The organism is Bacteroidales bacterium (assembly GCA_016709865.1).
In the GTDB taxonomy this organism is placed as follows: Bacteria; Bacteroidota; Bacteroidia; order Bacteroidales; family VadinHA17; genus LD21.
Genome location: JADJLX010000003.1, coordinates 576,716 through 633,994, shown reverse-complemented (window position 1 = coordinate 633,994; position 57,279 = coordinate 576,716). Strand labels below are relative to the sequence as shown.

61 protein-coding genes, 1 tRNA gene and 2 pseudogenes (1 of these 64 running past the window's edge) are annotated in these 57,279 nt (G+C 40.9%); 13 read left to right on the top strand and 51 right to left on the bottom strand.

The genetic code is table 11. The features are described from left to right. Positions 1–416 precede the first annotated feature (416 nt). The 3 genes from IPJ16_08230 to IPJ16_08220 all read right to left on the bottom strand — a co-directional run bounded on the left by IPJ16_08230 (position 417) and on the right by IPJ16_08220 (position 2,712). Positions 417–881 carry a phage tail protein gene (locus tag IPJ16_08230; GenBank protein MBK7627169.1) on the bottom strand — a complete coding sequence of 155 codons (465 nt, stop codon included), beginning with the start codon at positions 879–881 and terminating at the stop codon, positions 417–419. Between the two features lie 149 nt (positions 882–1,030). Continuing rightward, a complete protein-coding gene (locus IPJ16_08225; protein MBK7627168.1) occupies positions 1,031–1,510 on the bottom strand; it encodes a nuclear transport factor 2 family protein in 480 nt (159 codons plus the stop codon). Positions 1,511–1,710: 200 nt separating this feature from the next. Further along, on the bottom strand, positions 1,711–2,712 hold the full coding sequence (locus IPJ16_08220; GenBank protein ID MBK7627167.1) for a hypothetical protein: 1,002 nt from the start codon (positions 2,710–2,712) through the stop codon (positions 1,711–1,713). A 337-nt stretch (positions 2,713–3,049) separates the two neighbouring features. On the opposite strand from IPJ16_08220, the gene IPJ16_08215 reads away from it, so the two are divergent. After that, entirely contained in the window at positions 3,050–3,691 is a 642-nt protein-coding gene (locus IPJ16_08215; GenBank protein MBK7627166.1) for an NAD(P)-binding domain-containing protein, read from the top strand. A gap of 107 nt (positions 3,692–3,798) precedes the next feature. On the opposite strand, the gene IPJ16_08210 is transcribed toward IPJ16_08215, so the two are convergent. The 15 genes from IPJ16_08210 to IPJ16_08140 form a co-directional block, all read right to left on the bottom strand. Continuing rightward, the gene (locus IPJ16_08210; GenBank protein MBK7627165.1) at positions 3,799–4,752 is read right to left on the bottom strand and encodes a HipA domain-containing protein; all 954 of its coding nucleotides are present in this window, start codon (positions 4,750–4,752) and stop codon (positions 3,799–3,801) included. Beyond that, the gene (locus IPJ16_08205) at positions 4,742–5,077 is read right to left on the bottom strand and encodes a HipA N-terminal domain-containing protein (protein ID MBK7627164.1); all 336 of its coding nucleotides are present in this window, start codon (positions 5,075–5,077) and stop codon (positions 4,742–4,744) included. Before IPJ16_08205 ends, IPJ16_08210 begins: the two co-directional genes overlap by 11 nt. Beyond that, positions 5,052–5,276 carry a helix-turn-helix transcriptional regulator gene (locus IPJ16_08200; GenBank protein MBK7627163.1) on the bottom strand — a complete coding sequence of 75 codons (225 nt, stop codon included), beginning with the start codon at positions 5,274–5,276 and terminating at the stop codon, positions 5,052–5,054. The genes IPJ16_08205 and IPJ16_08200 overlap by 26 nt, the downstream gene beginning before the upstream one ends. Before the next feature lie 152 nt (positions 5,277–5,428). Further along, on the bottom strand, positions 5,429–6,067 hold the full coding sequence (locus tag IPJ16_08195) for an SRPBCC family protein (protein MBK7627162.1): 639 nt from the start codon (positions 6,065–6,067) through the stop codon (positions 5,429–5,431). A gap of 249 nt (positions 6,068–6,316) precedes the next feature. Next, positions 6,317–6,733, bottom strand: coding sequence for a DUF3795 domain-containing protein (locus IPJ16_08190; protein MBK7627161.1), 417 nt, complete (start codon positions 6,731–6,733; stop codon positions 6,317–6,319). A gap of 366 nt (positions 6,734–7,099) precedes the next feature. Next, on the bottom strand, positions 7,100–7,651 hold the full coding sequence (locus tag IPJ16_08185; protein ID MBK7627160.1) for a helix-turn-helix domain-containing protein: 552 nt from the start codon (positions 7,649–7,651) through the stop codon (positions 7,100–7,102). Positions 7,652–7,777: 126 nt separating this feature from the next. Further along, positions 7,778–8,290, bottom strand: coding sequence for a phospholipase D family protein (locus IPJ16_08180; GenBank protein MBK7627159.1), 513 nt, complete (start codon positions 8,288–8,290; stop codon positions 7,778–7,780). Between the two features lie 91 nt (positions 8,291–8,381). Beyond that, entirely contained in the window at positions 8,382–8,870 is a 489-nt protein-coding gene (locus tag IPJ16_08175; GenBank protein ID MBK7627158.1) for a hypothetical protein, read from the bottom strand. Between the two features lie 7 nt (positions 8,871–8,877). Further along, the gene (locus IPJ16_08170) at positions 8,878–9,381 is read right to left on the bottom strand and encodes a GreA/GreB family elongation factor (protein ID MBK7627157.1); all 504 of its coding nucleotides are present in this window, start codon (positions 9,379–9,381) and stop codon (positions 8,878–8,880) included. A gap of 332 nt (positions 9,382–9,713) precedes the next feature. Beyond that, positions 9,714–10,103 carry a DUF2784 domain-containing protein gene (locus IPJ16_08165; protein MBK7627156.1) on the bottom strand — a complete coding sequence of 130 codons (390 nt, stop codon included), beginning with the start codon at positions 10,101–10,103 and terminating at the stop codon, positions 9,714–9,716. A 61-nt stretch (positions 10,104–10,164) separates the two neighbouring features. Then, on the bottom strand, positions 10,165–10,527 hold the full coding sequence (locus IPJ16_08160; GenBank protein ID MBK7627155.1) for a DUF2200 domain-containing protein: 363 nt from the start codon (positions 10,525–10,527) through the stop codon (positions 10,165–10,167). A gap of 61 nt (positions 10,528–10,588) precedes the next feature. Beyond that, the gene (locus tag IPJ16_08155; protein MBK7627154.1) at positions 10,589–11,365 is read right to left on the bottom strand and encodes a hypothetical protein; all 777 of its coding nucleotides are present in this window, start codon (positions 11,363–11,365) and stop codon (positions 10,589–10,591) included. A gap of 288 nt (positions 11,366–11,653) precedes the next feature. Beyond that, positions 11,654–12,184: a hypothetical protein gene (locus IPJ16_08150; protein MBK7627153.1), complete on the bottom strand. Its 531-nt coding sequence runs from the start codon at positions 12,182–12,184 to the stop codon at positions 11,654–11,656. 142 nt (positions 12,185–12,326) lie between these two features. Then, positions 12,327–12,986, bottom strand: a complete 660-nt coding sequence (locus IPJ16_08145; protein MBK7627152.1) for a DUF3592 domain-containing protein — start codon at positions 12,984–12,986, stop codon at positions 12,327–12,329. 92 nt (positions 12,987–13,078) lie between these two features. Continuing rightward, positions 13,079–13,648, bottom strand: a complete 570-nt coding sequence (locus IPJ16_08140; GenBank protein MBK7627151.1) for a class I SAM-dependent methyltransferase — start codon at positions 13,646–13,648, stop codon at positions 13,079–13,081. Between the two features lie 276 nt (positions 13,649–13,924). On the opposite strand from IPJ16_08140, the pseudogene IPJ16_08135 reads away from it, so the two are divergent. Next, positions 13,925–14,314: pseudogene (locus IPJ16_08135) on the top strand (DUF559 domain-containing protein). Positions 14,315–14,517: 203 nt separating this feature from the next. Here the strand turns inward: IPJ16_08135 and IPJ16_08130 are convergent. From IPJ16_08130 to IPJ16_08105, 6 genes and pseudogenes are all read right to left on the bottom strand, one after another. Further along, positions 14,518–15,399: an EamA family transporter gene (locus IPJ16_08130; protein MBK7627150.1), complete on the bottom strand. Its 882-nt coding sequence runs from the start codon at positions 15,397–15,399 to the stop codon at positions 14,518–14,520. 31 nt (positions 15,400–15,430) lie between these two features. Further along, entirely contained in the window at positions 15,431–15,778 is a 348-nt protein-coding gene (locus tag IPJ16_08125) for a DHCW motif cupin fold protein (GenBank protein ID MBK7627149.1), read from the bottom strand. Positions 15,779–15,886: 108 nt separating this feature from the next. After that, a pseudogene (locus tag IPJ16_08120) lies at positions 15,887–16,018 on the bottom strand (hypothetical protein). 14 nt (positions 16,019–16,032) lie between these two features. After that, on the bottom strand, positions 16,033–16,776 hold the full coding sequence (locus IPJ16_08115) for a hypothetical protein (GenBank protein MBK7627148.1): 744 nt from the start codon (positions 16,774–16,776) through the stop codon (positions 16,033–16,035). A 228-nt stretch (positions 16,777–17,004) separates the two neighbouring features. Continuing rightward, the gene (locus tag IPJ16_08110) at positions 17,005–17,913 is read right to left on the bottom strand and encodes a cation diffusion facilitator family transporter (protein ID MBK7627147.1); all 909 of its coding nucleotides are present in this window, start codon (positions 17,911–17,913) and stop codon (positions 17,005–17,007) included. A 74-nt stretch (positions 17,914–17,987) separates the two neighbouring features. Further along, positions 17,988–18,512: a pyridoxamine 5'-phosphate oxidase family protein gene (locus IPJ16_08105; GenBank protein MBK7627146.1), complete on the bottom strand. Its 525-nt coding sequence runs from the start codon at positions 18,510–18,512 to the stop codon at positions 17,988–17,990. Between the two features lie 282 nt (positions 18,513–18,794). Here IPJ16_08105 and pepF point away from each other — a divergent pair, with 282 nt between their 5' ends. Further along, on the top strand, positions 18,795–20,675 hold the full coding sequence (gene pepF / locus IPJ16_08100) for an oligoendopeptidase F (protein ID MBK7627145.1): 1,881 nt from the start codon (positions 18,795–18,797) through the stop codon (positions 20,673–20,675). A 329-nt stretch (positions 20,676–21,004) separates the two neighbouring features. Here the strand turns inward: pepF and IPJ16_08095 are convergent, their stop codons facing one another. The 7 genes from IPJ16_08095 to IPJ16_08065 all read right to left on the bottom strand — a co-directional run bounded on the left by IPJ16_08095 (position 21,005) and on the right by IPJ16_08065 (position 25,673). After that, positions 21,005–22,132, bottom strand: a complete 1,128-nt coding sequence (locus IPJ16_08095) for an epoxide hydrolase (GenBank protein ID MBK7627144.1) — start codon at positions 22,130–22,132, stop codon at positions 21,005–21,007. A 104-nt stretch (positions 22,133–22,236) separates the two neighbouring features. Continuing rightward, positions 22,237–23,124 (bottom strand): hypothetical protein, encoded by an 888-nt coding sequence (locus tag IPJ16_08090; GenBank protein ID MBK7627143.1) that lies wholly within the window; start codon positions 23,122–23,124, stop codon positions 22,237–22,239. A gap of 77 nt (positions 23,125–23,201) precedes the next feature. Further along, a complete protein-coding gene (locus tag IPJ16_08085; GenBank protein MBK7627142.1) occupies positions 23,202–23,654 on the bottom strand; it encodes a GNAT family N-acetyltransferase in 453 nt (150 codons plus the stop codon). Between the two features lie 27 nt (positions 23,655–23,681). After that, positions 23,682–24,161: a DinB family protein gene (locus IPJ16_08080; GenBank protein ID MBK7627141.1), complete on the bottom strand. Its 480-nt coding sequence runs from the start codon at positions 24,159–24,161 to the stop codon at positions 23,682–23,684. Between the two features lie 154 nt (positions 24,162–24,315). Continuing rightward, positions 24,316–24,714: a lipocalin family protein gene (locus IPJ16_08075; GenBank protein ID MBK7627140.1), complete on the bottom strand. Its 399-nt coding sequence runs from the start codon at positions 24,712–24,714 to the stop codon at positions 24,316–24,318. A gap of 94 nt (positions 24,715–24,808) precedes the next feature. Further along, the gene (locus IPJ16_08070) at positions 24,809–25,111 is read right to left on the bottom strand and encodes a hypothetical protein (GenBank protein MBK7627139.1); all 303 of its coding nucleotides are present in this window, start codon (positions 25,109–25,111) and stop codon (positions 24,809–24,811) included. Between the two features lies 1 nt (position 25,112). After that, positions 25,113–25,673 (bottom strand): sigma-70 family RNA polymerase sigma factor, encoded by a 561-nt coding sequence (locus IPJ16_08065; GenBank protein MBK7627138.1) that lies wholly within the window; start codon positions 25,671–25,673, stop codon positions 25,113–25,115. Positions 25,674–25,863: 190 nt separating this feature from the next. On the opposite strand from IPJ16_08065, the gene IPJ16_08060 reads away from it, so the two are divergent. After that, positions 25,864–27,204 (top strand): right-handed parallel beta-helix repeat-containing protein, encoded by a 1,341-nt coding sequence (locus IPJ16_08060; protein MBK7627137.1) that lies wholly within the window; start codon positions 25,864–25,866, stop codon positions 27,202–27,204. A gap of 61 nt (positions 27,205–27,265) precedes the next feature. Continuing rightward, a complete protein-coding gene (locus IPJ16_08055) occupies positions 27,266–28,603 on the top strand; it encodes a hypothetical protein (protein MBK7627136.1) in 1,338 nt (445 codons plus the stop codon). A gap of 135 nt (positions 28,604–28,738) precedes the next feature. On the opposite strand, the gene IPJ16_08050 is transcribed toward IPJ16_08055, so the two are convergent. The 9 genes from IPJ16_08050 to IPJ16_08010 form a co-directional block, all read right to left on the bottom strand. Continuing rightward, entirely contained in the window at positions 28,739–29,137 is a 399-nt protein-coding gene (locus tag IPJ16_08050) for a VOC family protein (GenBank protein MBK7627135.1), read from the bottom strand. A 62-nt stretch (positions 29,138–29,199) separates the two neighbouring features. Continuing rightward, the gene (locus tag IPJ16_08045) at positions 29,200–29,907 is read right to left on the bottom strand and encodes a hypothetical protein (protein MBK7627134.1); all 708 of its coding nucleotides are present in this window, start codon (positions 29,905–29,907) and stop codon (positions 29,200–29,202) included. Between the two features lie 137 nt (positions 29,908–30,044). Next, a complete protein-coding gene (locus IPJ16_08040; protein MBK7627133.1) occupies positions 30,045–30,725 on the bottom strand; it encodes a murein L,D-transpeptidase catalytic domain family protein in 681 nt (226 codons plus the stop codon). A gap of 11 nt (positions 30,726–30,736) precedes the next feature. Next, positions 30,737–31,432 carry a hypothetical protein gene (locus IPJ16_08035; GenBank protein ID MBK7627132.1) on the bottom strand — a complete coding sequence of 232 codons (696 nt, stop codon included), beginning with the start codon at positions 31,430–31,432 and terminating at the stop codon, positions 30,737–30,739. Positions 31,433–31,570: 138 nt separating this feature from the next. After that, positions 31,571–32,503: a HipA domain-containing protein gene (locus tag IPJ16_08030; protein MBK7627131.1), complete on the bottom strand. Its 933-nt coding sequence runs from the start codon at positions 32,501–32,503 to the stop codon at positions 31,571–31,573. After that, positions 32,500–32,814, bottom strand: coding sequence for a HipA N-terminal domain-containing protein (locus tag IPJ16_08025; protein MBK7627130.1), 315 nt, complete (start codon positions 32,812–32,814; stop codon positions 32,500–32,502). Before IPJ16_08025 ends, IPJ16_08030 begins: the two co-directional genes overlap by 4 nt. Beyond that, positions 32,801–33,040 carry a helix-turn-helix transcriptional regulator gene (locus IPJ16_08020; GenBank protein ID MBK7627129.1) on the bottom strand — a complete coding sequence of 80 codons (240 nt, stop codon included), beginning with the start codon at positions 33,038–33,040 and terminating at the stop codon, positions 32,801–32,803. The genes IPJ16_08025 and IPJ16_08020 overlap by 14 nt, the downstream gene beginning before the upstream one ends. 125 nt (positions 33,041–33,165) lie before the next feature. Next, complete coding sequence (locus IPJ16_08015) at positions 33,166–35,676, bottom strand: helix-turn-helix domain-containing protein (GenBank protein MBK7627128.1); 2,511 nt, start codon at positions 35,674–35,676, stop codon at positions 33,166–33,168. A gap of 66 nt (positions 35,677–35,742) precedes the next feature. Further along, positions 35,743–36,912, bottom strand: a complete 1,170-nt coding sequence (locus IPJ16_08010) for a Gfo/Idh/MocA family oxidoreductase (protein MBK7627127.1) — start codon at positions 36,910–36,912, stop codon at positions 35,743–35,745. 147 nt (positions 36,913–37,059) lie between these two features. On the opposite strand from IPJ16_08010, the gene IPJ16_08005 reads away from it, so the two are divergent. Next, complete coding sequence (locus IPJ16_08005) at positions 37,060–38,184, top strand: esterase (protein MBK7627126.1); 1,125 nt, start codon at positions 37,060–37,062, stop codon at positions 38,182–38,184. On the opposite strand, the gene IPJ16_08000 is transcribed toward IPJ16_08005, so the two are convergent. After that, positions 38,181–40,898 carry a carbohydrate-binding family 6 protein gene (locus IPJ16_08000; GenBank protein MBK7627125.1) on the bottom strand — a complete coding sequence of 906 codons (2,718 nt, stop codon included), beginning with the start codon at positions 40,896–40,898 and terminating at the stop codon, positions 38,181–38,183. The two genes, IPJ16_08005 and IPJ16_08000, sit on opposite strands and share 4 nt — an antisense overlap. A 362-nt stretch (positions 40,899–41,260) precedes the next feature. Between IPJ16_08000 and IPJ16_07995 the strand changes: the two genes are divergently transcribed. From IPJ16_07995 to IPJ16_07985, 3 genes are read left to right on the top strand one after another with little or no spacing between them, the layout of a single operon-like run. Beyond that, positions 41,261–41,671 (top strand): glyoxalase/bleomycin resistance/extradiol dioxygenase family protein, encoded by a 411-nt coding sequence (locus IPJ16_07995; protein MBK7627124.1) that lies wholly within the window; start codon positions 41,261–41,263, stop codon positions 41,669–41,671. A 15-nt stretch (positions 41,672–41,686) separates the two neighbouring features. Further along, positions 41,687–42,073, top strand: a complete 387-nt coding sequence (locus IPJ16_07990) for a DUF1801 domain-containing protein (GenBank protein ID MBK7627123.1) — start codon at positions 41,687–41,689, stop codon at positions 42,071–42,073. Between the two features lie 10 nt (positions 42,074–42,083). Beyond that, on the top strand, positions 42,084–42,521 hold the full coding sequence (locus IPJ16_07985; GenBank protein MBK7627122.1) for a VOC family protein: 438 nt from the start codon (positions 42,084–42,086) through the stop codon (positions 42,519–42,521). A gap of 56 nt (positions 42,522–42,577) precedes the next feature. Here IPJ16_07985 and IPJ16_07980 read toward each other — a convergent pair. After that, positions 42,578–42,650, bottom strand: a tRNA-Pro gene (locus tag IPJ16_07980). Between the two features lie 72 nt (positions 42,651–42,722). On the opposite strand from IPJ16_07980, the gene IPJ16_07975 reads away from it, so the two are divergent. Beyond that, complete coding sequence (locus IPJ16_07975) at positions 42,723–43,913, top strand: DUF5009 domain-containing protein (protein MBK7627121.1); 1,191 nt, start codon at positions 42,723–42,725, stop codon at positions 43,911–43,913. Between the two features lie 70 nt (positions 43,914–43,983). Here IPJ16_07975 and IPJ16_07970 read toward each other — a convergent pair whose 3' ends face one another. The 7 genes from IPJ16_07970 to IPJ16_07940 all read right to left on the bottom strand — a co-directional run bounded on the left by IPJ16_07970 (position 43,984) and on the right by IPJ16_07940 (position 53,676). Then, on the bottom strand, positions 43,984–45,093 hold the full coding sequence (locus IPJ16_07970) for a glycoside hydrolase family 32 protein (protein ID MBK7627120.1): 1,110 nt from the start codon (positions 45,091–45,093) through the stop codon (positions 43,984–43,986). Continuing rightward, on the bottom strand, positions 45,057–45,566 hold the full coding sequence (locus IPJ16_07965) for a hypothetical protein (GenBank protein ID MBK7627119.1): 510 nt from the start codon (positions 45,564–45,566) through the stop codon (positions 45,057–45,059). The genes IPJ16_07970 and IPJ16_07965 overlap by 37 nt, the downstream gene beginning before the upstream one ends. Before the next feature lie 197 nt (positions 45,567–45,763). Then, positions 45,764–48,058: a GH92 family glycosyl hydrolase gene (locus IPJ16_07960; protein ID MBK7627118.1), complete on the bottom strand. Its 2,295-nt coding sequence runs from the start codon at positions 48,056–48,058 to the stop codon at positions 45,764–45,766. A 62-nt stretch (positions 48,059–48,120) separates the two neighbouring features. Continuing rightward, positions 48,121–49,149, bottom strand: a complete 1,029-nt coding sequence (locus IPJ16_07955) for a glycosyltransferase family 9 protein (protein MBK7627117.1) — start codon at positions 49,147–49,149, stop codon at positions 48,121–48,123. A 1-nt stretch (position 49,150) separates the two neighbouring features. After that, the gene (locus IPJ16_07950; GenBank protein MBK7627116.1) at positions 49,151–49,522 is read right to left on the bottom strand and encodes a hypothetical protein; all 372 of its coding nucleotides are present in this window, start codon (positions 49,520–49,522) and stop codon (positions 49,151–49,153) included. Positions 49,523–49,696: 174 nt separating this feature from the next. After that, positions 49,697–51,961: a primosomal protein N' gene (priA, locus tag IPJ16_07945; protein MBK7627115.1), complete on the bottom strand. Its 2,265-nt coding sequence runs from the start codon at positions 51,959–51,961 to the stop codon at positions 49,697–49,699. Further along, entirely contained in the window at positions 51,958–53,676 is a 1,719-nt protein-coding gene (locus IPJ16_07940; protein MBK7627114.1) for a response regulator, read from the bottom strand. Before IPJ16_07940 ends, priA begins: the two co-directional genes overlap by 4 nt. Before the next feature lie 185 nt (positions 53,677–53,861). Between IPJ16_07940 and IPJ16_07935 the strand changes: the two genes are divergently transcribed. Both IPJ16_07935 and IPJ16_07930 read left to right on the top strand, forming a co-directional pair. After that, the gene (locus IPJ16_07935) at positions 53,862–54,377 is read left to right on the top strand and encodes a (4Fe-4S)-binding protein (GenBank protein MBK7627113.1); all 516 of its coding nucleotides are present in this window, start codon (positions 53,862–53,864) and stop codon (positions 54,375–54,377) included. Positions 54,378–54,388: 11 nt separating this feature from the next. After that, positions 54,389–54,580, top strand: coding sequence for a CDGSH iron-sulfur domain-containing protein (locus IPJ16_07930; GenBank protein MBK7627112.1), 192 nt, complete (start codon positions 54,389–54,391; stop codon positions 54,578–54,580). 13 nt (positions 54,581–54,593) lie between these two features. Here the strand turns inward: IPJ16_07930 and sucC are convergent, their stop codons facing one another. Continuing rightward, positions 54,594–55,784: an ADP-forming succinate--CoA ligase subunit beta gene (gene sucC / locus IPJ16_07925; protein MBK7627111.1), complete on the bottom strand. Its 1,191-nt coding sequence runs from the start codon at positions 55,782–55,784 to the stop codon at positions 54,594–54,596. Positions 55,785–55,886: 102 nt separating this feature from the next. Between sucC and IPJ16_07920 the strand changes: the two genes are divergently transcribed. Beyond that, positions 55,887–56,408 (top strand): RNA methyltransferase, encoded by a 522-nt coding sequence (locus tag IPJ16_07920; GenBank protein MBK7627110.1) that lies wholly within the window; start codon positions 55,887–55,889, stop codon positions 56,406–56,408. Between the two features lie 49 nt (positions 56,409–56,457). On the opposite strand, the gene IPJ16_07915 is transcribed toward IPJ16_07920, so the two are convergent. Then, positions 56,458–57,279 carry the final stretch of a hypothetical protein gene (locus tag IPJ16_07915; protein ID MBK7627109.1) on the bottom strand. It continues 894 nt past the right edge of the window, so the window shows 822 of its 1,716 coding nt (coding positions 895–1,716); its start codon lies beyond the right edge, outside the window; its stop codon occupies positions 56,458–56,460.

Sequence of the window (57,279 nt, the reverse complement as noted above, 5' to 3'; positions counted from 1 at the left end):
TGATGAGGAGACTTGTCTTGCAGGTCTTGCGGTCTTGCGGTCGTGCAGTCTCCCACTCTCCCACTCTCCCTTTCTCAATGTTCCGCTGGTTTATCTCTGCGTCCCGATAGCTATCGGGACTCTGCGAAAAACTCTGCGTTGCTCTGCGGTAAAAAAGAACCGCGGAGACATGGAGAGCATGGAGGAACACGGAGGAGAAATGTATTATGTATTAGAGATGATAGATGATGGGAAGAACGACACACGATGCACGACGCACGACACACGGAAGGGATGTATTATGTATGAAAGGAAGGCGCAAGGGCGCAAAGGCGCAAGGGCGCAAAGGCACAAGGGCACAAAGGCGCAAGGGCACAAGGGTGCAAGGGTTGGAGGCTGGAGGTTTGTGTTTGAATTAGTACTGCTATTCCCGGGACTTAATACTCCCCCTTAATCACAAAAAATGAACCACGGATTATTCCTGCAAGCTTTGATTTTTGTCTTGCAAATTTGAATTTCTTTTCCAGCTCTGTTGGTACTTCCATTCCTTCTGAAAGTTTAAAGCCAACTGCCCTTTTTTTAGGGTCATTAAGTGTATACATAACATTGATTGAAAGTCCGCTTTCATAGAATACGTATGTCCATTTGATACCGTTTACAACGAATTCTGATGTTTGGAGGGGCTTTGATGAAATTTTAATGTCGCGTTCAGTCAGAAGAATATTATTCACATAGTCAAGTATATCTTTGCTCCCGGTCGCAGGGTTAACAGTAAAATCATGATTGTATTTGTTCTTAAAATACCTTGATTCGTTAGCTCGTAAACCTGCAAGTGACTCTGAAACAGGAGAAGACTCTAAGCCTGTTGCAGAAACATTTTCAAAATCAATAATATTTGACATGGTAATCCTCCTTTTAATAAAAAACAAACCTTAAATGAACTATTCACTGAATTCAATAACATTTTTTATAATCATATTGTTCACCTGGCCGGTGTTAAGTTAAACCTGACGGCTCACCAACACTGTATGTGTTTTGTGAAGTATTCTGTTTAATTTGCCTGTGATTGATGTGATTGAATTACTTTCCAGTCATTATTAATTTTCTCATAAACGAAAGACCAGAAAAAGGTTACGTTAAAAGTTTGTCCGGTATTTAATTCAACATTTGCATTACCTGATGCCGTTACAAGAACAATTCTTTCAGACAAGACAGTAATTTTCTTGTTTTGAAATGTAATGGTTTGCTTTGTCCCGCTGCGTAAGTTTCCTTTTAAAATGCTAATCATGGTGTCATACTTTGAATAGTATGTATTATTTACAATAAAACCTGCGTTATATTTGTCGTCAACACCGGCACTTATTTTATCATAATCCACATTCTCTGCCGCTTTTACCGCATCGAGAAAGACTGAATCAACTTGTTTTTCAATTTTTGATTTCTGGGAATTTGTCAGGTTTTGTCCTTTTAATTGCCCGTTTAATCCTGCAGTAAGGATACAGATAATCAGAATAGTCAATGTTTTTTTCATAGTCGTTTGTTTGTTATTAAGTTAAATATTGTCGTGCGGTCTTGTGGTCCTTGAATCTCCCATTCTCCCCCTCTCACTTTCTCCGTTGGTTTTGCTCTGCTGTAAAAAGGAACCACGGAGACACGGAGAGCATGGAGGAACACGGAGAATTTGTTGGGGTCATTTGGCTGCGCCGTCATTGATGGTCATTGATTGATTTACTATTGGATGACTCCAAACCTCTCCTTCACCTTTACGAGCCACCACCTTATACCCGGATCATCGGTGGTGCCAAATCCTCCGGGATTGTGGTGGGGTCCTTCAGGGGGAACGCATTGCAGCCATGTGGATGCCAGGAAGTATCCCTCGCCCCTGTCGAAATGCTCAAATGAAGCGTTTATCTGGGCTGTTTTCATGGAGTCGGTATAGACACCGATATTAATGTATTGGTAAAGGTCCGGACCGTTATTCCATTCTTTTCCCTGTTTGCTGTAAGCACCCCAGTATCCTCCCTTAACTCCCGGAGGTGATCCTTCAGTTTCGGCGTATGGTTTACCTGTTGCCCTGTTGCTGTGATGAATAGCCATATCAGCCTCGGCAGGAGGGTCGCCGCGATAGTTTGTGGCAATAATATAAGTACTGTCGGCTGCTTTACCGGCCAGTACCAGCTGGCGGTTATCGAAATTCTTCGCCTTAAGTGCCATACCTTCGTTGTCTACATCGATAAAGACATTGCGGTAATTATGATCCTTCAGCCACAGGATGGTATTGGCAACGGCAAGGTTAGCTTCACTCTGTCCCCATGACATGAATGGTGCGTCAGATGTGCCATAATAAAGGCAGCCCACCAGCACAACAAAACCCTTACTGTCGGCCGCTTCAATGATTTTTGAGAGCCTCCTTCCGTAAGTGGTATCGACGGAGCAGTCTTCGTTATATCCTTTAATATCACCAAAGCGTGATCCCTGAAGATAGACGCTGAAAGAATTGATACCGTAGGATGCAAAGGTATCGAGGTTTGTAATCAGTTCATCAACTGCGTCATCTGATATCAGTGCATTTGAAAACCTCAGACCTCTCAGCAGGATCTCCTCATCATTCAGTAAGGTCTTTTCACCTTTAACTGAGAAAATATTCCGGGGTTGATATAAGTTCTTTGAAGGACTTTTACATGATAAAACAGCAAAACATGTGGCAATTGTGATGAAGAACAGGTTTCTCATAGGGGAATCGTATTTAGGATAAATATATGAAAAAAGGCGCAAAGGGGCAAAGGCGGGAAGAATTGTCTTGCGGTCTTGCGGTCTTGCAGTCTTGCGGTCTTGCGGTCTTGCAGTCCCCCACTCTCCCACTCTCCCACTCTCCCATTCTCCTCTGGTTTTTCTCTGCGGTAAAAAATTAACCACGGGTTACACGGAGTTGGCACGGAGGAACTCGGAGAAGAAATGTATTATGTATTATAGAAGATAGATGATGTGTCTTTTCTTCACGTCTTTTATTGACAAAAATACCCTTATCCAAGAACCTTAATTTATTCTGATTGTTTTACAATAAAACATTATGAAAAAGATCGGTATATTAGGCTCAGGCGAGGTGGGAAAAACACTCGCAAGCGGTTTATCAAAGCTCGGTTACTCAGTAATGCTGGGCTCGGAAGATAAAGCTAAAAGAGATTCTTTGAAGAGTGAGACAGGTATTAATACAGGCACATTTGCTGAAACTGCGTCATTCGGTGATCTTGTTATTCTCTCAGTCAAAGGTTCTGCTGCAGAAAAAGTAGTTAAATCACTTGCCGGAGTTGTTACGGGAAAAACAGTGATTGACACCACTAACCCTATTGCCGACAAGCCTCCTGTAAACGGGGTGCTGCAATTCTTCACCAGTCTCGATGAGTCACTTATGGAAAGGCTGCAGAGACTCGTGCCCGGTGCACATTTCGTAAAAGCCTTCAGCTGCGTAGGCAACCCTTTTATGATTAGTCCGGCATTCGAATCAAAACCCTCGATGTTCATCTGCGGTAATAATGACCAGGCGAAGAAAGAGGTTGGTGAACTGCTCAGCAAAGCGGGCTGGGAGACTGAAGATATGGGACAGGTCGAATCAGCCAGGGCTATCGAACCACTGTGCATGCTATGGTGCATACCAGGTATCAGGGAAAACAAATGGTCACATGCGTTTAAGTTGATGAAGAAGGGCGTATAGGCGTAAAGGCGGGAAGAATTGTCCTGCAGGTCTTGCAGTCTTGCAGTCTTGCAGTCCACCTATCTCCCATTCTGCCCCTCACCCTTTCTCCTTGTTCTTCTGGTTTATCACTGTGGTAAAAAAATTCTCACCCGCTGTGTAATTAATTCCTTGTATTGGGTTTTATAATTCTCATTTAGAAACGAGATATCTATCAGTTGCATGGCACCGGTTAGCCACGAGTTCAGATTCCTGTAAACAGAGTTGATTTGTTTGTCGTTTAATTTCAGGACCTTTCCAAACTCATCAAAATACCCCTTATTGAAATTGTTCTTCTTCCCTCCCAACAACAATGCGGTGTCATCCTGATCCTTTGGCAGGATGATTTTTACATTTAATAAATCGTAAGCCGGCGATAAAACCCAACCAATTTCTGACAACCACATGGAGAAATTTTTTAAGTGCATATCATTATTGCCTATAATAAAATTGAACAGGGATAGTTCAAAAAACCGAAGTTTATCCATTAAGGTATTCGCCGATAGCTCTCCAATTGTTTTACCAACAATCTCCATGGTTCCCAAATACTTGTCTTCCAATTCAAGTATCTGAAGAAAATCAATCATATGTATTCTGGTGTTGTCCTTTTTCCTGTCGATGCGTTTTGTTATGTAGCACAATTCACCCGACGCTAATCTTATCATATTTGAAGGCACGGTATTGATTTTAAACAGTTCTGCCAGTTTCATAGACAGATGCTCATTCTCAGGCATCTGTTTATATTTTGGATTCTGAGGTTTTAAAATATACATACCTTCAAGTGCGTCCATAATTGTTAAACGTCCGTTATGACCATCTTTCAGCACCGTTTTTATCCAGCCCACAGATATTTTAGGCTGCACTCCCGGAACAGTTACAGACAACTCCACAGCTTCCTTTGCCAGTTTCTCCATCTCATCAAGGCGATAAGGCAAAGCCGGAGCATACTTTGTCCCATAGAAAGCTCTGATGCATTCAGGATGGTAATCATCACCAATTGATGCATCCATTTTCTGATAACAATACAGACACCTAGACATCATCGTTATCTGTTACAGGGTGAACACTTACAGCTCCGATAGAATTCTGACAACAAGCTAAAAGGAGGCCCATCCGGTCGTTCATATTGATTCTCCATGTTTCTGAAGCAATTTTCAAAAGCCATCCTTCGGGAATTAACCCGTCGAAAAACGGGAATAGTCTTTTACTTCTGTACGGCATGGATGTTACCGGCATTTTGAAGGTAATGAACAGACCCGGATGATTTTGAATATAATGATCGTCATATGCAAACTCATACTCACCACTTTCAAGTTCTCTCAGGACTCCTGCCTGTATGTTATTATATTTTATAACGGCCTGTCTCATTTTCTTTTGCATTTACAGGGCCTAAAACCTGACCAAACATTATTAACACCTGGTTAACTTTTGATAAACTCAGGTTCTCCTTGCCCTGCTCAATTTTTCTGATAACAGTTAATGCCACACCAGCTTTTATTGCAAATTCTTCCTGTGTAAGGCCCAACTGTTTCCTCCTTTTCTTAACAAACTCAGCTATTAAGTTCATTTTATATGCTTTTGGATATAAAAGTATGAAATATTTTTAAATTATATGCATATAAATATAAATTTTAGTGTTTAATGTGTTTTATATGCGACGGGATATAAAAAAATGTATTATTTATTATAGAAGATAGATGATGTGTCACTTGCTTCGCGTCATTCGCTGCGCTGTCGTTTGCCTTCGGCGCCATTTGTGGTCATCTTCTCCCTGAGTCCTCTGATAGCTTTAAAGGGGGTGTCGGTAAGGAGCATGTTGGAGAGCCAGTCGGGGACAGCTCCTGCGGGATCGAGAAAGCCTTCGAGTACAACATGGGTTTGATCCTTGCCAATTGGAGTGATTGTCCAGGTCTGCCGGTACTCTGTGATTCGTATAAGTTTATCCTTTTCCGGAATGACTCCGTTCAGGGCAACAGCATCAATAATCCGTTCATCGGTAATCTTATTGATAGTAACAGTAACATCAACGCATAAGTCGCGGTCGGTAACAGGTACCGGCAGATCATAAACAAGGTAGTACCGTGCTCTTTTGTTCTTTTCATAAAGCAGTACATTGATCTGAGTGAGATTTTTGTCCCACCAGTCGGTATTGTTAACATCCTCCATCACGGTGAAGATCTTTTCAACCGGGGCATTAATGTCGGTGACACCCCTGTAGGATTTCAGCGACTTACCGGCCTCGGCACGGGTATATATTTTTATACTGTCCTTCTCTTTAATAAAATTCCAAGACTGGGCCTGGAGGTGGGATGAAAGCAGGAGTGTGAGGAAGATGCAGAGGAGGCGGTTTTTGTTCATTGGATGGTTTGATCTCAGATTAGGAAAATGTATTATTTATTATAGGCGATAGATGATGGGAAATCCATTAACCACAAAGGGCACAAAGGTTTACACAAAGGACGCAAAGGTAATTCCAGAATATAAGTTATTTTCTCTTCGTCTCCCATTCTCCTCTTCTCCCCCTCTCCCTTTCTCCTGAATCTGCTGAGTTATCTCTGTGGTAAGAAAAGGCGTAACGGCATAACGTCGTAAAGGTGTAATGGCAAATTAATTTATGGTTTTATTGCATTTGAGACAATGGTCGCGATGCACACTTAGAACTGATCCGCAGTGGCCGCAGGTTCTGCGTTTTGATTCAAAAACAAGAAATCTGTCTAGTCCTTTTTCTTTTATCATTGTCAGATTCTCAATAAAGCTTGTCCGGTATTTAGTACTGTACCTTTTATCGAGGTCTTTGATCCTTTTGCAGGGAAATTTTTCACACTCATAGCAGAATTTTGAAGTTGTTTCCTGAAGAGCGCTGCATTTGGGTACTATGCATGCTTTAACTGAGATAGCCTTATCCGGAGAGTTTGTCCTGCATCCCGGACATTTGTTTTTGTCCCGGAGATATGCAAGGCAGGTGCCGCAATTCATCCCGCATGGTGCGATGAGATGTTTTTCAAAAGATACGGTCTGGATCATTTGTTAATATTGTGATTTGATGATAATTGGTCTCAAAGAGATGCAATTTAATACTTTTTGGAAAATTACGAATCATTTCTCCCGTTCTCCTTATTCCGCTGGCTTATCTCTGCGTCAGCCTGAGCCTGTCGAGGGCCTCTGCGGTAAAAAAAAAGCTGAGGGCAAGGGGCAGGGAGCAGTGGGAAAAACCACAGAGACACGGAGAGCATGGAGGAACACGGAGAAGAAATGTATTATGTATTATGTATTATAGATGATATGTGATTTGTCATTTGCCTGCGGCGTCATTGGTGGTCATTGATTGGTTTACTATTGAATTACCCACCTACGCTGAAGCTCCGGTGGGCGAAGCTATTGAATGACCGTTTAGCTTTTAAGTTTTTTGATATCTGATTTGATGTCAAAGATGTTCTTAATGGAATCACCTGAGACAACTTTGAAAGTGCTGAATATTACGAATAAGGCGTTGCCGAGAAAAATCATGATTAACGGAATGGAATTATCTGCTTTCCAGTAGATCCATAAGCATGCAAGTATTCCTACCCACACTTTCAGCTGGAAGCTGATCACATCGCGGTAATGCTCAGACATGCCCTTTATCTTGTCTTTTTTATAATTCCATATCAGTACAGTTGGAAAAATAAGAGGTATGATACCGCTGAAGTGCAAAATTCCCAGCCAGTTGATGGCATTAACCAGCTGAATTTCATCTTCTTCATCAGGTCCATTTCCTACAAACAGATCATATTCAACTTCAAGAGCCCTGGCTATCATCTGAAGAGTATATGCACGCGGATCCACTTCCCCGTTCTCGATTCGTTGTATTGTCCTGGCACTGACTTCTGTCTTGTCAGCCAGCTCTTCCTGGGTCATCCCCTTTTTAATCCTTAATTCCTTTATTAGCTTTCCTGTTTCCATTTTATTTTTTTATTCAAATGTCAGCCTTATTAAGGTAACTTTCCAACTACAAAAACACGACATTTACACGACATTTGGGAAGAAATGTCTTGCAGGTCATGCAAGTCGGGCGGTCGTGCAGTCGGATCAAAGAATGGGATCCGGGCAAAAATCTTTTCTTCCGCAGGCCTTGCAGTATTTACCGAGCCAGACTTCATCAAACTGATTCATAATGGCCTCAACTATTGCCCGATCAGTTGTTATAAAGCCTGATTCGAAGTTCCTGTTATCAGGACTTTTAATTCCCAGACCTGCCCCGGTGAGATTTGCAGAGCCGGAATAGGCAAATTTGCCATCGATTATGATGTGTTTGAAATGAACCCTTGGACATAACTGCCTCTCCATGCCATCCCACAACAAAGGGTATTTGTCAAAGCTTCTCCTGAAGTTGGCACCCGGTTCCTTTGCATGTAAAAGTCGGATGGCAACTTTCCTTTTCAGCAGACTATCAAGCACACCCAGAAAAGACTGAACCCTGCCTTTGTAATGAACATGCAGATCCTTGATGTCAGCGGTACCGATCCAGACAAAGGAAGTGGCATTCGCCACAGGTTCGATTACCTGCTTGTATAATTGTTCATTTGTTATAAAGGTGGTCATTTACTTTCTGTCATTAGTGCTTCGCAAGTCATTGATGGTCATTTGCTACGCGTCATTTGCCTTCGGCGTCATTTATGATCAGTTCTAAATCTCATACAAGGGCGAAGAGGATCATATAGTTATGACCTTGTTCCTTTGCACATTTGGGGCAGTAGGCATAATGCACATAATAATCGCGGGCAACCTGATCCTTTTCTTTTAGATAATCGCCCATCTCTTTAATAAATTTGGGGATACTGTTATAGGGTCCGTCAAATACACCGGCAACAAACGATCCGGAAATAGTTGTATTATTTGCCCCGACCACCTCCTTCGAAACTGCATAATAGATCTCTGATCTGAAAGCTGAAGGGTCGCGGAACAGGATAAGCGCCTCAGATTTATCAGGAATAGCAGCCCCGGCATTTGTAGCCAGAGTATGCATTTTCATAACCTTTTTTCCTATGGCAGGAGGAAAAGGAATATGAAAAAATGTTGGCATTGATTCTAAAAGGAATTGTTTCTTTTCCCAGTTAAATGTTTTTTTGTCCCATTTTTCGACCTCGAATACAGGACAGCATTCTTGATCTTGTGTTGTCATGTTTCTTTTATTTATAGGTTATACCGATAATTTCATAAACAATATCTTTTCCGGCTTGCTTTAAAGTCACTTTGTCGCCTGCTTTCTTATTAATTAATGCCCTTGAGATTGGTGAAATAAATGAGACTTTCCCTTTAGCGATATCGGCTTCATCTACGCCGACAATCTGAAATGTTTGGGTATTCTTCGGGGCTTCAGTTTTGAGAGTTACAGTAGCACCGAATCTGACTTCATTTTGCGGCTGATCGCTAAGATTAACTATTCTGGCTTCAGCGATACGGTTATTCAATAGCTGCAGTTTCGCATTAATATAGTTCAGCTCGATGCGTTTCTCATTCTCCCTGGCACTGCTAAGGTTGTTTCTTTCATCTTCAAGCATCTGTTTCTCAGCGAGTAACTGATTCATACCAGCGGGGGTGACAAAGTTTGTGACTCCCTCAGGCAGATATGCCCTGTGTGGTACAAGAGGAACTTCTTCCTGGTCGTCTTCTTTTACAAATCCGCGGCTCATATGAAAATAATTATCATAGCTAAGGTAGGAAAAAAAGGCAGAATGGCGTGAAGAATTGTCTTGCAGGTCATGCAAGTCTTGCGGTCTTGCAGTCCCTCCATTTCCCATTCTCCTCTTCACCCCCTCACCCACTTCGTCCACCGAAGCTTTTGCGTAGGTGGATTCTCCATTTTCTGCTGGTTTTTCTCTGCGTCCCGATAGCTATCGGGACTCTGCGTAATAGCTCTGCGTTTCTCTGCGGTAAAATATAACCACGGAGCCTTGGGCAAGCTCAGTCTGACACGGAGTTGGCACGGAGTAAAACCTGCGGCAGTCATTCGGTTATTTGGTTATCAATTACTTAACCTGCTGGCTTTGAAGTAGTCCCTGCTAGTCAGAAAGAGTGATAATACCAGGGCAGCAAGGAATGCATAAAGTGTGACGCTGTCGACCAGGTTGCTGCTGAAAGTAAGTCCTGTCAGGCGATCGGCCAGATACTTGACATATGAAAGCGGAAGGTCGGTTCGCCCGAGTTTTTCTAGTACCGCGAAGTGCCAGTCGGTTAGCGGACAGTAGCCCAATGTTCCGACAATTAATCCCAGGAAGAGCCACGATCCTCCGGTAAGCAGGAGTAAAATAAGATTGTACTTTCTTGTCCTTTTCCAGATCCAGCCAAACAGGTTGAAAAGTATTATGAAAGTGTGAAAGAGAACAAAGAATATGTCGAGAAGTCTCCAGATCATTTAACAGATTATTGTATTAAGTCCGATAAAAAATCCATTAACAGCAAAGACCGGAAAGGCATCAGCCGCGTAAAATCTTCTCCATCTTCCTTCCCTTTGCCAGCTCATCAACGAGCTTATCAAGATACCGCACCTGCTGAGTCAGAGGATTGGCAATCTCCTCAACACGGTATCCGCAGATTACTCCGGTAATAAGGTGTGCATTCGGGTTCAGGGTGGCTTCACGGAAGAAGGTTTCAAAAGTTGCGTTCTCTTTTATCAGCTCCTGAAGCTTGCTGACACTAAAGCCTGTTAACCACTCAATAACCTGATGCAATTCTTCTTTTGTCCGGCCTTTCTTCTCCACTTTTGCAATATACAATGGATAGACCGACGCAAAACTCATATTTGCTATACGCTGATCGTGTGTGACTGGGCTATTCATAGTTTTTTCAGATTTTGTTTTTATAAAGGGCGCAAGGGCGCAAAGCGGCAGAGAAAGTACGTTATTCAAATTCTTTGCAGTTGTAGTCGATGATGACAAGGTTGAACTCGCCGTAGCATAACTCTTCATCGGGATGTTTATAGATCAGTCTGGCACCCGAGGGCAGCCTGAATCCGTTTACATCACTATAGCCTGTAACGGGTGTGAGCCAGGGATAGTTTTTGTATGTCTTGCCATCTGTCGTCTCAAATCTGTCGTTGCTAAGAAAGTCAACAAGTTCCCCTTTGCCGTTAAAATACAATGTAGCACCGATAGTAATATTACCATTAGTGAATTTTGCCTCAACTGTTACTTCGTCTATCTCCTTCCATATAATATTCCGGTCAATGAGTGAAGCAGGTGCCATGAAACACATGTCGTTAAACAGAGTCACTGTCTCGCCCTGATCCATTTCCTTGCCGCTGGCATTCACCACAGTAAAGAGTCCGAATATTTTTACAAGCATAATTGCTTTCTGGTCGCGGTACAGGTGAATCCCTTTTGCAGGAATACCTTTCTTCTTTGCAACGATGTAGAAAAGCCGTGTTGGCCTATCAGTGAAATTATACTGCACAGATGTAAGAGGCATGTATTCTTCAGAGGAATTTGATCTTATCCCCCCTTTAAAAACGGCTCTGAAATTCGTTACTTTTTCTTTCCCCACTGATCCGGTATATTCAATGTATTTCTGAACAATAGCAGGTAAGTGCTGAAGATCTTTTGCGGTCAGAGTCTCATTTTTTATACTCCTTGTGCGTTCCAGTGCTTCCAGAACAGCTTTTTTCCAGGCTTTTTTCATTTTCGGGTTTTAGCTGGCCTAAAATTACGGATTAAATCGAAAAAATGTAATATGTATTATAGAAGATAGATGATGGGAGGAAGGGCGCAAAGGCGCAAAGGCAAAAGTCAAAGCGGTAAAAAACCACAGAGACACGGAGAGCATGGAGGAACACGGAGATTTTGAATGTGTCACTTGGCTTCGCCGTCATTTAGCCTTCGGTTGTCATTCGTAGTCATTTGGCTTCGCCGTCATTGGTTGTCATTGATTGTTCTACGATCGAATGACAATTGAATGACTATTGAATGACTATCGGATTTTGGAAAGGACGGTATGGTAATGCTGTGCAAGTTTTTTGATATTCTGCCAGTTGGTTTTATCTGGAATGTAGAATTCGAATTGCCGTGTGCCTGCACTGGTGACGATATTTACAAAATTGTTCATGCCGTTTTTATAGGAAAAGTATGCAGGGAACCATAACAGGTATTCAAAAAATGTAGTGCTGTTTAATCCTTCATATCCGGAAATTTTGAAACGGATGCTGCGGATATTATCGATATAGATTATTTCTTTTTCCTGGTCTGATTTCACCTCGATATAATTCTCAAAAAAAGAGATCTGACCGATTACATCCTTGAACTTAACCGAGTAATTGATAATATACAGGGAGGCTACAAAAAGACAGGCAACAAGGATCATCAACGCCACACTTACAGTATCATTTAACCAGCGACCTGTCGATCCGACAAGAATCAGAATCAAAAAGCCGCTAATTATCCCTCCAAAGGCATAGCGTTTGATTGGTTTGCGTTTTTTACTTACCAGTTCAAAGGTGATCATGGTGCAGGGTATTGCTGTTTGTCTTTTAGTTTTCTTTTACCACGGAGACACGGAGGCCACGGATTTTACACGGAGTAATTTTGCCCCTGAGTCCCCCATTCTCCCAGTCTCCCCCTCTCCTTTTCATGGGTCAGGGTACAGACTATTTTGCAGTATCTCCCAGAAAAGCAATATCCATAAAATACTTCTCCGGATCATTCCGATCGATATAGACATCTATTGTTTTACGTCCGGCAAGGAGGGTTTCCGGATCCTGCCATATATATCTGATAGTATGCCTGTATTCCTTGCCTGTCATCGGATCGGTCCATTTACAGTGGATCAAATATGGATTCTTATTCCTGATATTAATTTCCATGTCAAAATCAATTTTCAGAATCTGTGCCTCCACTTTCCTGCCTGTCGTTTTGAAATATTTTTCCGTAGTCTCCTTTTTTCTGTTTAAATAGATCATAGTCAGGTTAAACAGTAGCAGGATGAATCCCCAGAATACAACTTTCTTCCCCCCTCTCTTTCCGTCTGTGATGCGGCATTTGTCGGGATCAGTTACCTGATAGAAGACCTTCACTTTATCACCATCATGATATTTCCTTCCCTTACTGCTCTGGGTTCTCTGACTGTTTCTTTCAATGCCATCGTCAGATGTGTATTTTATCTCATAACGTGACATCCCGCTGTTTACAACAGTTCCCACAGTGAGTTTAGCAGTCTTCTGATATGCTGATGCTTCAAGATAAATTATTACTCCGGCAGCTAATGTAATTCCACAGATGACAAGCAGGATTTTATTTCCGGTATTCATAGGATAGTGTTTTGAGGTAATGATGAGTGAAAATAATAAACTTTTTTGAATTATGGAGTGTTGAACAGCGTTGCCCGAAGTGCTTTGGTTTTTTATTTATTACTTCTTACAGACAACAGGACTGATCTGCTTATAACAACCTTTGGCCTTTCAATAATTTCAAAACCAGCTGTCTCTGAATACGCGATTGTTTTAGCAAATGCTGCTGACGGCACATGGATTTTTGGCTCGATGACAAGAATTCTCCCGCCTGAACTCAAAATATTTTGCAGCTCGAAAAACATTCCCAGCTGATCAGGGACTTCATGAACCATCCAGAAGGCGAGAACAAAATCAACTTTTTTCATGAGGCCTATTTTATCTGCAGAGCATTTATGCTGCTCCACTCTATTCTCTACTCCCATTGCCTTTATCTTAATTGCCATCCTGGCAAGCATTTTCTCCTGCAGATCTGCTGCAATCACCTTTCCCTCCTCCCCGACAAGATTTGCCAGTTCGCCTGTAAAATATCCCGGTCCGCATCCCAGGTCAAGGACAGTCATTCCTTTGTTTATGAATGGCCCCAGTATCTTCCGGGGATTATGAAATAAACGTCGTATTGGATTATCAAGACTGCCTGAAAACTCAGCAGGGCAAACGTAGGGGCGGTTATCGTTATTCATTGTTAAACTTTAATGATATTCAAATATAATAAAAAGGCGTAAAGGCGCAAGGGCGTAAAGGCGTAAGGGCGTAAGGGCAGGAAATTAGCTAATGCTAAGCAGGGTGAAATGCATAGGCTTCAACTTAAGCTTAGTATTGAAGATGCGGGAATAAGTAAAAGTCTCCCCTCCTTTTGAAGGAGGGGTGGACGGGAGTACTGATTATCTGCCTTTTATGAAATATTATTTCCCGGACGGGGTGGTTGATTTTATTAGTTTTTTCGTACCTTTAAATCCATGATCAACAAAAACCTCATCAACAGAAAAAGCCTGAAAGGATTCAGATCAGTTCTCAGGAACAACTCAACTTAAGCTGAGGTAGCTCTATGGGTTATGCTTAAGTCAAAGAAACTTGCAGGAAGAAAATTCAGAAGACAGTATAGTATTGGCAGATACATTGTTGACTTTTGTTGTCCGTCAGAAAAACTTATTATTGAGCTGGATGGAAATCCTCATGGTGAATATCATCGGATACAAAAAGATGAAAACAGGGATAAATATCTCGAGAGTTTAGGATTCACAATTTTAAGGTTTGAAAAAAGATTTGTATTCCAGGATCCTGAATATTTAAAAGGTGAGATAATTAAAATATTTAATAAAAAAGGAATTAGTAATCTGATAGAATAATCAACCACCCCGGCCGGGATAAGCATTTGTATCAAAATTAAAATGTAGTCCGGCCACCCCTCCTTCAAAAGGAGGGGAGAGTTTATTTAGCTTACTATATCCTGATATTAAGATAGTTGTACCTTTTGTATTCAACTACACCTAACCTTTTTCAAAATCTTAAATTTGACGGCTAAGTGGTGCTGTGTGCCGGGTCATGATTATTACTTTAGAAAGAAAACTATGACTGAACCGATTATCATGATAAAGGAACCGAGTAACTTTTTGCGGATATCGCGTTCTTTGAAGAACCGGTAGCCGAAGAATACACTGACAATTGCGGAGAGCTGAAAGAGTGATAAAGAGTAACCAACAGGCATGTGTTCGAAAGTGAAGTTTGTAGTGAACTGCATTGTGCCGATACAGGCTATGAGCAGGACAAATTTCCGAGTATCACTGAGACTGGTTTTCTTCACTTCTGTTAAGAAATCGAGACGGTAAACAAACAAAAGAATAAATGAAAAGAGAGCACCGAAACAGCACCAGCTCAGGAATGCTATTGTTGAAGATGATGCAATAATTACTTTCTTCAGAAATACAGCTTCAATGGCTGTTAGTATCATTGCTATCAAACGGAACTGAATATCGCTTCTTTTCAGGAGTGCAAATGAAAACCTTTCTTCGGTGGTATCGAGAACAAAATAGCTTCCGTAGATGATAAGCACAATTCCTGCAATTCCCCATAATGAAGGGATCTCTCCCAGCAGTATGATCCCGCCGATAATCCCCACAACCGATTTATAGGAATTAACCGGCCCGAGTACCGAAAGTTCTCCATCGTTTATTGCTTTAACGAGGAAGCCGTTGCCAAGTGCTCCGGTCATACCCGCCAGAACTGAATAGATCCAGAATTGCCGGGGTACTTCAGGAAGATTAAAAAAGAAAATAGCAACTATACAAAAGACTGATAACAGGAAATATGTCAGGAAATTAACAAACAGAGGATGGATTCCTTTTGCCGTAAGCTGTTTCTGAAAGACATTACCCAACGGATTGGATAATATCCGCAGTAAGACAGCTATTGTAACCATGGCAGTCTCCATCATCTAAACTGGTTAACGGTTTAAAGGTTCTTTACTACATTAAAAAATCACCATCTATAATTAATAGTTTTACACCTGCGGCAGAGACAGAACGGTGAGAACTAAGGTCATCAGATACAACGTATGTCATGCCCTTTTTCAACAGAGTCACTGTGCCATCGCTGAGCTGACTTACAAACTCACCTTCGAGACAATGAACAATATGACCTTTCCGGCACCAGTGATCGGCAAGATAGCCGGGGGTATACTCAACAATACGGATCCTTAATCCCGGATATTGTAAGGTCTGCCAGTATGCAGTTCCGGTTTCACCTTTATGTTCTGTTTTGGGTATCATAGACCAGTCTATAGTCTGAAACGGAATGCTTTTGTCAGATGTCATCGATATGTTATTTGATTATTTTCAATACTCTTCCCTGTGCTCTGTGCTCCATGCTCCGTGCTCTGTGCTCTGAGCCACACACGCTTGCTGAGCGCAGCCGAAGCATGCCTATTTTTTGTTAAGGACCAGCACCCAGTCGTTGTCATTTGCTCTTTCGCCTGGCGGGTCGAACAGTATCTCTCCTTTGCAGTCGAATGTGCCTGAAGGCGTTGATTCACCGTTACGGGGATTATACCACGAGGCTTATAATATCATTACTTTTTAGTTTCTTTACGATTTTCCATGTAAACTGCTTTTCCCGCTGCCTTGGTCACTTCAAAAATCCTTCCCTTGGTAAGCCACGAAATACCGAAAGCAACTAGTGCAACAGCTTCAAGAGGCAACGTTGAATACTCCCCTACCAAAAACTTGCCTACCGGAATCAAAAGAATAGCTATGAAAATCACCCAGCCACATATCCTGTAGATCCTGTTCTCATTATAAGGCTGGGTGGTTTTGCCCTTGATTTCTATCTGACCCAGTACAAAAATATTATGGGAGATATGAGCCAGTATAAAGAAAAAGCCGGCAGCAAAAATATAGTGAAGGGTTCCAGTCCAGGATTCGTATACCGGCAATAGAGTATCAATTTTATCTAACCAGTTAATTTCACCATTCACCTTAACAGGATTGGTAGGCATAAGAGCGACTCCTAAAGCTAAAAAACCTGCAATGTTTGTCATTATATTCTCATTTAAGCAGAAGATCTCGTTAGAATACCCCCTGTATGAGATCAGAAAAAGACTTGTGGCGCAGAGTACTCCTGTAAAAATCTCGCGCAGATTTGTATAGTAGTAATGGCTTATTGAAGGCTGAATAGCTGTTTTAAAAAAAGGAATGAAAGAAAGCAGCAACAATATAAAGGAGAGGAGTATTCCCAGCCATCCTATGGCTTTACGGGTACGATAGAATGTCTTTCTGATATTTTCAGCTTTAATGGTTTCTGCTTTCTTTTTCATTGGACACTGCTTTTAGTTTGAGACAAAGAAGTAGTATATACCAAATTTACAAATAAATCGGAATAGAAGCAAGGATGAATTATGGATTATGTATTATAGATGATAGATGATGGGGGGAAGGGCGCAAGGGCGTTATGGCGTAAAGGCGCAAGGGCGGAAGAAATGTCTTGCAGTCATGCAGTCGTGCAGTCTCCCCCTCTCCCTTTCTCCTCTTCTCCCCCTCCTTCTTCAGTCGTCAATATCGGGTTCGAAGAAGACCCAGTTGATTGCAGTATTGTGCTTTTTTAGTTCAGCTTCGCAGTTATTTATATTTTTGATCAGCTGTTCTGCAGAATCAACTGCCTTCATTCTGGCTTTTACGGCAACCATTATCTGAGCACCCAGCTGTAATGTGATGAGATTAAGTATTTTCTCAATCTCGGGCCTTGCTTCAAGGATACTTATTATCTCTTTACGGGTTTCATCATCAGTACTTTGTCCGATAAGCAGGCTTTTTACCTTGGTGGCCAGGAAGATAGAAATAAAGACCAGCAAAACACCAATGCCAATGCTTCCAATTGCATCAAATACAGGGTTACCTGTTATAATAGACAGCAGAACCGCAATAAGAGCAAAAGAGAGTCCCAGCAAAGCAGCGATATCTTCTCCCAATACAACTACCAGTTCACTCTTACGGGTGTTTTTAACCCACTTCCAGAGTGATTCATTATGCCTTATCTTATTTATTTGTGTCAGACAGCCATACAGAGAAGCCGCCTCGAGAATCATGCTGACAGATAAAACAACAACTGCAATAATCGGACTTGTAAGTCCTTCATGCGAACTGAGTTTATGGATGCCCTCATATATTGAGAACATCCCTCCCATACTGAATAAGATAAGTGCTACAATAAACGACCAGAAATAGATCTCTTTGCCATATCCCAGAGGATGATCAGGGTCGGGCTTCCGCTTCGATTTGCTTAACCCGAGGAAAAGCAATCCCTGGTTACCACAGTCGGCAAAGGAGTGTATCGACTCGGCCAGCATAGCACCCGATCCGGTTATTACTGCTGCTGCTGTCTTGGTTACAGCAATCCCAAAGTTAGCCAGTAAGGCAAATAGTATCGATTTAATCGATGCATCCTGATGTGACATATGAAAAATTTATGAATCAAATTTAGTGAAATTGATTCAATCTCCCTTTCTCCCTTTCTCCCCTTCTTTCCTATTCAGAAGACCATCTTCGGTGCACTGAAGGTATTGGGATCACTACTCAGTCCACGTTTATAATTAACAACTTCCATTGTTTTCGGGACTATCTTAATAAGAACAAAATTGGTTTCCCAGTTTGGTATTCCGTTCCAGTAATCGCGTTTCATCTTAACCAACAGGTCCCTGTCATCTATCACCTCTGCGGTTCCCGTGATGCTGACATATCCTTTTGCAGTGGAATGGTCGGCATAATAAACACATACTTTGGGATTGTTTTTAATCTCTTTTACTTTACGGCTGCTCCTTGATGTGGCAAACCATGTAATGAAATCATCATTAACAGGAAAAGGGTTCATCGTACGCATCTGTGGCTGCCCTGAAGCATCGACTGTAGCCAGACCACAATAGTTTGTTCCTTTTATAATTTCTTTTGCTGCAAACATCAGTGTGTCTCTGTTTATGGCCGACTGAGCATTTATCTTCGGTGAAATGAGTGCAGTTAATACTATCAGACTGCAAATTGAAATAAGTTTTGATTTCATCTATTATTTAAGTTTATCGGGTTAAAAACAGAAGATCGTCAAAGGGGGCTTTTACCCTATGAGCTTAATGTATTATTTATGATGTTTTATAGATGATGGGAGGAATGGCGTACTGCGTGCACCGTAGCTTTAACGAAGGTGCAATAGTGTAAAGGCGTAAGGGCGTAACGGCGAAGAAGATCTTTAATACTTATGTTTTGTTAAACAATTGCTGATTGTCAATTGTTAGAATAAAGAAATCAGAAATAAATTATCTTTAACGTCATTTTAAAATCACATTATATGAATAAAAGACTTTTAGTCAGAGCGATAATGCTTTTTGCAGTACTTACTTCTGTTTCCTTTTCAGCATACGGACAGAAAACAAGAGATGAGATAGCCGATAAATATAAGTGGAACCTTACGGACATATATAAATCAGATGCTGACTGGACAAAAGCCAAAGAGGCACTGGCTGTGAAAGCGGCAGGACTTGAGAAATTCAAAGGAACACTCACGAAATCAGCTGCCGATCTGAAAAAATTCTATGTCCTGGGCTCTGAGATCGGGAAAGAGGCATCCAGACTATACAGTTATGCCAGTTTCAACTCCGACCTGGATACCCGCAATATGAAATACAATGCTATGAAGCAGGAGCTTCAGCAGATGTTCTCAGATCTGGGTACCAGAACAGCTTTTGCCGAGCCTGAGATCCTGTCGGCCGAGTGGTCGAAGATAGACGGCTTCATAAAATCAGATCCTGAACTGGCTCCTTACAGAATGGGCCTTGAGAATCTGTTCAGATTAAAGAAACACTCTCTTTCAGAACCGGAAGAACGTATTATGGCGCTATCGTCAATGGTAACCGGCGTTCCTGACGCTGTTTACAATACATACAGTAATGCTGAGATGCCATCACCTGAAGTAACACTTTCGAACGGAAAGAAATTAACAGTTACACAGTCGGAATATAACAGATACAGAGCCAGTACTAACAGGACCGACAGAGAGCTTGTTTTCAATGCCTTCTGGAATAACTGGGAGAATTACAAGGCAACCTACGGAGAGATGCTTTATGGTACTGTAAAAACGGATATCTTCCAATCCAGGGCCAGACATTACGAGTCTGCTCTCGAAGCGTCGCTCTACCCAAACAACATACCTGTTAAGGTCTATACATCTCTTGTAGAGAATGTTAACAGGAACCTGCCTGCCTTCCATCGCTACCTGGGAATCAAAAAGAGGATGCTTGGAGTTGACACACTGAAGTACTCCGACCTTTATGCCCCTGTAGTTAAGGATATTGACCTGAAATATACATATGATGAAGCAACCGGCATCATCCTCGAGGCACTGAAACCTCTTGGCGATGAATATATTGCAACAGTGAAGAAGGCCATCGACAACAGATGGATTGATGTATATCCGACTCCTGGCAAACAGTTTGGTGCATATTCTTCAGGAATGGACAAGGATCTGCATCCGTATATACTGCTGAACTACACCGATCTGTACTCTGACGTCAGCACACTGGCTCATGAACTGGGACATACAATGCAGAGCTACCTTTCGAACAACAAACAGCCTTATCCTCTAGCCGACTACCCCATATTTGTAGCGGAGGTTGCCTCAACTTTTAATGAGGTGCTACTATTCGATAATATGATAAAGAAAGTAAAAGACGATAATACAAGGCTCTCAATGCTGATGACCTGGCTCGATGTCTTTAAAGGCACACTCTTCCGCCAGACTCAGTTTGCAGAGTTTGAACTGCGTATTCATGAAGCTGTCGAAAAAGGTCAGCCGCTAACCGGTGATGAAATTTCAGGGATCTATATGGATATTCTGAAGAAATTTTACGGATCCGAAAAGGGTATCACCAAACTTGATAAGAACCTTGAGATGGAATGGGCTTTCATACCTCATTTCTACAGGGGATTCTATGTATACCAGTACAGCACTTCATTCACTGCATCAATATCGCTTGCTGAAAAAGTCAAGAGCGGTGACAAAGAGGCTTTGAATAAATATATAACCTTCCTTTCATCGGGAGGATCTGATTATCCGATCGAACTGCTTAAGAAAGCCGGAGCCGATCTGACTACTAATGAGCCTTTCGAACTGACTATCGCATTCATGAACAGGGTGATGGATGAGATTGATCTGATACTTAATAAGAAGTAAATAAAAAGTCTTGCGGTCTTGCGGTCCTGCAGTGTCTAATACATTTCCCCTCCTTTTGAAGGAGGGGTGGCCGGACTGTTTTTTAAATATTTAACAAATTCTGATACCGGCCGGGGTGGTTGATTACCTCTGTAGAAGTGGATTCGATTCTAAGAACTTAAGACTTTTCCTGTTAAAGATGTTTTTGTTTTCATTTAAATATAGGTAAAAGGAAATCAGAGAATCAACCACCCCGGTCGGGAAATAAAATACTGTATATATATGATAATCAATCATCCCGACCACCCCTCCTTCAAAAGGAGGGGAAATTTTTGAATTCAATTGAATGTCTAAGTATGAAGACTGAAAAACTTAATTATGTCTTCAGCAAGCAGTTCGGGTTTTTCGATGGCAGGGAAGTGACCTCCAGACGGGAAATCCGACCACTGCTTTATATTATATCCCCTTTCGATGAAAGAGCGCGGGGGAAATGGTTCCTCATATTTGAAATGTGCGATAGCGGTCGGGGTATTAATAAATGTCTCTTTACCGAGAATCAGAGGGACTTTATTGTTTTCATTATAAAGTCTTATAGACGAATGTATTGTTTCTGTTATCCAGTAGAGAGTGATATTGGATAACAGTTCATCTTTTGTAAAAACATTACCGATATAGCCATTACAGTCGGCCCATCCGTGCATCTTTTCCACTATCCATGCAGCTAATCCAACCGGAGAATCATTCAGTCCGTATGCCAGAGTAAGTGGTTTGGTATTCTGCTGAAGCGAATATCCGCCCTCCTTAGCATACCAGGCTTCTTCCTGATCGAGATAATCGTTTTCTTCTTTTGTAAACTCCTCATTCTCTTCCATTTTCGGCACATAATTGCCGGGGATATAGTTAAGATGAATCCCGGTTACATGCTCAGGATATTTAGCTGCAAGGGCTGTTGAGATACCTGCCCCGAAGTCGCCGCCCTGTACTCCGTATTTATCGTATCCCAGTTCTGTCATTAACTTATGCCATAATTCTGCCATAAAGATGACATTGCATCCTGACTCTCTGATTTTTTGCGAAAAACCATACCCCATCATCGAAGGGATAACCAGGTCGAAAGCGAGCGGACTGCTTTGGGTGAGCAGAGGAATAAGTTTTTTCATCTCAAGGAAGGATGAAGGCCAGCCGTGTGTCATTATTAGCGGGATATTCTTCTGGCCTGTTCCTTTTATATGCTGGAAATGAATCTTGAATCCGTCGATAGTGGCAATATAGTTTGGATAACTGTTAATTTCACTTTCTGTTTTCCGCCAGTCGTAGACATTGAGCCAGAAGTCAGCCAGCTCCTTCATATAGTAAAGGCTCGCGCCATAATTCCATCCCGACCCTTCTATCTCATCGGGCCATCTGGTATTTCTAATTTTCTCTTTCAGCTTGTCTAAGTGCTGCTGAGCAATCTGTATCTCGATTTTCTTTATCATTATGAATTCATTGTTCGTTTATTCTTATCCCTCGTTGTCTTGCAGTCTTGCGGTCTTGCGGTCCTGCAGTCATCTCCTTTTCTCCCACTCTCCCACTCTCCCCTTCACCTCTTCACCCTCTCTTTCAGTTCATTAAACAACTCCACAGTATTACGGCTGTCTTCAAAATTAAAATATAGCTGAAGATCATCTGTCCGGATAGAAATATAGGGTGGATTTCCTTTTGTAATAAACAATTTGACCTTGCTTTTATCGCTGAGAGTGAAGTTTCCTTTAAGTGTATTACCGGCAGCATAACCGTTTGTACGTCTTTTTATTGCGGGCAAAGCAGAAATAGTATCAAGCTGCCTGATATCGGCAAGCTTAATACCCATTCCATACATTCCGTTTATAACAAATTCAGTGTTTGTAAAAGTTGTCTTTATTTCACGTTTCCCGGAGAGAACAATCGCCGCTGGAATGATGATAGCAAGAAAAAGGATAATCAGTATTAAAGCAACATGCGACTTACTATTGTAATCGGATATGCTCTCCATTTTATTTCCTTCGATTAACTTATTGATTTCCATTGCGACCTCTTCAGGCTTATCTGTTCCGATCCTGACAACCGATTTTCTGTTTTTGAATGTCAGCTCAATTGCCTGAAGTCCCGAGACATTATAAAGCCAGCCATTGTTTAGCATCCTTATGCCAACTCCTGTGAGGATGTTATTTTTTACAGGTTTACAGCTTTTAATATCTGAAACAGAATACTTCCTCGAGACTAATCCTATCCCTAGACTGAATGAAACATATGTATCGGTGACCGATATTGTCAGTTTGTAGAAGGTCAGAAGGCATATCAAAAGAGTTAATAAAACAAAACCGAAAGTGAAAACGGTAATTAATTCGTCAAAACCGATACAAACTAACATTATCAGACTTAGAATGAATATTGGAAGCATAACAGCTACCGAAAATTTTCCAAACTGAGTGTAGGTCTTATTAACCATTTATGTTATTTAACTGGGATGTAAAGATATTAATTTTACAAAGTAGTAGAACGGAGTATATAGCGGGTTTCACCAGATCATTTTATCCTCTTCTCAAAACACACACTATTCTCAACACCTGCATATTGTCCGTAATTCGGAATTGAGGTATAGCCGTTCTTTCTATACATACCAATTGCTTCCGGCTGCTTTTTGCCTGTTTCAAGAATGCATTTCTGGTATGACATTTCTCCTGCCCATGCCTCAAGTTCAAGAAGAACTCTGGATGCGATGCCCTTTTTCCTGTGATCGGGATGGACATACATCCTTTTAATTTCCATTGTATCTGCGGAGTACTCTTTAATCGCTCCGCAGCCAACAGGATTAAGGTCGTCAAAGGCAACTACGACATGTTTAATCTTCTGCAGGGTATTGAACTGAGAGTAAAACGTATGTTCATCACCATCGCGAATAGCAAGATCTGCATCGAGAAGTTTTACGAGTTTAATGAAATCGGGATTTTCAGATGATGTTCTTTTTATTATAATCATGACAGTAAATTACATTTCAAATCCAGGTCAGATTCTTCCGATAAGTTCTTCAATTTCTTTAAGATGCAGTTTCAGATGCTTCGGGAAGTCAATTATCATGGTCTCCATAGTGATGTTCTTACCAGGTTCGGAGATCCATTCGTTATGGAGCTTATCCTTATTGACATTTCTGATCACATGACAGAAATGTAAAAGCGAATACTTCCACAACTGTATCATATCAGACCAGTCCTCATTCTGATAGTTCTGAATAGCAATCCACCGGTCGTTATTTCCAAAAGTTGCGTAGTTTGGGAACTCAAGCGGACAGGTTTGATACTGAAGGTGTACCACCCTGTGGGTATTGTTTGAAGCTGAGTCGATCAGATGACCAAGAATCTGCTTTATATTCCTGTTCTGACTATTTCTTCGTTGAGAGATTGTATCATTTGGGAGGGCTGCTAACTTTGATTCCCACTCCACGATCAGGGAGGTAATCTCTTCTGCCAAAATTGAGGTGTCTAACATATTGATAATCTATTCTTCTGACTATTTTCCCAAAATATTTTTTTAACCACGAAGTACACGGAGGCCTTCGACAAGCTCAGGCTGCCACGGAGTTTTCATTCGGGTTGGCTAAGGCCGGAAATATATGAAAAAAAACGAAGGATGGCATTTGAATTTATTTGATTTCCAAAAGAGAAATAACCTCCAGATTGTTCTCATCTAGTGATTCAATATCAAGCTTGTATGAAGTTTTTCCTCCCCAGTAACCAACATTTATTGTAAGAATTGTATCATTCTGAATCGACCAGGTTCCATCGAAATCACCATAAGTTACCGGCGGAGTTCCGCACCACCCTGCATTTTTTCGCTCAACAAGGGTCCCATTAATGTTAAATTTATAACAATGATTATCAACAAATTCACTGCTTCGGGTAAAAACAGCAGAATTGTCTTTATACTCTGAATAGTTCCATACACCTATAAGCAGATTGTTGCCGTCAATCTCTATCTTATCTTTCGAACAGGACCAGGAAACCGAAATCAGTAAAATCAGCAGCAAATATATCTTTTTCATGAGAGGCTGTTTATAGCACTTGAAAAGCACAAGAATTGTACCAAAAAATGATCAAATAAAAAAGCCGTCTCAATTATTCTTGAGACGGCATCCTTTATGCTTGTTCAGGTGAAGTAACTTTTTCATCATCCCTGCACGATGATCTGAACTTGTCATTGTATTTCCTCTTCCACTCACTTTTCCGATGGTTACCTGATCCACCAGGGGCAACTCCTGTTAGCAGAATTTTTGAGAGCAGGAATAACCCGGCAGTTTGCCAGAAAGTTATCACTGGTCCATGGAATAATTCGGGTATTAGCCAGTTCCAGAGAGCCTGGACTCCAAATACCACTGCAATAACAAAGCCCACACCAAGAATTCCAAATCCAACATACTTTAAAACTGTTAACGCTTTCATACTAATGATTTTTAAATAGTTTATATAATTCACTTAAGTTTTCCCTTAGGGCAAGAACAGCATATCGTTTGCGTGAGATGAGGGTATTTATTCCGGCACCGGTTTCTTCAGATATCTCTTTGAAACTCTTACCATCAAACTCATTTGCAACGAATACACTTCTCTGCTCTTCAGGAAGTTCCGACAGCGTCTCTTCAATGGCTTCCCATATCAGTTCCTTTAACTCATCATCTTCGGGTGTTGATCCGAGCGAAGGGAGTATCTCCTCGAGTAAAAGAGGTCCGTCCTCATCATCCCGTGCATTTTCGCTGTAACTGACTTTTACAGGCTTTTTCTTGCGGAAGAGATCGGTGATACGGTTATCAGCCACTTTATAGATCCATGCTGTCAGGTTTTCAATCCTCCTGATGTCCCGGAAGCCAATAGTCAGCTGGTAGAAGACATCCTGCAGAATATCTTCAGCCTCAACATGATCCGGAATCCTGTTACGTATATATCCGAGCAATCTTTTTCGCTCATCTTTATAAACAGTTCCAATTTTCTCTGACTCTTTCGGGCTCATTTAAGAGGTTGTTTAATTCCATAGACGAAAGCAGGGTAAATATATTTTAAAAATATGACAACTATTTTTGGGATAGATAAGTTGCCCTTACCGCTTGCCGGTAGCCGGAAACCGGTAGCCGCTTATTACATGTCATAAAAATTTCTTACTTTTCTGAATCGTTTAAAAAACAGAACTTAAACTGACCGCCATGAGAATAATTAAATTTACCTTCCTCTTCCTGATTATTATCTCAGGATGTACATACCAGAATAAGAGTAACGAAATGAAAAAAGAAAGTGAGAATATCAAAGTCAGTATTAATCACAAATCTGATTCAGGCGTTGTTTCAGTTGTGCATAAAATCAGATCTGCACGAGTTATTACTGTGGGAGGAAACAATGCTGAAATACAGGGATTCACATCTGTGGCTATACAAACAGCTATCGATGCCCTGAAAGAAGCAGGTAATGGTGGTACAGTAAAACTCATGCCCGGACATTTTGATATAATTGCACCGGTAAGGCTGTATGATAATATCACTCTTACAGGGTCGGGTCCAAAAACGATACTGAAGAAATGTAAGGGATTCAGGTCGCAGTTTACAATTGATGCCGACTATGGGGAATTACGGTTGACTATTGCAGATGCATCGGGATTCAAACCGGGAATGGGAGTTGCTATATATGACGATAAACAGCGCTCAGGCTGGGACCTTACAACTGCAAAAATTACTTCAATAGAGGGTAATACACTATTTATTGACGAGTATCTGGTACGCGATTACCAGGCTGGAGATAACGGTACAGTTTCAAATGCCTGTTCTGTGATAAGCGCTGTGGAGGCGAATAATGTAACGATCTCCGGCCTCACCGTTGACGGGAGCCGTGAGACAAACGATATGATAGATGGCTGCCGTGCCGGAGGGATCTATCTGCATAAGGTTCATAAGGCTGTGGTTGAAAATGTTATTGTTAAAGATTATAACAGCGATGGAATAAGCTGGCAGATAACCGAATATGTTACCGTAAGGAACTGCGAGGTATATGGCTGTTCAAACAGCGGACTGCATCCCGGAACCGGTTCTCCGTACACAACTATTGAGGGGAATAACAGTCATGACAATGATGGTTATGGACTCTTTGTATGCTGGAGGGTAAGAAACGGAGAGGTAAAGAATAATACTTTTTCTCGAAATGGCAGAAACGGAATAAGCACAGGGCATAAAGACACTGATATGCTGTTTGAGGGAAATACTATAAGTGAAAACGGATCAGATGGCATCCATTTAAGAGGCGAAATCCCTGCCAATGCACCCCACGGGACAATAATAAGAAATAACATCATTGAAAATAACGGAACAAAAGAAGGAGGCTATGGTATTTCAATAAACTGCAAGGCTGAAAGAGTGGTTATTGAAAACAATACTATCAGAAACAGTGGTAAAGGAAAACAGATTGCAGCCCTGTTCCAGTATAAAAACAGCCTGCCTGCAGAGATGAAGAACAATAATGTTAGCGGCCACAAGTCGGGAGAATTGGTTTCAGAATGAAATTTGGTACGTGTTTTGTTATTGTCGATATGAAGAAATGATTCTTCTAAAATTAAACAAAATGAAAAAGGCACTATTTACTTCGATTCTCTCGCTCCTGATAGCTACCGGAACAATAGTAAGGGCACAGGATAAACCCGATGAATATCTGGGTCTGCCGGGAGATAACCTAAATCTCTATGCTGTTATGAGCCTGTTCCAGGAATCTGAGACACTGGAAGGATTTGAGAGAAAACTTAATGAACAAAACTCCAGAATCAATAACCTTGATCTGAATGGCGATAACTTTGTTGACTACATAATGGTTACTGATTATGTTGATGGACAAGACCATAACATAGTAATGTCAGTGGCATTAAACAATAATGAGCGACAGGATGTTGGCGTTTTTACGGTTCAGAAACTTCGTAACGGAGAGGTAGCAATACAGCTCATAGGCGATGAAGAATTGTATGGAAGGAATTATATTATTGAACCGATTTATGATGATAATAATGGCGAAACACCAAATCCTGGATATAACGGGAGAAATAACAACAGGCAGAACGTAACAGTAATAAGGACCAATTACTACGAAGTAGCTGCATGGCCAATGATAAGGTTTATATACCGTCCCGATTACGTAGTCTGGCGTTCATCATGGAGATGGGGATATTACCCTTCCTACTGGCAACCCTGGAGCCCGTTCTACTACCATTATTACTACGGATATTATTCAAACTGGTATCCTGAATACTACAGACACTACCGTCACTGGCACCAGCCACGCTACACCAGGTACAATACATTCTATTACACCAACGTGAGAGTATTCTCACCAACAGTAAGTGTAAGAGTCAAGGAAGGTAACTATAAGACCACTTACTCACGTCCGGAGTCGCGCAGAGATGGTGAAGCCTTATATAAAAGTACCCGTACAAACAGCGATGTAAGGTCAAACAGAACCAGCACATCAACAGATGAGGGCAGAAAGTCAGTATCCACTCAATCAGGTGACCGCAGTGCAGGAAGCACAACAACACGCACAAATACCCGTACCAATACAAAAAGCGATTCCAAAACCATCAATAATACAGGTACAATAAGAAGGTCTGACAATCCAACTTCTGTTAAGTCGGGAACAAGTGGTTCTTCAGGTCAGAATGCCGCCTCTTCAAGGAGACAGAGTAATTCGGGATCAGACAGGGCAGCTACCAAGCCGGCAGCGACAAAGAGTACCGGGACTGTAAGCAGAACAAGGGAAACGACAACAAAATCATCTGCACCGGCCAGAACGACCACAAAAAGTTCTACTCCGGCCAGATCTTCAACAAAAGCAACGAAATCTGAATCTTCTTCCAGAAGCACCAGTTCAAAAGAAAAGGAAAATAGCTCATCGAGTGCAACAAAGAGAAGGTAATGCTTCGGCTTCGCTCAGCATGAAGGGTTCAGGGCACAGAGCTCAGGGCACAGGGCGAAGAGCTAAGGAAAACTAAAAAACGGGATTAGGAATGATGAGTTCTTAATCCCTTTTTCTTTTGGTTTTATTCTATATCTATTGCCTCCCTCCCGGTTCTATCAGATCCCAGAGGTTACCATAAAGATCTTTGAAAACAGCCACAGTACCATAAGGTTGAATGGAAGGTTCTCTTACTATTTCGATATTATTATAGATAAGGTTCTGATAATCTGTTTGAAAATCATCAGTATAGAGGAAAAGAAAGACCCTTCCGCCTGTCTGGTTACCAATTCTGCTCCTCTGCTCCTCTCCTGAGGCTTCAGCAAGAAGAAGTGAGCAACCTCCGGAATCTGAAGGTGAGACAATTACCCACCTCTTGGTTTCACTAAGGACAGTATCCTCCATAAGTCTGAAATGAAGCTTCTTTGTGTAGAAATCGATTGCCTCATCATAGTCGTTAACAACAAGAGTTATATGTGCAATATGACGATTCATTTAACAGATATTATGAAATTGCTGACAAAGATAGTCAGTTCTCCATTATCACGGAAGAAGGATTACAGAATCCTGAACTTGACTTTAACCAAAAAGGCATTGACATAATTATCAGAAAGGGGAATTGCAGGTTTCAGACCCTTCTGATAGGAGAAATCAAATGATAACATATTCATTGTAAATTCCGCACCAACTACAAACGAATAGCCTGTTTCACTTAAACTTCCCGATATATCATCAACCGCTTTTGTTGTTGTACCGTATGTATGAGTTGCTCTCTTCAGAATATCGTACTGTGCTCCTGCATAAATGAAAACATTTGTGGTAAATGCACCTCCCGCAGAATACTGACTTGGTGAGTGATATAGTGTATTGCCAATAAGCGAATAGCTTTCATCTGTCCAGGAGCCGGATGAATACCCCTCCTTTGTAGATAGCCTTAATTTAAATACAAATGGTACTGAAAGATATCTCAGATTAATATTTTCAGGAGTGCTGAACGACTCAGCATTAGCACCGAAAGAGGTATAGTCAACCTTTACTTCAAATCCAAAACTCTGCCTCATTACCTGCAGAAAGGCACCTCCGGAATAAGCAAAATCTTTCCTGAGTTCTGCATTATCCTTAATTATTGGATTATTTGTTTTAAGCAGGGCAGTCATGCCCCCGCCTCCCATGCCGCCCTCAATTCCGAGAGTTGGTTTCCACTTCTGTGAAAAAGAAACAACAAATACGAATGACAAAATCAATGTACCGATAGTTTTTTTCATAGTGCAGTTATTAAATAAAAGACAGATACTAATAAAAAGAGACCCCCGGATTGGGCGTCTCTTCTTATTAAGAATGTTGATTTCCCCGATCAAATATAATATTTCTTTAATGCGAAATACATAAAAGAAGATAAAGGTCATCTTTTCCTGTCGGGTCTGCAAAGTACCGAGCTTTCACTGTACAGACTATCAGCAGCATATATGAACAAACAACTGCCTTCAGAGATACAATCAATAATTTCTTTTGTGAGCCCGAGGGGTAATGCGGGGCAGCCCCAGCTCCTGCCGAGACGGCCATTCTCTGCAATAAAATTCTGACTAACATAACCGGCCCCATGAATTACAATGTCCCTCATTCTGGCACTGTCGTTTATCCCCTTTTCCAGACCATCGAGTCTGAGAGAATAGCCATTATCGCCATAGTAAGTCTCGGCAGTCAAGAAAAACCCCAGGGAGCTCTTTAAAGACCCCGACTGGTTTGAAAAGCTTGTTGCTATGTATTCTCCGCTGTTTTTTCCGTGTGCAACCAGACATTTAAATAATAACTTTTTGGTGTCAAGGTCAATTACGAAAAACCTATCCTTATCGGATGGCTTTGAATAATCAATAATTGTAAGGATATTTTTCTTTTTGTTATTCTCTATCTTACGGTATCCGATAATTGCTGAACTGAAAACATCAGGAGGAACCTCTCCTTCAAGTTTACAATCAGCCCATAGCTTCTGTATTTCATTTTCTTTTACTGTCTGTTTACAATAGGAAAAGTTAAGACAAAGAGTGGACAGAGTCAATATTATTATACGCCTGAGAATATTCATCCGAAAAAATATCAGCTTTTTAACCTTTCTGATTCAGCTTTTAACAAAGCTAATTTATTTAGTTTAAAAACACTCCTGGAACTATGGAGAATCCAGTAAATTACACCGCTAAGCAATGCTGCAAAAAAGCACCAGACCGATGTAAGGTACTGTGTGAAAAATATAGCAGTAACCAGGCAGGAAAGGAACATTAAAATGCCCATCAGATGAGTTCTTTTAATGCTGGAGATAAAAAGCGGAGTTATTGTAACCATCAGATATACAATAAATGCCGGCATCGACAGCGACTTCGGGAAAGTAGTTGCATAATGAATATGATAACCCATTATCTGTGGTGTCACACTGAATGTTATGAGGCAAAAAGCATAATAGAGTGAAAGAAATATTCCCATTCCAAGCAGGACCTTCAGATATTTTCTTTTCTTCTTATTTTCTTCCATTAAAAGAACAGACAGCGGTATCATTGTAGGCCAGAGGAAATCAGCCATAATCAGAAAAATATAAGTCCCGACTTGCCTCAAATCAGCATATTCCGGCAATGGAATTGTTAACCATAAGCTACCTTCAACAATCTGCTGCAATCCGAAAAAAAGCGGAATACTGGCAAATACTATCTGCGAAGGCTTATGAACCTTTGTTACGGTTGCAATACCTATGGCAGAGATAATTACTCCGCCCACGAAACTTGCTTCAGCTGAAAAACACATAGATTTTTCTTTATGTTAGTTAGTGAGGGACATATCAGGAAGAATTAATTTCCTGAAAAATGTCAGAAAGTTAATGATACGAATAATTATCGGATATTAAGGGTAGTCTGCTAAAACCAAACCAGTAACATCATGACTTCACTGAATTTTCATGACCGCAAGTCTCTGGTCCAGTAAATCATGATATTTGCCTTTCATCTCTTTTGATAAAAAACTGATATCAATCAAACTTTTCCATTTTGGTATTGCTAACCCGATTGCTTCAAGTACTTTTTCAATACTCTTTGCTGTTAATTCACTTCTTTCCATTCCAAAGTAGTCAACAAGGATGTTACGGGTTAAATGTTTCTTCTTACCTTTCAATGGCAAGGCCATTTCTTCATCCTGTTTCTTGTATTCGATTGTGGAATTAACCAGATCATAACACGGTGACAGCATCACTTTTTGATCTCTGGTGATAATGGAGAAATTTTTCAGATGCATATCCTCATTACCAACTAAATAACAGAATATAACCAGTTTAAATAGCTTTATTTTCTCTATTGCAGGGAATGTGCAGTATTCATCAATCAACTTTACAACTCTTTCCATACTGTAATCATACTTTGTATTGCGACTCAGTCCGGCAAGCTGGGCAAAATCTTCAACCGGAACTTTATCATTCTGTCCCTTCCTGTCAAATCGCTTAATAAAATATGTTAATGAATTATCCTTCGACCAGATTAAACCATGTAAAGGTATTTCCAGCCCAATCTCCGCAGCAAGCTTCATTGTGAGATCTTCATTCTCAGGCATTTGCAAATAAAGATTGTGTTGAGGTTTGAGTATATATTTCCCGCCATTATCTACAATACTAAACTTTTCATCTTTCACGCTAAGAACTGCACTAAGCTTCGGCTGGACTCCCTGAACTGACATTTTCGATGCACGGTTAAAAGCTTCCTTCCTTTGTTCATCAGCAGTATACTCAAGGTCATTTAATGTTTTTAGCCCTGCACTCAAAAGTCTGAGTCCCGCAGAACTATACCGGTCTTTACCGCAGGGAGTATATGTTATTGGGCAGATGTTCATTCCGGAATTTCTTTTACAGTTACTACTCCAACCATGTCGTCCCCAACAGCTATTAATTGCGATAAGTAGTCCTTTCTATCAATTTTTTTTATTTTCAACAATCCCTCCAATTGTACTCCTTCAGGTAATAATCCATCGAAGAACGGAGGAAAATTATCGAACCTGTATACTGTAGTATTCCGCGGCATAGAACGGGATATATCTAGTCCATTATATCCTGCCAGATATTCAAATAAATACTCTTTACCCTGTTGTAATTCTGTCAGGGTTCCTGCCTCAACTCCCTTAACAAATACTTTAACCTTTCTCATTTTCATTATGTAGGTGGTCCATTAACGGACTTATTAGCTCTATCCTGATGTTTAATACTTTAAGTATTTTTCGTAAAGTGTTTAATTGAATAGTTTCTTTCCCGTTTTCAATATCATAAATTACAGTCTTACCAACACCTGCCATTTCAGCTAGGCTGGCCCGACTCAATTTGGCTGCCTTTCGATGCGCCTTAACTACATATGATAACTCCTGCGATTTTGTCATTATTTACTCTTATAGCGGTAAAATTAAGCTATATTTTTCAAACAAACAAACTATTTTCATTATTTTACTGTCTAAGCAGTAATATCCTATGTTTATCAATCATTTTTATGCCTTATATCAAAATATTACTGCCTCGGAGGTAAATTGGAGGATTTTCTCAAAAACTCAATATGGTTCGCCACAAACCTGATTTCACTCCATGTCACCTGATCCCCCAGAGCCTCCTTTACAGGTCCCAGTTTAAGATCATCACTTCCTCCAAAATGTCTGGAGATAAGGTCTGTCTTTTCCTGTGAAACAAATCTTCTGACCGGAATCTCGCCCTTACCAACATAAAATGCCAGATGACTTTCAATAGTTGTTGCTATCAGGTTTCTCTCCTCAGCAATTTGTGTAACTGACTTACCCTCTTTAAATAGATCAAAACTTATTTTCTTTGTATCCTCTTTAACTTTTTTTATTGCTTTTCCATATGCAATGGTATCAACAGCCGGTGCAATGTTTTCTTTTTCACAATAGAAAGTAATTATCTCCAGAATTTCGCCTCCGAATTTCTCTGATTTCTTCTTCCCCATTCCCTTTACCAGCCTGAGCGCAGATAATGACTGAGGCAGAAAACCGGCCAGATTAACCATCGTTTTCTGATGTAATATCATGTAATGCGAAAGTCCGGTTTCCTTTGCTTTCTGATTCCTCCATTCTTTAAGCATACGGAAAAGAACCGGATGCTTAATAATACCGGAAGCATCATCTGCAGTTTTTACCTGATGAGATTTTGCAGCAGGAACTTCGATAGCCGATTTAGCTTTAGCTTCCAGATACTTGCCAATTGTAAAACCTGACCTCACAGCATTAAGACAGGCTAACTTTGTGTCTCCCTCCTTTTTCAGACGCTCCGATGCCTCAGCGATTGATTTGCGAACTGCCTTATTATCTGTCTCAACTGTAAAACCCTCCAGAATTTCTTTCATGGCGGCTTCAAGTTTCACTGAAAAGAATTCGCTGGCTTTTTTTACTCTATCCTGAAGCAGAACATTTTCTTCAGCATCCGTTTCCCCCTTTAAAAGTCCATTCAACTGTGGCTGGAATTTGTCAGAGACTTCAATAAGGTCTGTATTGATGCTTATGATATTTTGTTCGATGATTTCCCGTGGATTACCTAAAATACTCTCTTTGTGCTCATTTACAACCTTGAGGCAATAGTGTAAACTGCGCGTAACAGGAGTAAAATCGAATAGTTCTGTCAGCAACATCTGCTGGTATGCTTTTTTTGCCTCTGCCAGCTGAGGCTGACCCGGTTGATTCTGAATCTTTTCATTTACAAATTCCGAGATAGCAGGATTATCGATTATGCTTCGCTGATTGATCCGGGTGCTTAGCACCAGTCCGTCAAGCGTACGGCAGCGGCTGAGAGCCACATAGACCTGCCCGTGGGCAAAAGCAGCACAGGCATCAATAACGGCTCTTTCAAAAGTAAGTCCCTGGCTCTTATGAATTGTAATTGCCCATGCCAGCTTGAGAGGGTATTGAGTAAATGTCCCGATAACTGTCTCCTGAATCTCTTTTGTATCGTCATCAAGTGAATACTTCATGTTTTGCCATTCCGCCCTTTCAACCATGATCGGGGAATCGTCATCCGGGCACTTAACAATGATTATATCGTCCTCAAAATCTTCTACTTTCCCTATTTTCCCGTTGAAGAAAAGCTTGTCCCTGGAAATATCATTCTTAACAAACATAACCTGGGCTCCTTTCTTCAGAATAAGCTCACTTGCAGTAGGATATGAAAACTCCGGAAACTCATCCTGAATTGTTGCTTTAAAGGAGTGAGACCTGCCGGGAAGTTTTTCCAGCTTTGAGTCATTAAGCGTCTGGGCCTGATTATTGTGTGTTGTAAGAGTGATATATCCGCCTCCTGAGTCCGGATCAAAATCAGGAATATATCTTTTATTAAGTTCGCTCAGTACTTCTGTGTCCACATGATTGTCGCGGACCTTATTCAGCAGGTTAATAAAAACCTTATCATTCTGTCTGTAAATATGTTTAAGTTCAATAGTTACATAATCGGTGCTGCACAGCGCCCTGCTCCCGAAGAAAAATACAGAATCATAATATTTATCAAGGATCTCCCTGTCTTCATCTTTGACAACAGGAGCAAGTTGCTGAAGGTCGCCGATCATAAGCAGCTGAACTCCGCCAAATGGGAGATGACGGCTTTTGTACCGTCTGAGGGCAGAGTCGACGGCATCCAAAGTATCAGCTCTCACCATGCTTATTTCATCAATTACAAGCAGATCGAGACTTCTGATAATATTAATCTTTTCACGGCTCATCTTATATCCCGGCGGATCATTTTGCTCAGCCGTATTTTCGCGATTAACCTGAGGCAGATAAAACGATGGAACGTAGGGATGGAAGGGCAACTGAAAGAATGAATGAAGGGTAACACCTCCGGCGTTTATTGCAGCAACACCGGTCGGGGCAACAACAATCATCCGCTTTGGGGATGTTCTTTTCAGGTCGTGAAGAAAAGTCGTTTTTCCTGTTCCTGCCTTACCGGTAAGAAAGATGTTGCGGTTTGTGTATTTAACAAAATCAAAAGCAAACTGCAGATCATTGTTTATGACAGTTTCCATATTTTATGCAGCGAAATTTGAGACACATAAAAGTAATAAAAACTGTTCACATTTCTCCTAAAAAAATCACACATTAAGTCTGCGGGCAATTTTCTGGGCAGTGAGCGCCAACTCTGTTGCAAGGAAACAATGATCCTGAGGCATTGCAGTTTCAGTACGGTTTACGACATCTCTTACAAGCTGCTCACCATAAGGCAGATACACCTTTGAGCAATCATAATAAATTGACTCTTTTTGATTAGTCATAAGCAGGTGATTACCCCCTTTACGTCCCAGTACATCGATGTATTTTCGCATCTCAATAAAACCTTCTGTCCCGAGAATAAACACTCGTCCGTCGCCCCAGGTAGCCAGACCATCGGGTGTGAACCAGTCGATGCGTATATAGCCTGAAGCATTAGGGCTGCGAAGGCTCATGTCGCCAAAGTCCTGAAAATTCGGATAAGCAGGAAGATTGAAATTTCCAATCTGGGCGAAGTTGACTTCTGCCTCCTTTGCCCCGGTATAAAACAGGAACTGATCGCACTGGTGCGAGCCAATATCACATAATATACCTCCCGCCAGGGCTGGATCAAAAAACCAGGCAGGACGTGTTTTGGGAGTCATTCTGTGAGGTCCCATACCTATTGTCTGAACAACCTTTCCTATGGCTCCGGCCCTAATAAGCTCGTCAGCCTTTACTGCAGCGGGAGAACCCAGTCTCTCGCTGTACATTATTGAATAGATACGATTTGTAGCTTTCTGAACTTTCTTTACCTTTTTAAGCTGTTCAAATGTTAAAATCCCCGGCTTGTCGGTCATATAATCCTTGCCCGACTGCATCACCCTGATCCCAAGCGGAGCCCTTTCGACAGGGATTCCAGCGCTGGCGACAAGCTGAATGGAATTATCCTGCAGTATCTCATCTTCGCTTGCGGCCACTTTAACTTTGGGAAATGACCTGGTAAAACCTTTTAACAAATCAGGCTCTTTGGCATATACCATCACAAGTTCGCCACCTCCTCCGATAAGTGAAGTTACCATTCCGTTAATATGATTATGGTTGATTCCGATTACTGAAAACCTGATTGATTCCTTTGGTCGGGTCTGCATCTTTGGTTCCACTATTACTTCTTTCGGATGGGAAGTCTCATGTATTCCTCTGCTGAAAAGATCTGCGGGAAGCATAGCCGCAGTTGCCAGTCCTGCAGCTGATGATAACGATTGTTTAATGAAATTACGTCTTTTGATTTGCATAATCAGAATTTTGGAATGAAGGTAGAGAAAATCAGAAATATTGAATTGTGATTGTGAATAAATAAAAAACAAAATTAACTTTGATTAATTACTGCCCCGGTATAGTGGTACTTAAAAATATTTCTGGAATTTAAACAAAGTATTAAAATGAAAAAAACATTATTCTTCGTTTTACTGGTGTTTGCATCATCATGCAAATTCAGTATGGCTCAAACGCAACTGCCAGCTATTATAAACGACTTTAAACCATCTACTCTGAATCAGCCGGGACAAGAATACCCCCAGGTCAACTCGCAGGGTTATGCACGATTCAGGATAATGGCACCACAGGCTCAGAGTGTTGTTGTAAGTCTTGGACTTGGCGGAACCCGTGGAGGGACTCCCCTTACTAAAACAGAGGATGGTACGTGGGTTGGTGTTACAGCAGGCCCCCTGGAAGAAGGATTTCACTATTACCACCTGACTGTCGACGGCGGAGTCTTTAATGACCCCGGCACTTTGAACTTTTATGGCTCAACCCGTTGGGAAAGCGGCATCGAAATACCAGCTCATGACGAGGACTTTTATGCCTTGAAGGATGTTCCCCATGGAAAAGTCCAACAGATCCTTTTCCCCTCCAAAAGCACAAATACATCGCGCCGGGCATTTGTTTACACCCCTCCCAGTTATGACAAGGATAAATCAAAAAAATATCCGGTGCTCTACCTTCAACATGGATGGGGAGAGGATGAAACCGCATGGAGTAACCAGGGCAGAGCCAATCTGATAATGGATAACCTGATTGCAAATGGGAAGATCAAACCTTTCATCATCGTTATGACATACGGGATGACCAACGATGTAAAGATGGGAGGAATGAGAAATTTCAAGATAGATGCTTTTCAGACAGTCCTTATCGACGAATTGATCCCTTATATTGATAATAATTTCCGCACCCTTGCTGACCAGTCCAATCGGGCCATGGGTGGTCTTTCAATGGGCGGGATGGAAACCAAAACAATTACACTTGCCCGTCCTGATGTATTTTCACACTATGCTCTTCTCAGCGGGGGTACATACAGTCCGGAAGATATCAAGGACAAGTCTAAGGTAAAGCTCATCTTCCTAAGCTGTGGCAGCTTCGAAAATGCTGAAGGAGTAAGGAAAGCCGCTGCAGCTTTAAAAGATGCCGGCATCAATGCTGTATCATATGTTTCTGAGAATACTCGTCACGAGTTTCAGACCTGGCGCCGAAGCCTGCTGGAACTTGCGCCGCTTCTTTTTACTAATTAATTGGGATTAGGTAATGAACTATAATTAGCAAGAGGCCTTATGGTATCCCATTTACTTACTAAATCTGTCTGCTGTGATGTAGAAAAGTTCTTTATTATGTTTAAATGATCCAGAAGCACAAACCCCTCCGGCGAAATACTGATAGTATTTTCACCTTTTTCAAGCTTTACGGTAACACGTTCCCAAACCCAGTTGCCTGGATTACCTGTGTTCCAGAATTCTATATCAAGGACTCTTTTACCGTTGATCACTACAGGAGAGAGAAAGATCTGCTCGCGTTTAAGTGTAAATCTGAATTCAAGGATATAGCTCCCCGATTCAGGGGCATTATATGACCACATCACATGATGTCTGGCATCACCTACTTTGGTTTCAAGGTACCCTGTTCCGGTATAACCTTTTAACTCATTTTTTATACCCGAGATCTTAAAATCCGAAGCCTCCGCTTCCAGAATGGTTCCTCCTGCAGTTGGCTGCATCGATGGCAGGTTTGGCTGAGCTCCATTCGCGATAACGTCGAAAAGTGACCAGTTAAAGTTCTCTCTCCAATCAACATACCCCACACGATTGGTCCACAACGGATTATTATAATTAGCCAGGCCGCTGGCCGCATAATGTCTCCAGTAGCCAGCAGACATATTCAGTTCTTCAATTGCTTTATTATACCATTCCCTTTGCAGTGTCTCCCTGAAAAGTGAGAGATAAGTTGCACCACGGATTTTATGGCCATAATTTTTCCCCAGTCGGGCCATCGTTTTAATATCATCAATTGTTATGCGCAACTCCCTATTCATCTCCTGACTCTGTGCATCGGCCCATTTTAATGCGAACTCAGAATTCTGAATGATCTTATCAGCGACCTGTAAAGGTGTTTCTCCTTCTATTTTTGATCCGGTTACGAAAGCTTTTGTATAGACGGGAATAGAAATATAGCCGGTGCCTTTATGAGGGGGAAGGGTAATGAACCTGTTTACATCGTGGTAACCCGAAGGAGTGTTTGCAATATCAGGGGTCGATTGTCCTGATTCAATGTACCACTGAAAATCAAGCGCTCCCCAGTGAAAACCGGTAACCAGAGGATAAATCATTGATGCAGATTGCCATGCATTGAACATCTCCTGAGCATTGACTGATGGAAAACGGTATTTAATGTTATCGATAAAACGATCATTACCAATATCGGGGTTATATCCCAGTCTGCCCCAGCACATCCACTGATACCAGTGCTTAACAATTTCCAGTTCCTGTGGACCATCAGAGTATTTGTCAAGGAATTCCCTTCCCCAAACATACTGGTCGGACCCATAATAGAAGCCTTCAGATACATCATAAGGAATGTTTTTTATGAAATCCCTTACAAAATCCGGGGCTCCCCATCTGAAATAAAAACTATCATCGTTGCGAAGCGTCCACAGGGTTTTCAGGTTTTCGCCCTGAATATCTTTTACAAATTCCTGATGAAAAACCTGATTAACAGAACTATAAACATGGGCCTGAGCATATTTGAAACTGAAAACGAAGTTGATGTTTTCATTCTTCATTACGTCTTTAAAAATAGAAGTGATTTCTTTTGCCTGTGTCTGATGCTGACGGTGTATAAAGTCAATTTTCCGTCCGGGTTGTTCTTTCAGGGCATCCAATACGCCTTGTCCATAGGTCGCAAAAGCCCACTCTTCTTTTTGTGTTGCGGTAAAGTCGTACATATTTTCACCGGTTGTCAGTCCGATTCCTGCCAGATCGGGGTAAGTGAGCACCATTTGCTTAATGCTTTTCCGGAAATAGTCTGTTGTAACAGGATTATCGGGTTTGTCGGTAATGCCGTATTTCCCTTCTGTTCCATAAACAAAAATATTCCAGGTTACAACATAAAACCTGACGTTTCGCTGTTTGCCATAGGCCATTACTCTGCGCCAGAAATCAATTTTCTCCTCAATAGTCATTTTTTTGAGCACTTCGAAGCTTTTCATTATCTCAGGGGCATCGAATCCCCAGCCATTAAGTGAATAGTTTTCTTTCCAGTCGCCGGTACTCTTTCGAACGTCGTTCAATGCAATGTCGGGATATTCAGGTACTTTAACCATTGATGGAAACGGATGCATATTCCAGAGTGAAATAAGGTTATAGCGGTAACGGGCAAGGTTATCGATGTACTCTTTCCAGAACTCAAAATTCCACATTTCACCCATGTTCTTCTGAGCTGCATCGCTCGGTTCGGTATAAGTCGGACTGCGCATATCGAGCGGGATATTAAACTTGGTCCCGCGAACCTTCATGTATGGGTTCTGCAACTGATTTTGCACCGCATCGATCCCCTTAACCTTAATAATTTCAGCTACTTCAAGGCCGCCATACATTGTACCGGCTTCATCATATCCCAACACATAAATAGTTTTTTGATCCTTTCCTGTAATATGAATTATAAAACCTTCATCTTTTAATCCGGCAACATTTTTAATACCCGCTCTTTTTATACTCTCTTCAGCAACTTTCTCATTTTTGCTGATCAGCACTATTTTTACCTGATCACCCATCATCTTTCCGGACTTAGAATTCGAATAGCTGTTAAAATCCAACCCTTTCTCTTTCATTACAGTCTCTATTTCACGAACTGCAAATTGTACTTTGTCTGATTCTTTATTTGAATAAAGACCAATATTCTGTGCATTTGCAGAAATAAATGATACAGCAAATATTAATACTATCAATTCCTTCATGAATTTTAGCTTAGTTGATTTTATTAAGGTAGAAAAAAAATCTATGAATTAGTATATTTGTACTACTTTTTGTACTTCTAATGAAAATGGCCTCGTAAATATCTGATTTACAAAGCCATTTTATTTACATAGTCATGATGAGTAGACAAGGAAACACACCACTTAACATCAGGATAGTACACTCCACCCTAGGGTATGATAGTCTTTAGATACCGTCTCCCGGTAATGATTACTGAACTTTTTTCAGCCAATAAATGTTATACATAACACTTATTTGCTTTGGACGGTATTTGTCAGCGAAACTCAGCAAACTGCCAGAAAAACAAAGCTCAAGTGAGGTTTGACAACTAATTCTTGATATTATGGAAAAACAGATATTTATCAATTTAGCAGTAAAAGACCTTCAAAAATCAATGGCCTTTTATACTGCATTAGGATTTTCAAATAATCCGCAATTTTCTGACGATTCAGGTAAATGTATGGTTTGGAGTGAAAACATTTTTGTGATGATAATGACACACGAAAAATTTGCATCTTTTGCCACCAAACCAATTGCAGATACAAAATCAAATTTAGCAGGACTTTTTTCCTTGTCGGTGGACAGTGTTGATGAAGTGAACAGTATTATAAGCAAAGGACTTGATGCAGGAGGAACAGAGCCAACTGAGATGAAAGATTATGGCTTTATGCAACAAAGAACTATTGAAGACTTAGATGGACACACGTGGGAAGTATTTTATATGGACATCACGAAATTTCCGCAACAATCGTAATGAACTGAAACAGTGATGAAGAAAGAAATTGAAGAATATAATCAGTTATCAGACGAAGTTGACCTTTGCAACAAGCTGGCAACTTTAATAGATAATCATTTGAAGAATGCTGAAAATAAAATCTGGCATGCACACCCTGTTTGGTTTTTAGAGGGTAATCCAATAGTTGGATACAGCAAGGAGAAAAAAGGTATACGTCTTATGTTTTGGAGTGGTGCAGATTTTGATGAAGTAGATTTAAATGTGAGAGGCGGCAAATTTAAAGATGCCTCTGTATTTTACAATTCAGCAGAAGAAATAAAAACTACTGACGTTAAAAGATGGATTGAAAAATCAATTGAAATTCAGTGGGACTATAAGAATATAGTTAAACGAAAAGGAAAATTAGAACGATTAAAATAGACAATACACAATGGCACTAATAAATCCTCATATCAACTTTAATGGAAATGCAGAAGAAGCATTTACATTCTACAAATCAGTTTTTGGCGGAGAATTCGCTATGGTCATGCGTTTAAAAGACTTGGCAGGTCCTGAATTCCCCGTAGCAGAAATCGATGCAAATAAAATTATGCATATTGCATTGCCTATTGGTAAAAACGTCTTAATGGGAAATGACATTCCCGAAAGTATGGGACGTGTTAACGAAAACGAAAACAGAAGTAAAATTTCGATAAGTGCAGAAAGCAAGGAAGAAGCTAACAAATTATTCAATGGACTTTCAGCAGGTGGTGAAATTGAAATGCCTATTGGTGACAGTCCATGGGGTTCGTATTTTGGAATGTTCAGAGACAAATTTGGTATTGAATGGATGGTAGATTTTGACCCAAAATATAATGGTCAGATTTAACTGATAGCGGACTTAAAAATAAAGCCCGGCACATTAATGCCAGGCTTTTTTATTTGTCGGGGTGAGAAGACTCGAACTTCCGGCCCCTACGTCCCGAACGTAGTACGCTACCAACTGCGCCACACCCCGATTAATTCGTGTGGCAAAAATAATAAAATTATCTTTATTCTTTTAACCTTTGCAGCAAATTACATAAACACAATGGATACCACCAACCGAATCTACTCAATAGATATTATGCGGGGCTTAACCCTCGTTCTGATGCTCTTCGTAAACGACCTTTATATGCCAGGGGTACCCGAATGGCTTGGACATATGAAAGCAGATTTTGATGGTATGGGTCTGGCCGACTGGGTGTTTCCCGGTTTCCTGTTCATGGTCGGTATGGCTATCCCTTACTCAATAGGCAAAAGAATAGCCGCCGGCACAAACACATTCGACATATCAAAACATATAATAAAAAGAAGTATTGCCCTTATAATAATCGGAGTATTAATGCTTAATTCAGGAAGAGTCAACTCCGAATTAACAGGTATAAACAGTAACCTCTGGGCTATCCTTATGTATCTGGGGGTATTTCTCATCTGGAATAACTACAGGGAAAATGATAAGAATTTCTTCACATTAACCGGACTGAAACTGGCAGGAATGGGCATACTGATATTCCTGGTGCTCAAATTTCAGTCAGGAGAGGCTGAAAACAACGGTTCCCTTATTACCAGCTGGTGGGGAATACTTGGACTTATCGGCTGGGGATACCTCGTGGCTGCTTTCATCTACCTGCTGATACGCGACAGCATCCTTAACAGTGTGGTTGCTTTCCTTTTCTTCCTTATCATGAATATCCTCTCGAAACTTGATCTCCTTGGGGCACTCGATATAGCAAAACCAATCTTCGGGGTAATTATCGAAGGAAACGTACCGATGATTGTTATTGCAGGAATGATAGCTGCACTTGTTTTGAAAAAATATTCTGCAGATAAACCTGACAAAGCAATGCTGATTATTGGTTTGATGGGATTCGTAAGTATAATAGCCGGATTCATTCTTCGTAACTGGTTCATCATATCCAAGATACAGGCAACTCCAAGTTGGGGAATGATCTGTATTGGCATCAGCATGTTACTTTTTGTACTGCTGTACTGGGTTATAGATTTAAAGAAAAAGACCAAATGGACATTCTTATTTAAGCCCGCCGGAGAAAACTCTCTGACAACTTATCTTGCCCCCGACATTATATATTATCTTATATGGAGCTCCGGAGTTCATGTTCTTATATATAAGGAATCGGGACTGCCGGTTGCAGCGATAATAGGTTCAGTTATCTGGGCTTTCCTGATGGTTGGATTAACTGCTCTTCTGGTTCGTTTCAATATAAAACTGAAACTCTGATTCCAGCTGCTACCTGATTCTTTTTTTACCACAAAGTGCACTAAGGTATACACAAAGGAACACGAAGGAACTATTGTTGCCAGATCGATTTAAGGCTATAGAATACTGCGTTCTCAAGAGTGACTTCACCTTTTGAGAATACCTTTAACTTTATGTAACTCTCTGTCGGAAAAACAAGGTTCGTCATAACCAGCTTACCATTGTCAACAAAAAGTTCTGATGATGAAGCATCCATAAGTATTCTGAATTTCAATTTGTCCCCGGCTTCATATGCAGAAGAAGAAATACCAGCAAATTTTCCTGAGAAATCTGATCTTCCTGCTCTTGTGCGGTCGACAAAGATCTGCTTTTGTTTACCTGTATATCCGATTACCAATTGCTCTTTCAAATTGTTCTCAAGGATAATTCCAATAGAATCGGCCGCACTCCCAATCAAATTAAAATCAATTACCATCTCGCACTGCATCATACTGATGCTATCAGTGTTAATCTCCATATCACCTTCTAATTTCTGAGGCTCTTTAAATGGCCTGTATACCTTATTCCGCAGAGAAACAAGTTCCTGCACCGGATTTGAATAAAGTATATACTCTTTCCCGTCCTTCAGTAAAGATATCTCCCTGGGAACAGTAGTTGCACTTCTCCATCTAATCGTTGGTACCACATTGGCATAGTCCCAGTTGCTCATCCAGCCTACAAACAGCCTCCTTGCATCCGATTCAGGAATATTCGACCATGTAACTCCGGCATAATTATCCCTGCCTCTGTCCACCCATTTCTCCTTAGTATTATCAGGCATAAATTTGTGCCCGTCGAAATCTCCTGTAAAATACTGTGTTGCAGAACCGCCATCTGGTCCTCCCGGATTGATACTCACAAACATTACCCATTTTGAATTGTCACCATTGGTAACTTTAATTTCGAATAAATCGGGACACTCCCAGACTCCTCCGTGTGCTCCTATTCCCTTTCCGAATTCACTCTCAAATCTCCAGTCGAGCAGATCAGGTGAGGAATATATATGAACCCTGTCCTGGACAGCAAGTATCATTATCCATTTATTTGTTGCATTATGCCATATTACTTTGGGATCCCTGAAATCACGTATCCCCGGATTCTTAAGTACCGGATTCCCTGGGTATTTCACCCAGGTCCGACCCTTATCTGTACTGTATGCAATACCCTGATTCTGAAATACATTGCTGCCTTTTTCTCAAGTACAGGATTGTGATAGGTGTAAATGGCAACTACAGGAGGGTTCTGAATAGTACCAAGACCCGAACTGTTTTTTGTATCCGCCACAGCACTGCCTGAAAAAATATAGCCGAGAGAATCGGGGTAAATTGCTACAGGTAAATGCTGCCATTTAATCATATCCTTACTAACTGCATGCCCCCAGTGCATTGGTCCCCATACTGTACTGTCGGGATAATACTGATAAAAGAGGTGATACTCCCCGTCAAGGAAAAACATACCGTTCGGATCATTCATCCATGCCGAATCGGGTGAGAAATGATATTGCGGACGGTATTGTTCATTATTATAAGATGCTGGTTTTTCATTTGCGGGTATTCCACCATTTCTGAAATTACAAGAGAATGATAAAACACCAAAAACACCTATGAAAAAAAATAACCTTAAATACTGTATCATCTTAATAACTATTTAATTGTATGAATAGAAGAACTATCACAGAGTTACACAGAGGAGACACAGAGTTACACAGAGGTTTAAAATTCCTTGTAAACCCTACCATTTAATTTCTTGTTTAATTTTTCTTATAATATTTGTCAATGTATCAACTAAATTTCTCTCAGTGGCTCTCTGTGTATCCTCTGTGTCTCTCTGTGTCAGTTCTTATTATTAACACTCATCGAGAATGGAAATGATTCCTCTTTAGTTCCCCGTTCTAAATCGGGTTCTCTACCCATTGTGAAGGTAAGCTTCCCTCCTTTTTGAAGGTCTCCATGACGGATAAAATTAGCATCAATCCGTTTCCCGTTCTTCTTTATGTTCTGCACATAAATATCTTCCCTGCTGTTGCCGGGAGCTGATATTATAAGTTTTTTGCCATTTTCGAAATGCAGCGTCGCCTTGCTGAATAGAGGTGATCCGAACACATATTCATCAGTTCCCGGAGTGACAGGATAGAATCCAAGAGCAGAAAATACGTACCAGGCTGATGTCTGTCCATTGTCCTCATCGCCGCAATATCCGTCGGGAGTATAATTGTAGAGTTTATCAAGCACCTCCCTTACACGGTACTGAGTCTTCCATGGCTGACCTGAATAATTATAAAGATAGATCATATGCTGAATAGGCTGATTGCCGTGAGCATAATTACCCATGTTCATAATCTGCATCTCGCGGATCTCGTGTATAACCTGACCGTAATATGAATAATCAAATACGGGGGGTACTTCAAAAACTGAATCGAGCTTCGCATTGAAATAGTCCTTCCCTCCCATCAGATTAATTAGTCCGTCTACATCCTGGAACACACTCCATGTGTAGTGCCAGCTGTTGCCTTCGGTAAAGGCATCGCCCCATTTATATGGACTGAATGGTGACTGAAATGTACCATCGAGATTACGGCCGCGCATCAGTTTCCTTCCCGGATCAAATACATTTTTATAGTTCATAGCTCTTTTTTCAAAGAGATCTATTTCTTCTTTCGGACGGTTAAGTGCCGTTGCAAGTTTTGATATGCAGAAATCGGCATAAGCATACTCAAGAGTACGGGCTGCATTTTCATTAATACCAACATTATAAGGCACATAACCCAGGTCATTATAATATGATGCACCATATCTGCCTACTGAAGTAACAGGACCTACACTATCGGCATTCTTAAGGATTGCCTTGTAAAGAGTCTCAATATCATAACCTCTTATTCCTTTCAGATATGAGTCTGCAATGAGCGAAGCCGAATTGGAGCCAATCATGCAGTCGCGGTGCCCGGGACTAGCCCATTCAGGCAGCCATCCGCTCTCTTTGTATGTATTAACGAGGCCTTCCATAATCTTGCTGTTCATATCTGGGTACATGAGGGTTGTGAAAGGGAAGAGCGCCCTGAAAGTATCCCAGAAACCATTATCGGTAAACATATATCCGGGTAACACTTCACCATTATACGGACTGTAATGAACAACCTCATTCTTTTCATTTAACTCATAAAAACTCCTTGGGAACAGAATCATCCTGTATAGACATGAATAGAATGTCCTCTGCTGATCTGACGTTCCTCCTTCAACAGCAATCCGACCGAGCTCCCTGTTCCACACAGCTTTGCCTTCAGCTTTAACTGTTTCAAAATCTTTCCCGTCAGTCTCACGGTTGAGATTTAACAATGCCTGCTCCGGACTTATAAAGGAGGAAGCAATCCTTACATTTATCTTATCTCCCCTCTTTGTTTTGAAACCCAGCACAGCGCCTGAATGAGCGCTCTCTGATTCGAGTGTATTAACTTCTAAAGTATCTCCATGCCAGGTATGAGTTGAAGTGAAATCCCTGTCAAAAACAGCAACAAAATAGTTATGGAAGTTCTCAGGAACACCACCGCTGTTATTACTGCAATAACCTATTACTTTTCTTTCAGCCGGGATGATCTTCACCATCGAACCCTTTTTAAATCCGTCGATCAATATAAATGAGGAGTCATTTTCAGGAAATGTAAAACGGAACATGGCAGCACGTTCGGTAGGTGTTACTTCAGCAGTAACATCATAATCAGCCAGGTAAACACTGTAATAATAAGGTTTCACTATTTCAGCCTTGTGGGAGAACCATGAAGCTCTCTCACTTTCCCTGATCTTAATCTTACCTGTAAGCGGCATCAGTGAGAAAGCAGCATAATCGTTGATCCACGGGCTCGGCTGATGAGTCTGTTTTATACCCATTATCTTGTAATCGTCATAGGTATAAGCCCAGCCATTGCCCATATTCCGGGTCTGGGGTGTCCAGAAATTCATTCCCCAGGGCAATGCTATTGCCGGATATGAATTCCCGTTCGACAGCCGGAACTCAGAATCGGTTCCCATCAGCGGATTAACTAAATCTACCGGATTCTTATCAGCAACTGATTCATTTCTCTGAATGAAGTAAGTGCCCACAACAATAATAACAGCTATGAAAGCTACCAGCATTCTCCTTTTTGAAACACCTGATGAAAAATCACCAAATCTCCCGTGGCTATGATTATAATGCATTATATGATTTTTAAGTTTCTTATTCTTTCAAAAACAATTTCAGGAGTGAGCCATACCATGCAGGCAAAATCTCCCCGCTTGCATTCACCTTTGCCAAAAGTGGTACAAGGGCGGCAGGTGAGCTGATCGACCGGGATACTTACAAAATAATCCTTTGGCTGCATCCAGGCGCCGAATCCGCTCAGAGGATCTGTTCCTCCCCAGATTGAGATGACTTTTGTACCAGCAAGAGCAGCCATATGCATATTGGATGAATCCATTGCAATCATAAAACTTAGTCTGCTCATTAATGCCAGCTCCTCATCAAGGTTCAATTTCCCTACCAGGTTTACAGAACCCGGTACTTTTTTCTGAAAGACGGCAAGCTTCTCAGAATCTTCAAATCCTCCAAACAGCCAGAATCTGCATTTATGATGCTCTGCGATCATTGAGAGTAACTTAATCATATTCTCTTCCGGCCACATTTTCAACTTATGTTTTGCATAAGGGGCAACACCAATATTTAGTTCGCCTGAATTTAAAATTAATGTTTCAGCTACCTTTGAAGCCTCATCCGATGGAAGGATCGAAATATCAGGTGAAGGGTCAACACTAAAACCGGCTTTTTTAAATACATCTGAGTATCTGGCAACAGAGTGCTTAAGCTGATCCTTTTTTCTGCCTTTAACAAGAAGCCTTTTTTCTCTTCGCCCTTTATCAATGACAAATACAGGGACCCCTGATAATCTGAAGATTAACCTTAATATTTTTGATCTCAGAACATCGTGCAGATCAATAACACAATCAACTTCTTCATCTCTGATAATATCGCGGTATAGCCTAAATATTCCTGGTAATCCTTTATGCCGCTTCTTAAAATCCGGAAAGAAGAGACTGAGTCCCTTCACATTAGTAAAAAATGGTTTATATGCGAGTCTTGTGAGTAATACTAATTCCACATCAGGAAATTGTTTTCTCATACCGATTAAAACCGGAGTAGTGAGAGCAACGTCTCCCATAGCGGAGGATCGTATAACAAGCAACCTCATATCAGTATTTCTCGTAGGATTTTTCCTCTATTAATCCGGATGATGTTTTGATATTGATCTCTCTTTTAATCTCCGACCTCTTATCATTCTTAAAATAAACAGCACGCGCTGTTGAAACAAAATCTTCACCAAAATCCTTATTTCTCTCAAGGTCACGGATATGGTCCTCAATATCCCATAATTCACAGTTAATCAGATATAAAGACTTATAAAGATCATCATCAGTACTGATAATCGATGAAGAGATCTTGATAAGTTCGTCATACTCCTTCTGAAGGTTAACAAGCTTGGATTTATCCTTAATCCTCTCAAGTTTTATCTGAATAATTGTGAGTTTATCAATTATCTCACCGTTTGATACTTCTATTTTCATCTTGAAATTATTATTAACCCAAAATTAGCATCTTTTTACTTACCAATAGCTTTAATTCACTCCTTCGTTTTAGGACCTCTCCCCAACCCCTCCCCCAGGAGGGAGGGGCTTGAAAAATTAAGAATATTTGGTTACCCCCTTCTCTCCCGGGAGAAGGGGGAAAGGGGGAAGAGGTCAATACGGATCCACATCAATAGCTATCCTGAGTCCTGAAGCACCCTTCTCTTTTTCCACCCTGTCGATTGCCTCAATGATAAGTTGTTTGGCCCTGGCTGGAGGTTTCTCCTTCTCGATCTTTATCAGAACTGTCTTTATATACCATAGCTGCACCTGAGAAATTACCGGTGATTCCGGTCCCAGAACCCTTTTTCCAAAGATTGTTTTCAGGTCATCTCCAAGAATATCGGAAAAGTGATTAAGCTGTGCACGATCCTTATGCTTTATGCTTATTTTAACCATCCTGCAGAAGGGAGGATAATTGAATGTCTTTCTCTCTTCTGCCTGTATCTTAAACATATTCAGGTAATCGTGCCTCAGTACCAGTCGGATGACCCTGTTTGCCGGATCACCAGTCTGGATAACAACTTTCCCCTGTTTCTGACGTCTTCCGGCCCTGCCGCTTACCTGTTCCATCAGCTGGAAACTTCTTTCATGAGCCCTGAAATCGGGGTAGTTCAGCAGGTTATCAGCATTGAGTACACCAACAACAGTTAGATTCTCGAAATCGAGACCCTTTGAAATCATCTGTGTACCAATTAGAATATCAATCCTCCTCTCTTCAAATGCTCTGATAAGTTTCCGGAAGGAGTTTTTATTCCTTGTAGTATCCTGATCCATCCTGGCAACCCGTGCATCGGGAAATACTATCTTTATCTCATCTTCAATTTTCTCTGTTCCGAAGCCGCGTGTTACCATCCCAGTAGAATGACAACTTCCGCATTTTGACGGAGTGCCTGTGGTATAGCCGCAGTAGTGGCATACCAGCTTATTTATTGCTTTGTGATACGTCAGATTAACGGCACACTGAATACATACAGGTATCCATCCGCACTCCGAACACTCTATATAGGGTGAAAAACCTCTCCTGTTCTGGAATAGGATTATCTGTTCCTCTTTCCCGAGAGCTTCATCCATTGCGGCAAGCAGTTCAGGTGTAAAATGTGAAACCATAAGTTTCTTTCTGTAAGCCTCCCTGGTGTTTCCAATGATAATGTTTGGCAGTTTAATCATACCGTACCTCTCCATCAATTCAGCCAGTCCATATTTGCCAATGACTGCATTATTATAGCTTTCTATTGAAGGAGAAGCAGATCCGAGGATGGTTTTTGCCTTATGAAAGGCAGCAAGCATTATTGCCGAATCGCGTGCATGATATCTGGGAGCCGGATCGTGTTGTTTATATGATCCATCATGCTCCTCATCTATTATTATCAGTCCCAGATCGCTGAAAGGAAGAAATATTGATGATCGCACACCCAGTATAAGACGGTATCCGGTTAAGGGATCATCATCAGCAACCCTTTTCCAGATTTCCACTTTTTCCGGATCGCTGAAACGGGAATGATAGACACCGGTCACAGCCCCGAAGTGTTTTTTTAGCCGGAGTATGATTTGTGTTGTCAGTGCTATTTCGGGCAGCATATAAAGCACCTGTTTACCCTTTTTCAGCTGTTCTTCAATGAGATGGATATAGATCTCTGTTTTGCCGCTTGATGTAACACCATGCAGCAGTACTATATCTTTTTCTTTAAACTGGGTAGTGACTGACGACCATGCTACAGATTGCGCCTCACTGAGTTTTTTTACTGGTTCCTTAAAACTGTCCGACTCAGCTATCCTCGAAACCGGAAGCGAAACAGAGTTCAGTATACCTTTGTAGATTAGTGCATCCAGTGTTGCGGGAGAAGATTGTGTCTCAGTAAGTAACAATGCTTTGTTAACCGGAAAGATTTCTGTACCTGATGTATATCCTGTTATTCCCAGATAAGCAATAAGAAGATTCTGCTGCTTAGGTGCCTTTTTTAGCCGGTCGAGAATTTCATTAAGTGCTTTATCTGTATACTTCTCAGCAAGAGAAATGAATGTTTCGAGCTTCGGGCGGTATTCGCTCAGACTGGCAGCAGAAGGAAGTGCAGCCTTCATCACCTCTCCCTCGCTGCACAGATAATATTCCGAGATCCATTGCCATAGGCTAAGCTGATTCTCATTAATAAGCGGTATAGTATCAGGGATACTTGAAATAGACTTAACATTTTTGTACCCCGGATCAATGTTATGAGTCTTGCTAACGATACCGGAATAGAGGTTTTTGCTGCCGAATGGTACCATAACTCTCAAACCCGGCACAACCCTGCCTGACATCTCATCAGGGATCGTGTAAGTGAATCGTCCCCTTACGGCAAGTGGTAAAATAATATCTGCGTACCGGTTATTTGTCATCGAGATTTCACAAAGCTCGACATTATAGTAATAAGGTGGTCTTTCCGAATCGGTTTTATAAGGCAGGCATCGCAGCCGGCTTCAATTACAATGTCTTTATCATCTTCAAAAACAAAAGCTGTCTGGGCAATTATCGGTATATTTTTCCTTATTTTTCTTATCTCCTTTGTGGCTTCGATACCGTTCATTTCAGGCATCTGCATATCGAGAAGTATAACATCTATATCAGGTGTTGATTTCACGAGTTCAATTGCCTCATATCCCGAACGTGCCATCAGTATCGAAACACCAGTATCATGAAGAATCCTGTTCAGATAAATAAGAACATCCTTGTTGTCATCAACAATGAGGCACTTTTTCGAACTCCAGTCAATAGGTTTAAGAAAATTGCTGATGCCTGCATCCGGGATCTTTATTTTTGTACTTCCTGCCGGCCGGTAGGGTATAGAGAAGCTGAATTCCGAACCTATTCCTTTTTCCGATTTTACGAAGATCTTACCTCCCATCCTTTCAACAACCTCCTTAGCCAGAGTTAGTCCTATTCCCAAACCCTCAAATGGCCTGTGGTGTCCGCCTACTTCCTGCCTGAACTCCTCAAAAATATGGGAAAGGTTTTCGTTTTTTATCCCTATGCCTGTATCTTTTATTTTAAAAACTATTTTATCATCTTCTCTCTGATATGCAAACTCAATTGATCCGTCGAGGGTGAATTTCACAGCGTTATCCATCAGATGGTTAAGTACACGCTTAAGCCATACCCTATCGGTAAAAATAAGATCTCCGTTTTCCTCAAACTGATTTTTAACATTAAGCAGTATTGGTTTTTCATTGCGTCTGATGATCTGCCTGGTATCCTCCACAATCTCATTTATAATTGAGATAAGCGATGTCTCCTCATAGGTAATCTCGATCTGATTGCTTTCTAATCGCGACAGGTCAATAATATCACCAATTATCTGAAGAAGTTTCTCGCTGTTGTGATTTATATGTTCAATATACTCTTCCCTTACATCACTGGTAATATTATCTGCGAGAAGAAGATTTGAGAAGCCAACAACGCTATTAAGAGGGGTTCTGATCTCATGTGATATATTTGCCAGAAAGCTCGATTTGAGCCTGTTACTTGCCTCTGAATCAACATTAGCTTTTACAAGATCAGCATGAATCTTTTTCAACAATGCAATATCACGGTCAATAGATAAATAGCCCAGCTTTTCGCCGCTATCACTTTTTACTACAACAGATTTATCCGACAGGTTCAGATAATGTCCATTATGATGACGCAGCCTGATTTCACTCTCAAAAAATCCGGTCTTCTCAAGAGCTTCTGTCTTCCTTTGAATGAAATCACGGTCATCAGGATGTATTAATTCTGAGGGTGTTACAGAATTGAAAGCAGTACTATCGACTCCGAGAATTGAATAAAATGCAGGATTTGCATACTTAAGATTATGATTATTATCGTAGTATGAGATCCTGTCGGTGGCTGCATTCATCAGGAGCCCGAAGAGATTTTCTAACCCATCATTTCTATCCGATGTATTAATACCCGGATTTTCAGATTTAGCAATCCTGCCCTGTATCTCATAATTCAACTCTTCAATCTTCCTTGCCTTTTCCGTGTCAGATTTCCTGACTCTGAACAAATTAACAGAAAGCCATATAATTATACCAAGAGCTATAACAAAGAGTGCAACAGTAACAGGACTAATCATAAAACAAACCCCTCCTCAGTTAGAACATCAACCTACTTCACAATCATATGTGTGTAAAATAAATGAATTTTAATCACTTAAAATACTATACTACTAAATTAATAATATTACGCGAAATGTGACTCATGTATTCTATTCAAAAAATGCTAAATTGCAACAGTTATTTATTCAATAAGATAGCATTAATGGAAAAGAAAGAGGGACAGTTTACCGGGGGAAGGAAGTATAAAAATGATGATATTACCGTATACTGGAAGCCATCTGCATGTATACATGCATCCTATTGTTACAGGGAACTTATTGAAGTTTTTGATCCCAGCAGAAGGCCCTGGGTAGATATGCAGGGTGCCTCAACAGAGAAAATAATTGAAATTGTGAATTTATGTCCTACTGATGCCCTGGCCTGGAAATGGAATGATGAAGAAAAGAACAAATCAATAGGTAGTGATCAGTATAATCATATTAATTTCAGAAGGCCTGAGCTTATAAATGATAAGGAACCCGAAAAGGAAGAGCAACCCGTTTCTGTTAAGATAATGATTGATGGACCCATTGTTATTAAAGGGAATCTCTCGTTAATATATGAAGATGGAAATAAGAAAGATTTCAAAGAAGGAATGATCTCATTATGCAGGTGCGGAGTAAGCGATCATCAGCCTTTTTGTGATGGAAGGCACAGAAAAGTAGGCTTCATAGGTTAAAAATATTTGTAATGGAGAATAAGGAAGAGAATAAAACCCAGGCCAGAGTTGAATTAATTGCCAATGGCCCGATTAAAATTACGGGGAATTTCCAGATAAAAGATCTCAAGAGAGATAAAGATGAATCGCCCTCTGAAATCTGGTTATGCAGATGTGGCAGATCGCAGAATAAACCCTATTGCGACGAATCGCACAAGAGATAGGGATCTCCTGAAATCAGTTTAACACTTTGGTCACCAGGTCAGCTGCCTCTCTGAATGAGATAGCGGAATATACGGCAAGCCCTGAATTATCAATTATAGTCTTTGCCTCCTCAGCATTTGTCCCCTGAAGCCTTACTATAACAGGAACCTTTATTTCGCCAATAGACTTATATGCCTCAACGACGCCATTGGCAACCCTGTCGCACCTGACTATTCCACCGAAAATATTAATCAGAATAGCTTTTACTGCAGGATCTTTCAGGATTATCCTGAAGCCGGCTTCAACTGTTTTAGGACTGGCACCTCCACCCACATCAAGAAAGTTTGCAGGCGAACCGCCTGAAAGTTTTATGATATCCATTGTTGCCATTGCAAGGCCTGCGCCGTTGACCATACAACCAACATTGCCATCGAGCTTAACAAAATTGAGATTATGACTGCCTGCCTCTACATCAACCGGATCTTCCTCATTTACATCCCTCATGCTTGCCAGTTCCGGATGACGGAAAAGAGCATTATCATCAAGTACAAGCTTGCAATCAACTGCCAGAATCCTGTTGTCGCTGGTCTTTAGTACCGGATTAACCTCCAGAAGTTGTGCGTCACAAGCAACATATGTTTCATATATTCCCTGAAGGAACTTCTGCATATTCTTAAAAGCCAATCCTGTTAACCGCAATCTGAATGCTATATTGCGGGTTTGAAACTGCTGCAGTCCTACCGATGGATCTATCTCTTCAGTGAATATCAGCTCCGGAGTTTTCTCAGCAACCTCCTCAATCGACATTCCACCTTCAGTTGAATACATAATTATATATCTGCCTGTATTTCTGTTGAGGAGAATACTTATATAATACTCTTCAATGGGAGATTCACCTTTATAATAAACATCCTGCGCGATCAGTACCTTATTTACTTTTTTGCCTTCCGGACCAGTCTGAGGCGTGATAAGCTGCATTCCCAGCATCTGGGAAGTAATTTTGCCGGCTTCTTCAACTGATTTGGCCAGTTTTACACCTCCCCCTTTACCTCTTCCTCCGGCATGAATCTGAGCTTTGACAACAAAATATTCAGTACCTGTTATCTCCTTAAGCTGTTGCGCAACAGTCACAGCATGTTCAGCTGTCTCAGCTACAAATCCCTCCTGGATATCAACGTTGTAAGTTTTAAGCAGCGACTTACCCTGAAATTCATGAATGTTCATATTGAATGTTTTAGGTAAAAAAGTAACTTCTGATCATATAGTTCACCGTTCACAAAATAATAACAATTAAAAGATAAATTAGTTAATTTCGCATAAAAAAGAATGCGTAAGCTTCAGAATAGTGAACTGGAGAGAAAATCTGTCGACCAGTACAAACAGTCCGAAAAATCAGATTTTGTAATTGTACTCGACAATGTAAGAAGTCAGAGTAATGTGGGTTCAATATTCAGAACTGCCGATGCTTTCCTTACTGATTCAATCTATCTATGCGGAATTACTTCCACTCCTCCGCACAGGGAAATACAAAAGACAGCATTGGGCGCAACTGAGTCTGTTACATGGAAATATTTTAATAAAACATCAGATGCTATAACCGACTTGAAATCGAGGGGATTCAAGATTCTTGGAATTGAACAGGCTGAAGGTTCTGTTGAGCTTCAGGATTTGAAAATAACTGCAGGACAAAAGTATGCCCTTGTATTCGGACATGAGGTGAATGGGGTTGACCAGGATATAATTAATATGTGTGATCAGTGTGTTGAGATCCCGCAGTTTGGCACCAAACACTCGTTTAATATTGCTATAAGTGTGGGTATTGTGTTGTGGGAGGTAAATAAAAAATAAAAAAGGGACCCTTGCAGGCCCCTTTCTTAATATCTGGCAATTCTTAGAATTACTGAACAGTTGATTTGAAAGTGTCATCATTGAAGAACTTAGCGAATTCAAGGTCAGTTTTAGCATAAGCTTTCCACTCAGGTTTGAATCCGATAGCTTCGCGAAGACCATTAAGCATGTATGTCCTGTCGTCAAGACGAGCGCCAACTACAGCTTTCAGGTAAGATGGTTTTCCGCATTTGCAAGGTTCTTTAATTGCATCGAGGGTTAACTTAGCTTTGTTAACATCGCCTTTAAGAAGCTGTGCAAGTGCAAGGTTGAAGCAAGGCTCTGTACCAAAGTAATTAACTGCTTTGTCATATTCGCCTTTTGTTATAGCAATAACACCAAGACCCCATTTTGACTCTGTTGTAGCAGCAGTCATAGATGTGAAATACTCTTCAGCTTTAGCAAGGTCACCTTTTACAAGTGAAGCAAATCCAAGGTTATTCTTGATAAGATCGTTGTTCTGAATAGCTTTTGCTTTTTCAAATGCAGCAACAGCATCATCTACTTTTCCAAGATCCATGAATGTGGTTCCAACGTTATTAGCAGCGCGGATACATTTTGGAGTATTCTCAAGAGTTATCTGATAGAATTTGAGTCTTTCGTTAAGATCTGTTGTAAGTGAAGCTGCACGCAACTGTTCCTCAAGACCTAATGCTTTAGGATCCTGTCTCATCTGAGCAAGAATCTGCTCATCGCTGCGACCAACTTTGTCAACATTAACAATCATCTTTGATCTTCTGAGTTTAGGAAGAATGTCTGTTTTCAGAGTTTCGAAAGCTGCTGACATGTTTTTGATTTCCTTCTCACGTACATCTGCATCTGAGTACATTGA

Bases quoted from the DNA above. Each gene is read 5' to 3' on its own strand.
- IPJ16_08230 (MBK7627169.1), bottom strand. From the start codon at position 881: ATGTCAAATATTATTGATTTTGAAAATGTTTCTGCAACAGGCTTAGAG.
- IPJ16_08225 (MBK7627168.1), bottom strand. From the start codon at position 1,510: ATGAAAAAAACATTGACTATTCTGATTATCTGTATCCTTACTGCAGGA.
- IPJ16_08220 (MBK7627167.1), bottom strand. From the start codon at position 2,712: ATGAGAAACCTGTTCTTCATCACAATTGCCACATGTTTTGCTGTTTTA.
- IPJ16_08215 (MBK7627166.1), top strand. From the start codon at position 3,050: ATGAAAAAGATCGGTATATTAGGCTCAGGCGAGGTGGGAAAAACACTC.
- IPJ16_08210 (MBK7627165.1), bottom strand. From the start codon at position 4,752: ATGATGTCTAGGTGTCTGTATTGTTATCAGAAAATGGATGCATCAATT.
- IPJ16_08205 (MBK7627164.1), bottom strand. From the start codon at position 5,077: ATGAGACAGGCCGTTATAAAATATAATAACATACAGGCAGGAGTCCTG.
- IPJ16_08200 (MBK7627163.1), bottom strand. From the start codon at position 5,276: ATGAACTTAATAGCTGAGTTTGTTAAGAAAAGGAGGAAACAGTTGGGC.
- IPJ16_08195 (MBK7627162.1), bottom strand. From the start codon at position 6,067: ATGAACAAAAACCGCCTCCTCTGCATCTTCCTCACACTCCTGCTTTCA.
- IPJ16_08190 (MBK7627161.1), bottom strand. From the start codon at position 6,733: ATGATCCAGACCGTATCTTTTGAAAAACATCTCATCGCACCATGCGGG.
- IPJ16_08185 (MBK7627160.1), bottom strand. From the start codon at position 7,651: ATGGAAACAGGAAAGCTAATAAAGGAATTAAGGATTAAAAAGGGGATG.
- IPJ16_08180 (MBK7627159.1), bottom strand. From the start codon at position 8,290: ATGACCACCTTTATAACAAATGAACAATTATACAAGCAGGTAATCGAA.
- IPJ16_08175 (MBK7627158.1), bottom strand. From the start codon at position 8,870: ATGACAACACAAGATCAAGAATGCTGTCCTGTATTCGAGGTCGAAAAA.
- IPJ16_08170 (MBK7627157.1), bottom strand. From the start codon at position 9,381: ATGAGCCGCGGATTTGTAAAAGAAGACGACCAGGAAGAAGTTCCTCTT.
- IPJ16_08165 (MBK7627156.1), bottom strand. From the start codon at position 10,103: ATGATCTGGAGACTTCTCGACATATTCTTTGTTCTCTTTCACACTTTC.
- IPJ16_08160 (MBK7627155.1), bottom strand. From the start codon at position 10,527: ATGAATAGCCCAGTCACACACGATCAGCGTATAGCAAATATGAGTTTT.
- IPJ16_08155 (MBK7627154.1), bottom strand. From the start codon at position 11,365: ATGAAAAAAGCCTGGAAAAAAGCTGTTCTGGAAGCACTGGAACGCACA.
- IPJ16_08150 (MBK7627153.1), bottom strand. From the start codon at position 12,184: ATGATCACCTTTGAACTGGTAAGTAAAAAACGCAAACCAATCAAACGC.
- IPJ16_08145 (MBK7627152.1), bottom strand. From the start codon at position 12,986: ATGAATACCGGAAATAAAATCCTGCTTGTCATCTGTGGAATTACATTA.
- IPJ16_08140 (MBK7627151.1), bottom strand. From the start codon at position 13,648: ATGAATAACGATAACCGCCCCTACGTTTGCCCTGCTGAGTTTTCAGGC.
- IPJ16_08130 (MBK7627150.1), bottom strand. From the start codon at position 15,399: ATGATGGAGACTGCCATGGTTACAATAGCTGTCTTACTGCGGATATTA.
- IPJ16_08125 (MBK7627149.1), bottom strand. From the start codon at position 15,778: ATGACATCTGACAAAAGCATTCCGTTTCAGACTATAGACTGGTCTATG.
- IPJ16_08115 (MBK7627148.1), bottom strand. From the start codon at position 16,776: ATGAAAAAGAAAGCAGAAACCATTAAAGCTGAAAATATCAGAAAGACA.
- IPJ16_08110 (MBK7627147.1), bottom strand. From the start codon at position 17,913: ATGTCACATCAGGATGCATCGATTAAATCGATACTATTTGCCTTACTG.
- IPJ16_08105 (MBK7627146.1), bottom strand. From the start codon at position 18,512: ATGAAATCAAAACTTATTTCAATTTGCAGTCTGATAGTATTAACTGCA.
- pepF (MBK7627145.1), top strand. From the start codon at position 18,795: ATGAATAAAAGACTTTTAGTCAGAGCGATAATGCTTTTTGCAGTACTT.
- IPJ16_08095 (MBK7627144.1), bottom strand. From the start codon at position 22,132: ATGATAAAGAAAATCGAGATACAGATTGCTCAGCAGCACTTAGACAAG.
- IPJ16_08090 (MBK7627143.1), bottom strand. From the start codon at position 23,124: ATGGTTAATAAGACCTACACTCAGTTTGGAAAATTTTCGGTAGCTGTT.
- IPJ16_08085 (MBK7627142.1), bottom strand. From the start codon at position 23,654: ATGATTATAATAAAAAGAACATCATCTGAAAATCCCGATTTCATTAAA.
- IPJ16_08080 (MBK7627141.1), bottom strand. From the start codon at position 24,161: ATGTTAGACACCTCAATTTTGGCAGAAGAGATTACCTCCCTGATCGTG.
- IPJ16_08075 (MBK7627140.1), bottom strand. From the start codon at position 24,714: ATGAAAAAGATATATTTGCTGCTGATTTTACTGATTTCGGTTTCCTGG.
- IPJ16_08070 (MBK7627139.1), bottom strand. From the start codon at position 25,111: ATGAAAGCGTTAACAGTTTTAAAGTATGTTGGATTTGGAATTCTTGGT.
- IPJ16_08065 (MBK7627138.1), bottom strand. From the start codon at position 25,673: ATGAGCCCGAAAGAGTCAGAGAAAATTGGAACTGTTTATAAAGATGAG.
- IPJ16_08060 (MBK7627137.1), top strand. From the start codon at position 25,864: ATGAGAATAATTAAATTTACCTTCCTCTTCCTGATTATTATCTCAGGA.
- IPJ16_08055 (MBK7627136.1), top strand. From the start codon at position 27,266: ATGAAAAAGGCACTATTTACTTCGATTCTCTCGCTCCTGATAGCTACC.
- IPJ16_08050 (MBK7627135.1), bottom strand. From the start codon at position 29,137: ATGAATCGTCATATTGCACATATAACTCTTGTTGTTAACGACTATGAT.
- IPJ16_08045 (MBK7627134.1), bottom strand. From the start codon at position 29,907: ATGAAAAAAACTATCGGTACATTGATTTTGTCATTCGTATTTGTTGTT.
- IPJ16_08040 (MBK7627133.1), bottom strand. From the start codon at position 30,725: ATGAATATTCTCAGGCGTATAATAATATTGACTCTGTCCACTCTTTGT.
- IPJ16_08035 (MBK7627132.1), bottom strand. From the start codon at position 31,432: ATGTGTTTTTCAGCTGAAGCAAGTTTCGTGGGCGGAGTAATTATCTCT.
- IPJ16_08030 (MBK7627131.1), bottom strand. From the start codon at position 32,503: ATGAACATCTGCCCAATAACATATACTCCCTGCGGTAAAGACCGGTAT.
- IPJ16_08025 (MBK7627130.1), bottom strand. From the start codon at position 32,814: ATGAGAAAGGTTAAAGTATTTGTTAAGGGAGTTGAGGCAGGAACCCTG.
- IPJ16_08020 (MBK7627129.1), bottom strand. From the start codon at position 33,040: ATGACAAAATCGCAGGAGTTATCATATGTAGTTAAGGCGCATCGAAAG.
- IPJ16_08015 (MBK7627128.1), bottom strand. From the start codon at position 35,676: ATGGAAACTGTCATAAACAATGATCTGCAGTTTGCTTTTGATTTTGTT.
- IPJ16_08010 (MBK7627127.1), bottom strand. From the start codon at position 36,912: ATGCAAATCAAAAGACGTAATTTCATTAAACAATCGTTATCATCAGCT.
- IPJ16_08005 (MBK7627126.1), top strand. From the start codon at position 37,060: ATGAAAAAAACATTATTCTTCGTTTTACTGGTGTTTGCATCATCATGC.
- IPJ16_08000 (MBK7627125.1), bottom strand. From the start codon at position 40,898: ATGAAGGAATTGATAGTATTAATATTTGCTGTATCATTTATTTCTGCA.
- IPJ16_07995 (MBK7627124.1), top strand. From the start codon at position 41,261: ATGGAAAAACAGATATTTATCAATTTAGCAGTAAAAGACCTTCAAAAA.
- IPJ16_07990 (MBK7627123.1), top strand. From the start codon at position 41,687: ATGAAGAAAGAAATTGAAGAATATAATCAGTTATCAGACGAAGTTGAC.
- IPJ16_07985 (MBK7627122.1), top strand. From the start codon at position 42,084: ATGGCACTAATAAATCCTCATATCAACTTTAATGGAAATGCAGAAGAA.
- IPJ16_07975 (MBK7627121.1), top strand. From the start codon at position 42,723: ATGGATACCACCAACCGAATCTACTCAATAGATATTATGCGGGGCTTA.
- IPJ16_07965 (MBK7627119.1), bottom strand. From the start codon at position 45,566: ATGATACAGTATTTAAGGTTATTTTTTTTCATAGGTGTTTTTGGTGTT.
- IPJ16_07960 (MBK7627118.1), bottom strand. From the start codon at position 48,058: ATGCTGGTAGCTTTCATAGCTGTTATTATTGTTGTGGGCACTTACTTC.
- IPJ16_07955 (MBK7627117.1), bottom strand. From the start codon at position 49,149: ATGAGGTTGCTTGTTATACGATCCTCCGCTATGGGAGACGTTGCTCTC.
- IPJ16_07950 (MBK7627116.1), bottom strand. From the start codon at position 49,522: ATGAAAATAGAAGTATCAAACGGTGAGATAATTGATAAACTCACAATT.
- priA (MBK7627115.1), bottom strand. From the start codon at position 51,961: ATGACAAATAACCGGTACGCAGATATTATTTTACCACTTGCCGTAAGG.
- IPJ16_07940 (MBK7627114.1), bottom strand. From the start codon at position 53,676: ATGATTAGTCCTGTTACTGTTGCACTCTTTGTTATAGCTCTTGGTATA.
- IPJ16_07935 (MBK7627113.1), top strand. From the start codon at position 53,862: ATGGAAAAGAAAGAGGGACAGTTTACCGGGGGAAGGAAGTATAAAAAT.
- IPJ16_07930 (MBK7627112.1), top strand. From the start codon at position 54,389: ATGGAGAATAAGGAAGAGAATAAAACCCAGGCCAGAGTTGAATTAATT.
- sucC (MBK7627111.1), bottom strand. From the start codon at position 55,784: ATGAACATTCATGAATTTCAGGGTAAGTCGCTGCTTAAAACTTACAAC.
- IPJ16_07920 (MBK7627110.1), top strand. From the start codon at position 55,887: ATGCGTAAGCTTCAGAATAGTGAACTGGAGAGAAAATCTGTCGACCAG.